At 40.9% G+C, this 57,671-nt stretch carries 55 protein-coding genes and 1 pseudogene (1 of these 56 running past the window's edge); 27 read left to right on the top strand and 29 right to left on the bottom strand.

Translation table 11 applies throughout. From position 1 onward, the window contains the following. On the bottom strand, positions 1 to 902 hold the 5' portion of the coding sequence (gene pncB / locus IEV17_RS08400) for a nicotinate phosphoribosyltransferase (RefSeq protein ID WP_004659775.1). 313 nt of this gene lie to the left of the window's left edge; only the first 902 of its 1,215 coding nucleotides appear in the window; the start codon lies at positions 900 to 902; the stop codon falls past the left edge of the window. 151 nt (positions 903 to 1,053) lie between these two features. Here pncB and dtd point away from each other — a divergent pair, with 151 nt between their 5' ends. Then, complete coding sequence (dtd, locus tag IEV17_RS08395; RefSeq protein ID WP_004659773.1) at positions 1,054 to 1,494, top strand: D-aminoacyl-tRNA deacylase; 441 nt, start codon at positions 1,054 to 1,056, stop codon at positions 1,492 to 1,494. Between the two features lie 47 nt (positions 1,495 to 1,541). Here the strand turns inward: dtd and IEV17_RS08390 are convergent, their stop codons facing one another. The 3 genes from IEV17_RS08390 to serB form a co-directional block, all read right to left on the bottom strand. Beyond that, the gene (locus IEV17_RS08390) at positions 1,542 to 2,021 is read right to left on the bottom strand and encodes a hypothetical protein (RefSeq protein WP_004659770.1); all 480 of its coding nucleotides are present in this window, start codon (positions 2,019 to 2,021) and stop codon (positions 1,542 to 1,544) included. 148 nt (positions 2,022 to 2,169) lie between these two features. Beyond that, positions 2,170 to 2,505 (bottom strand): ciprofloxacin tolerance protein AciT, encoded by a 336-nt coding sequence (gene aciT / locus IEV17_RS08385; RefSeq protein WP_004659768.1) that lies wholly within the window; start codon positions 2,503 to 2,505, stop codon positions 2,170 to 2,172. Positions 2,506 to 2,910: 405 nt separating this feature from the next. Next, positions 2,911 to 4,131 carry a phosphoserine phosphatase SerB gene (gene serB, locus IEV17_RS08380; RefSeq protein ID WP_004659767.1) on the bottom strand — a complete coding sequence of 407 codons (1,221 nt, stop codon included), beginning with the start codon at positions 4,129 to 4,131 and terminating at the stop codon, positions 2,911 to 2,913. A 68-nt stretch (positions 4,132 to 4,199) separates the two neighbouring features. Here serB and IEV17_RS08375 point away from each other — a divergent pair, with 68 nt between their 5' ends. From IEV17_RS08375 to glmS, 8 genes are all read left to right on the top strand, one after another. Continuing rightward, positions 4,200 to 5,495, top strand: a complete 1,296-nt coding sequence (locus tag IEV17_RS08375; protein WP_171062394.1) for a hypothetical protein — start codon at positions 4,200 to 4,202, stop codon at positions 5,493 to 5,495. A 210-nt stretch (positions 5,496 to 5,705) separates the two neighbouring features. Then, positions 5,706 to 6,827, top strand: a complete 1,122-nt coding sequence (ribBA, locus tag IEV17_RS08370; protein WP_004659765.1) for a bifunctional 3,4-dihydroxy-2-butanone-4-phosphate synthase/GTP cyclohydrolase II — start codon at positions 5,706 to 5,708, stop codon at positions 6,825 to 6,827. An 11-nt stretch (positions 6,828 to 6,838) separates the two neighbouring features. Then, positions 6,839 to 7,309 carry a 6,7-dimethyl-8-ribityllumazine synthase gene (gene ribH / locus IEV17_RS08365; protein WP_004659764.1) on the top strand — a complete coding sequence of 157 codons (471 nt, stop codon included), beginning with the start codon at positions 6,839 to 6,841 and terminating at the stop codon, positions 7,307 to 7,309. Positions 7,310 to 7,312: 3 nt separating this feature from the next. After that, positions 7,313 to 7,762 (top strand): transcription antitermination factor NusB, encoded by a 450-nt coding sequence (gene nusB / locus IEV17_RS08360; RefSeq protein WP_004659763.1) that lies wholly within the window; start codon positions 7,313 to 7,315, stop codon positions 7,760 to 7,762. A gap of 15 nt (positions 7,763 to 7,777) precedes the next feature. After that, a complete protein-coding gene (gene thiL / locus IEV17_RS08355) occupies positions 7,778 to 8,695 on the top strand; it encodes a thiamine-phosphate kinase (RefSeq protein WP_004659762.1) in 918 nt (305 codons plus the stop codon). Continuing rightward, positions 8,673 to 9,194, top strand: a complete 522-nt coding sequence (locus IEV17_RS08350) for a phosphatidylglycerophosphatase A family protein (RefSeq protein ID WP_004659761.1) — start codon at positions 8,673 to 8,675, stop codon at positions 9,192 to 9,194. Before thiL ends, IEV17_RS08350 begins: the two co-directional genes overlap by 23 nt. Positions 9,195 to 9,216: 22 nt before the next feature. Further along, the gene (gene glmU, locus IEV17_RS08345; RefSeq protein ID WP_004659760.1) at positions 9,217 to 10,581 is read left to right on the top strand and encodes a bifunctional UDP-N-acetylglucosamine diphosphorylase/glucosamine-1-phosphate N-acetyltransferase GlmU; all 1,365 of its coding nucleotides are present in this window, start codon (positions 9,217 to 9,219) and stop codon (positions 10,579 to 10,581) included. 12 nt (positions 10,582 to 10,593) lie between these two features. Continuing rightward, positions 10,594 to 12,432 carry a glutamine--fructose-6-phosphate transaminase (isomerizing) gene (gene glmS / locus IEV17_RS08340; protein WP_004659759.1) on the top strand — a complete coding sequence of 613 codons (1,839 nt, stop codon included), beginning with the start codon at positions 10,594 to 10,596 and terminating at the stop codon, positions 12,430 to 12,432. A 57-nt stretch (positions 12,433 to 12,489) separates the two neighbouring features. Here glmS and IEV17_RS08335 read toward each other — a convergent pair whose 3' ends face one another. From IEV17_RS08335 to pncA, 3 genes are all read right to left on the bottom strand, one after another. Then, positions 12,490 to 13,128, bottom strand: a complete 639-nt coding sequence (locus tag IEV17_RS08335; RefSeq protein WP_004659758.1) for a YitT family protein — start codon at positions 13,126 to 13,128, stop codon at positions 12,490 to 12,492. Between the two features lie 214 nt (positions 13,129 to 13,342). Beyond that, complete coding sequence (locus IEV17_RS08330; RefSeq protein WP_004659756.1) at positions 13,343 to 13,807, bottom strand: Lrp/AsnC family transcriptional regulator; 465 nt, start codon at positions 13,805 to 13,807, stop codon at positions 13,343 to 13,345. A gap of 91 nt (positions 13,808 to 13,898) precedes the next feature. Beyond that, a complete protein-coding gene (gene pncA / locus IEV17_RS08325) occupies positions 13,899 to 14,531 on the bottom strand; it encodes a bifunctional nicotinamidase/pyrazinamidase (protein WP_004659753.1) in 633 nt (210 codons plus the stop codon). 290 nt (positions 14,532 to 14,821) lie between these two features. Between pncA and dapA the strand changes: the two genes are divergently transcribed. The 3 genes from dapA to purC are packed head-to-tail and all read left to right on the top strand — an operon-like array spanning position 14,822 to position 17,089. Further along, the gene (gene dapA, locus IEV17_RS08320) at positions 14,822 to 15,715 is read left to right on the top strand and encodes a 4-hydroxy-tetrahydrodipicolinate synthase (protein ID WP_004659751.1); all 894 of its coding nucleotides are present in this window, start codon (positions 14,822 to 14,824) and stop codon (positions 15,713 to 15,715) included. A gap of 15 nt (positions 15,716 to 15,730) precedes the next feature. Beyond that, positions 15,731 to 16,333: a hypothetical protein gene (locus IEV17_RS08315; RefSeq protein ID WP_005219165.1), complete on the top strand. Its 603-nt coding sequence runs from the start codon at positions 15,731 to 15,733 to the stop codon at positions 16,331 to 16,333. Positions 16,334 to 16,369: 36 nt separating this feature from the next. Next, positions 16,370 to 17,089 (top strand): phosphoribosylaminoimidazolesuccinocarboxamide synthase, encoded by a 720-nt coding sequence (gene purC / locus IEV17_RS08310; RefSeq protein WP_004659747.1) that lies wholly within the window; start codon positions 16,370 to 16,372, stop codon positions 17,087 to 17,089. Positions 17,090 to 17,152: 63 nt separating this feature from the next. On the opposite strand, the gene IEV17_RS08305 is transcribed toward purC, so the two are convergent. The 6 genes from IEV17_RS08305 to IEV17_RS08280 all read right to left on the bottom strand — a co-directional run bounded on the left by IEV17_RS08305 (position 17,153) and on the right by IEV17_RS08280 (position 24,412). Continuing rightward, positions 17,153 to 18,895: an amidohydrolase gene (locus tag IEV17_RS08305; RefSeq protein ID WP_004659745.1), complete on the bottom strand. Its 1,743-nt coding sequence runs from the start codon at positions 18,893 to 18,895 to the stop codon at positions 17,153 to 17,155. Positions 18,896 to 19,042: 147 nt separating this feature from the next. After that, positions 19,043 to 20,161, bottom strand: coding sequence for an acyltransferase family protein (locus IEV17_RS08300; protein ID WP_004659743.1), 1,119 nt, complete (start codon positions 20,159 to 20,161; stop codon positions 19,043 to 19,045). Between the two features lie 124 nt (positions 20,162 to 20,285). After that, on the bottom strand, positions 20,286 to 21,176 hold the full coding sequence (gene yddG / locus IEV17_RS08295) for an aromatic amino acid DMT transporter YddG (RefSeq protein ID WP_004659741.1): 891 nt from the start codon (positions 21,174 to 21,176) through the stop codon (positions 20,286 to 20,288). Between the two features lie 105 nt (positions 21,177 to 21,281). Continuing rightward, positions 21,282 to 22,556 carry a replication-associated recombination protein A gene (locus tag IEV17_RS08290; protein WP_171062397.1) on the bottom strand — a complete coding sequence of 425 codons (1,275 nt, stop codon included), beginning with the start codon at positions 22,554 to 22,556 and terminating at the stop codon, positions 21,282 to 21,284. Positions 22,557 to 22,638: 82 nt separating this feature from the next. Next, complete coding sequence (gene ampC / locus IEV17_RS08285) at positions 22,639 to 23,805, bottom strand: class C beta-lactamase (RefSeq protein WP_004659736.1); 1,167 nt, start codon at positions 23,803 to 23,805, stop codon at positions 22,639 to 22,641. Between the two features lie 154 nt (positions 23,806 to 23,959). Continuing rightward, the gene (locus IEV17_RS08280; RefSeq protein WP_004659734.1) at positions 23,960 to 24,412 is read right to left on the bottom strand and encodes a YcgN family cysteine cluster protein; all 453 of its coding nucleotides are present in this window, start codon (positions 24,410 to 24,412) and stop codon (positions 23,960 to 23,962) included. A gap of 189 nt (positions 24,413 to 24,601) precedes the next feature. On the opposite strand from IEV17_RS08280, the gene IEV17_RS08275 reads away from it, so the two are divergent. The 7 genes from IEV17_RS08275 to ahr all read left to right on the top strand — a co-directional run bounded on the left by IEV17_RS08275 (position 24,602) and on the right by ahr (position 29,338). After that, positions 24,602 to 24,760: a DUF1328 domain-containing protein gene (locus tag IEV17_RS08275; protein WP_004659733.1), complete on the top strand. Its 159-nt coding sequence runs from the start codon at positions 24,602 to 24,604 to the stop codon at positions 24,758 to 24,760. Positions 24,761 to 24,928: 168 nt separating this feature from the next. Next, entirely contained in the window at positions 24,929 to 25,666 is a 738-nt protein-coding gene (locus IEV17_RS08270; protein ID WP_004659732.1) for a dienelactone hydrolase family protein, read from the top strand. Between the two features lie 151 nt (positions 25,667 to 25,817). Then, positions 25,818 to 26,864: an A/G-specific adenine glycosylase gene (mutY, locus tag IEV17_RS08265; RefSeq protein ID WP_004659729.1), complete on the top strand. Its 1,047-nt coding sequence runs from the start codon at positions 25,818 to 25,820 to the stop codon at positions 26,862 to 26,864. A 31-nt stretch (positions 26,865 to 26,895) separates the two neighbouring features. Then, the gene (locus IEV17_RS08260; RefSeq protein ID WP_004659727.1) at positions 26,896 to 27,432 is read left to right on the top strand and encodes a M23 family metallopeptidase; all 537 of its coding nucleotides are present in this window, start codon (positions 26,896 to 26,898) and stop codon (positions 27,430 to 27,432) included. A gap of 9 nt (positions 27,433 to 27,441) precedes the next feature. Beyond that, a complete protein-coding gene (locus IEV17_RS08255; RefSeq protein WP_004659725.1) occupies positions 27,442 to 27,687 on the top strand; it encodes a hypothetical protein in 246 nt (81 codons plus the stop codon). 36 nt (positions 27,688 to 27,723) lie between these two features. Then, a complete protein-coding gene (locus IEV17_RS08250; RefSeq protein WP_004659723.1) occupies positions 27,724 to 28,278 on the top strand; it encodes a DNA-3-methyladenine glycosylase I in 555 nt (184 codons plus the stop codon). 34 nt (positions 28,279 to 28,312) lie between these two features. Beyond that, a complete protein-coding gene (ahr, locus tag IEV17_RS08245; protein WP_004659721.1) occupies positions 28,313 to 29,338 on the top strand; it encodes an NADPH-dependent aldehyde reductase Ahr in 1,026 nt (341 codons plus the stop codon). On the opposite strand, the pseudogene IEV17_RS08240 reads toward ahr, so the two are convergent. Further along, positions 29,335 to 29,742 (bottom strand): annotated as a pseudogene (locus IEV17_RS08240) (aminotransferase-like domain-containing protein); the annotation flags it as partial. The gene ahr and the pseudogene IEV17_RS08240 sit on opposite strands and share 4 nt — an antisense overlap. Positions 29,743 to 29,759: 17 nt before the next feature. On the opposite strand from IEV17_RS08240, the gene IEV17_RS08235 reads away from it, so the two are divergent. Further along, positions 29,760 to 29,936, top strand: a complete 177-nt coding sequence (locus IEV17_RS08235; RefSeq protein WP_004659719.1) for a hypothetical protein — start codon at positions 29,760 to 29,762, stop codon at positions 29,934 to 29,936. Here the strand turns inward: IEV17_RS08235 and IEV17_RS08230 are convergent. From IEV17_RS08230 to IEV17_RS08200, 7 genes are all read right to left on the bottom strand, one after another. Next, a complete protein-coding gene (locus IEV17_RS08230; protein ID WP_004659716.1) occupies positions 29,884 to 30,786 on the bottom strand; it encodes a LysR family transcriptional regulator in 903 nt (300 codons plus the stop codon). The genes IEV17_RS08235 and IEV17_RS08230 overlap by 53 nt on opposite strands. Positions 30,787 to 31,083: 297 nt before the next feature. Then, a complete protein-coding gene (locus IEV17_RS08225; RefSeq protein WP_004659712.1) occupies positions 31,084 to 31,731 on the bottom strand; it encodes an START domain-containing protein in 648 nt (215 codons plus the stop codon). Positions 31,732 to 31,826: 95 nt separating this feature from the next. Further along, the gene (dapB, locus tag IEV17_RS08220) at positions 31,827 to 32,648 is read right to left on the bottom strand and encodes a 4-hydroxy-tetrahydrodipicolinate reductase (RefSeq protein WP_004659711.1); all 822 of its coding nucleotides are present in this window, start codon (positions 32,646 to 32,648) and stop codon (positions 31,827 to 31,829) included. A 113-nt stretch (positions 32,649 to 32,761) separates the two neighbouring features. After that, on the bottom strand, positions 32,762 to 33,877 hold the full coding sequence (gene dnaJ, locus IEV17_RS08215; RefSeq protein WP_004659709.1) for a molecular chaperone DnaJ: 1,116 nt from the start codon (positions 33,875 to 33,877) through the stop codon (positions 32,762 to 32,764). Positions 33,878 to 34,021: 144 nt separating this feature from the next. Continuing rightward, positions 34,022 to 34,399, bottom strand: coding sequence for a hypothetical protein (locus tag IEV17_RS08210; RefSeq protein WP_004659706.1), 378 nt, complete (start codon positions 34,397 to 34,399; stop codon positions 34,022 to 34,024). Between the two features lie 132 nt (positions 34,400 to 34,531). Next, complete coding sequence (locus IEV17_RS08205) at positions 34,532 to 37,660, bottom strand: efflux RND transporter permease subunit (RefSeq protein WP_004659704.1); 3,129 nt, start codon at positions 37,658 to 37,660, stop codon at positions 34,532 to 34,534. A gap of 2 nt (positions 37,661 to 37,662) precedes the next feature. Beyond that, on the bottom strand, positions 37,663 to 38,763 hold the full coding sequence (locus IEV17_RS08200; RefSeq protein ID WP_004659702.1) for an efflux RND transporter periplasmic adaptor subunit: 1,101 nt from the start codon (positions 38,761 to 38,763) through the stop codon (positions 37,663 to 37,665). A 152-nt stretch (positions 38,764 to 38,915) separates the two neighbouring features. Between IEV17_RS08200 and IEV17_RS08195 the strand changes: the two genes are divergently transcribed. The 4 genes from IEV17_RS08195 to IEV17_RS08180 all read left to right on the top strand — a co-directional run bounded on the left by IEV17_RS08195 (position 38,916) and on the right by IEV17_RS08180 (position 44,893). Beyond that, positions 38,916 to 39,539 (top strand): TetR/AcrR family transcriptional regulator, encoded by a 624-nt coding sequence (locus tag IEV17_RS08195; RefSeq protein ID WP_004659700.1) that lies wholly within the window; start codon positions 38,916 to 38,918, stop codon positions 39,537 to 39,539. 84 nt (positions 39,540 to 39,623) lie between these two features. After that, positions 39,624 to 42,305: a phosphoenolpyruvate carboxylase gene (gene ppc / locus IEV17_RS08190; RefSeq protein ID WP_004659698.1), complete on the top strand. Its 2,682-nt coding sequence runs from the start codon at positions 39,624 to 39,626 to the stop codon at positions 42,303 to 42,305. Positions 42,306 to 42,599: 294 nt separating this feature from the next. After that, positions 42,600 to 43,895 carry a solute carrier family 23 protein gene (locus IEV17_RS08185; protein WP_004659694.1) on the top strand — a complete coding sequence of 432 codons (1,296 nt, stop codon included), beginning with the start codon at positions 42,600 to 42,602 and terminating at the stop codon, positions 43,893 to 43,895. A 107-nt stretch (positions 43,896 to 44,002) separates the two neighbouring features. Next, a complete protein-coding gene (locus tag IEV17_RS08180) occupies positions 44,003 to 44,893 on the top strand; it encodes a LysR family transcriptional regulator (RefSeq protein WP_004659693.1) in 891 nt (296 codons plus the stop codon). A gap of 12 nt (positions 44,894 to 44,905) precedes the next feature. Here IEV17_RS08180 and IEV17_RS08175 read toward each other — a convergent pair whose 3' ends face one another. The 3 genes from IEV17_RS08175 to ilvD all read right to left on the bottom strand — a co-directional run bounded on the left by IEV17_RS08175 (position 44,906) and on the right by ilvD (position 49,000). Continuing rightward, positions 44,906 to 45,637 (bottom strand): sulfite exporter TauE/SafE family protein, encoded by a 732-nt coding sequence (locus IEV17_RS08175; RefSeq protein WP_004659692.1) that lies wholly within the window; start codon positions 45,635 to 45,637, stop codon positions 44,906 to 44,908. 79 nt (positions 45,638 to 45,716) lie between these two features. After that, positions 45,717 to 47,006 carry a hypothetical protein gene (locus IEV17_RS08170; RefSeq protein ID WP_004659690.1) on the bottom strand — a complete coding sequence of 430 codons (1,290 nt, stop codon included), beginning with the start codon at positions 47,004 to 47,006 and terminating at the stop codon, positions 45,717 to 45,719. Positions 47,007 to 47,170: 164 nt separating this feature from the next. Next, a complete protein-coding gene (gene ilvD / locus IEV17_RS08165) occupies positions 47,171 to 49,000 on the bottom strand; it encodes a dihydroxy-acid dehydratase (RefSeq protein WP_004659689.1) in 1,830 nt (609 codons plus the stop codon). 604 nt (positions 49,001 to 49,604) lie between these two features. On the opposite strand from ilvD, the gene fmt reads away from it, so the two are divergent. Then, the gene (gene fmt, locus IEV17_RS08160; RefSeq protein ID WP_004659687.1) at positions 49,605 to 50,567 is read left to right on the top strand and encodes a methionyl-tRNA formyltransferase; all 963 of its coding nucleotides are present in this window, start codon (positions 49,605 to 49,607) and stop codon (positions 50,565 to 50,567) included. Next, on the top strand, positions 50,564 to 51,871 hold the full coding sequence (rsmB, locus tag IEV17_RS08155; protein WP_004659685.1) for a 16S rRNA (cytosine(967)-C(5))-methyltransferase RsmB: 1,308 nt from the start codon (positions 50,564 to 50,566) through the stop codon (positions 51,869 to 51,871). Before fmt ends, rsmB begins: the two co-directional genes overlap by 4 nt. Before the next feature lie 47 nt (positions 51,872 to 51,918). On the opposite strand, the gene IEV17_RS08150 is transcribed toward rsmB, so the two are convergent. From IEV17_RS08150 to IEV17_RS08140, 3 genes are all read right to left on the bottom strand, one after another. After that, positions 51,919 to 52,062: a methionine/alanine import family NSS transporter small subunit gene (locus tag IEV17_RS08150; RefSeq protein WP_004659683.1), complete on the bottom strand. Its 144-nt coding sequence runs from the start codon at positions 52,060 to 52,062 to the stop codon at positions 51,919 to 51,921. Positions 52,063 to 52,072: 10 nt separating this feature from the next. Further along, positions 52,073 to 53,551: a sodium-dependent transporter gene (locus tag IEV17_RS08145; protein WP_004659682.1), complete on the bottom strand. Its 1,479-nt coding sequence runs from the start codon at positions 53,549 to 53,551 to the stop codon at positions 52,073 to 52,075. 373 nt (positions 53,552 to 53,924) lie between these two features. Then, positions 53,925 to 55,367: an aldehyde dehydrogenase family protein gene (locus IEV17_RS08140; protein WP_004659680.1), complete on the bottom strand. Its 1,443-nt coding sequence runs from the start codon at positions 55,365 to 55,367 to the stop codon at positions 53,925 to 53,927. Positions 55,368 to 55,499: 132 nt separating this feature from the next. Between IEV17_RS08140 and IEV17_RS08135 the strand changes: the two genes are divergently transcribed. Further along, the gene (locus IEV17_RS08135; protein ID WP_004659678.1) at positions 55,500 to 56,195 is read left to right on the top strand and encodes a TIGR04219 family outer membrane beta-barrel protein; all 696 of its coding nucleotides are present in this window, start codon (positions 55,500 to 55,502) and stop codon (positions 56,193 to 56,195) included. 293 nt (positions 56,196 to 56,488) lie between these two features. On the opposite strand, the gene IEV17_RS08130 is transcribed toward IEV17_RS08135, so the two are convergent. Both IEV17_RS08130 and IEV17_RS08125 read right to left on the bottom strand, forming a co-directional pair. Next, entirely contained in the window at positions 56,489 to 56,800 is a 312-nt protein-coding gene (locus tag IEV17_RS08130) for an ankyrin repeat domain-containing protein (protein WP_004659676.1), read from the bottom strand. A 41-nt stretch (positions 56,801 to 56,841) separates the two neighbouring features. Next, positions 56,842 to 57,516, bottom strand: coding sequence for a hypothetical protein (locus IEV17_RS08125; RefSeq protein WP_004659675.1), 675 nt, complete (start codon positions 57,514 to 57,516; stop codon positions 56,842 to 56,844). Positions 57,517 to 57,671 lie beyond the last annotated feature (155 nt).

Genomic DNA, 57,671 nt, shown 5'->3' with positions numbered 1-57,671 from the left:
GCATACGCTTTATCCCCCCATTCGTAGGGATCACCACTGTCATGACGTAAGCCATCAAAGAGTTTGGCAAAGTACAAATCAAAATCACGTAGAAAAGCATCCATCCCGACTACATCGGTCAAAGCAATGCCTAAATCACCACGATATTCTTGCACCCATGCTTCTAGAGCCGCTTTTTGAAAATTACGTAATCGGACATCTAAAGCTTGAAACGCTTGTAAAAACTCATGTGCCATCGTGCCGATTGGGCTAATACCCAGCTCTTTAGCAAGTAGAACATTACTGGTTCCACGAAACACTTTTGGTGCAACCGCATGAAAGGCTTGTACCACATGTTTTTGCCATTCAAAACTATAACGACGGCGTGTGCCAAAATCCGAAACTAAAAATGGTGGATCACTCTCTTTTTGTTCTTTAGCATATTGTTCTAACTGAAGTAATTTCTGTTGTAAGCGACGTTCACCTTCCGCCAATACTTCTTCGCTACGGATACGGCGGAAATACAACTCATTAACGATCGCCAATACAAAAATCTCAAACATCATGGCCTGAACCATTGGCCCTTCAATCCGAATATCTAACCGACCCGATTCATCAATACTGGCTTGGATAAAACGTCTTTTTAGCTGGAATAATTCAAGGTAATCAACAAAATCACTTTTAATGAAACGTAAAGAACGAAGATATTGCAACTCATCTTCAGCAAAACGCAATTCACAGAGTAAATCAAGCTGATGATTCAGATCTTCTAGAATCTCAACCAAAGGATAAACCGTATCTTCTAAGTTTCGACAGCGAAATAAATACACGCTATGCGTCTGTGGAAATTGATGCAGCACCACTTGTAGCATGGTGAATTTATATAAGTCAGTGTCGAGTAAAGATCGAATAATGGCAGACATAGCGGATGGTTATAACCGATTCTTTTGCATAATAGCTATTGTTATACAATCAATTGACTCATATTGAATAGTAGACTTTTGCTGCACAACTCATTTTTATATGCGGTGTCTGTTACACTGCCTCACTCTATTTCACCTATTTTTTAATCTTATGCGCGCATTAATTCAACGAGTTCTAGAAGCGAAAGTCGTGGTTGAGGGTCAAACCACTGGCGAAATTCAGCATGGCTTACTCGTATTCTTAGGTCTAGGTAAAAGCGATACTTTAGAGCAAGGACAAAAGCTCATTGATAAGATTTTAAAATATCGAATATTTGATGATGAACAAGGCAAAATGGGGTGGAATCTAAGCCAAGCTCAAGGGGGACTTTTATTGGTCTCACAATTTACTTTGATGGCGCAAACACAAAAAGGCTTACGTCCTGACTTTGGACCTGCCATGCCGCCAGCCGAAGCGAAAGCTTTGTATGAGCAATTGGTTGAGTATGCGCGTCAACAATTTACTCATGTCCAAACAGGTATTTTTGCTGCTGATATGAAAGTCCATTTAATTAATGACGGACCTGTGACTTTTAATTTAGAAATTGAATAAATGAGACATAAAAAAACTCCCTTTTAGGGAGTTTTTTTCAGGTTGGTTTATTTACCTGTTTTTTCTTTAATAAATGCACGTGCTTGGCGAATTTTTTCTTTTACTGGTTTTGGCACTTTCGGTGGAATCAATTTAGCTGCTTGGTTAAACCAAACTAACAAGCTGAAGTCACCTTCCATTTTAATGCTGCCATCTTGCATACCTGTCATGAATGCAGTTGGATCACCCTTCACCAAAGTTTTTACACCTTGCTCACTTGAAGCAAATTGCAAAATAAAATCAGCTTTTTCAGGACTACCCGCAACCGTATCAATTTTGCCACGATTAACAATAATCTGGCGTGCCAAACCTAAATCTGTACCAATTTGAATACGAAATTCACGGTCATGAACCAATTCAATAAACTTCGGGCTCGTACGTGCCAATTGCTTCATACGTAACGCCAAACCTGCCACTAATAGATCAAGTGGGTCAGTGCTTACATCAACGATCGGTAACTGAATCACAGGTAAAGAAGAAAGCTTCATGACATTTATGCCTACAGTATAATGATGAAAATTAAGACAACCGTATCCTAGCACAATTGTCGATATGTCTGTAAAAGCTTTGTTGCAGAAAGTTAGCACAAAAAAGGCATGCTGAGCATGCCTTTGATGTAGTTCAAATTATTATAAATTATCGGCTAGAACATTGTTGTTGGTCATCCTTGTAGACTGGCGTATGTTCAATATACTGACGTTTCGCCAATTGCTTTTGTGTTTGTTTGTCTTCACGTAAAAGTATGAATGTAACCGTTACCATCGCAAGGCTCAGGGCTGTCAAATAACTATAGGCGACCGACATTTCGAACATGGTTTGCATACCAAAGCGCACCACTTCTAATAGTCCCCAACTCAACATACCCGCTAGCATAAAGCCTAACCAACGACGATAAGGAGAAAAGAAAACAGCAATAACTGCGACAGCGATTAAGCCAAATCCAACCCACATGGTGAAATTCGCTGCTTCCATAGAAACCTCCGTCTTTAAAAGGTGGTTTGGATCGTGTCCAAACCTCATATTTGTTCTGTAATCTCTAAACAGTATTCGGTGTTGCATTAACGTCTTTATGCATTATGGAGGGTTTTTTATAGAAAAAAAGAGCTTGAAATTAACCATACGACACAAGGTGTCGCAATATGCTTTTGTCATTACATTTTTTTAAATTACAAAAGTCTCAAAGTGCTATATAGCATCAATTGCGGCGTGTCATTACAAAAAAATATCGCTCTTTTTAATCATTCAGAAACTTTTTTCAGAATTTTTTTATCGTTGTTTTTCTATACATTTAGACATAAATATGACGAATTAATGACGCTTGTAGAATAAATAAAACCGCTTCGAAAGCGGCTTTATTTACGTCTAAGAACTCGCGTGTTAAGCACGATTTAAATCTTTATCATGCATACCCAATAAGTACAAAACGCCATCTAAACCTACACTCGAAATCGCTTGATTCGCATTTTGACGAACAAGTGGTTTAGCGCGGAACGCCACGCCTAAACCTGCGATTGATAGCATTGGTAGATCATTAGCACCATCACCAACAGCCATCGCCTGCTCTAATGAAATTCCCATTTTGTCTGCCAATTGACGCAATAATTCAGCCTTACGTGCGCCATCCACGATCGCACCTTTGACTTCACCTGTCACCAACCCGTCTTGTACATCTAAAATATTGGCATGTACCTCATCAATACCGAGCTTTGCTTGTAAATATTCAGCAAAATACTGAAAACCACCCGATAAGATTGCAGTTTTATACCCCAATGCTTTCAGTGTCGATATTAAACGTTCCGCCCCTTCCGTCACGGTTAAACGTTCTGCAATTTTAGGTAATACCGAAGCATCCAAGCCTTTTAACAATGCAACACGTGCACGAAAACTTTGTTGGAAATCGAGTTCACCTTGCATAGCACGCTCAGTAATTTCAGCGACCTGTTCACCGACACCTGCTTCTAGCGCCAATTCATCAATCACCTCTTGTTCAATCAGAGTTGAGTCCATATCGAAACAAACCAAACGCCGATTACGACGGTAAGCATTATCTTCTTGTACCGCCACATCAATATTCAGCTCACCTGACAAACTCAAACATGCAGCTCGCATCGCTTGTGCATCCAACATTTGTCCACTTAAGCCAAACTGAACACAGGCACGACGTGGAAATTGGCTTTCTGCATCGAGATCTAAACGACCAGATAAGCGTGTTACTGTTTCAATATTGAAGCCCTGACTCGATACAATTTTAGTGACTGCCTGCAAATGCGCAGCGGTAAGCTCAGGGGCAAGTGCCGTCACGATATAACGTGTACGCCCACCTTCACTCACCCATTGATCATATTCTGCGTTGGAGATTGGTTTAAATCGCACAGTTAAGCCAATATCATGTGCTAAAATCAAAATCTCTTTCATTGCTAATGCTGTTGCAGTCTCATTATCCGAAGCAACAACAATTCCTAAAGTGAGTTGATTATGGATAACAGCCTGACCCACATCGAGTATTTGCAAAGAATGCACGGAAAGTACCTGCATTAATCGAGTAAACTGATTCGGTTGATCTGGTCCTAAAAAGGATATAAGAATGATTTCACGCATGAATTGACTCGTGTTTGAGCGACAACTATTGTATGTAAGAATCATAACATAACCCAACCTAAATCTATTTGCCTTGGAAGTTTAACTTGAATGCGCCTCGCCAAGGGCTATTTGCTAGCCTACTAATTGTAAGTTTTGCATTGCATACCTTTTTATTGGTGATTGCAACGACACATCAACTCAATGAAAATCGCGCCAGCCAAGGACAACTGATGACCAGTCAGTTAGTGGCGGATAGTCTTTCAGAGTTGGAACCTGCCAATACCGTCTCATTAGCGTTGGTTGCCAATCGCTATGCTACCAACCCCAGTATTGCTTCAATTCGTATCTTAGATGCCAATAAACAAGTCCTTGCAACCAGTGGTATGGCAAAGACGCGTCAAGGTGAAGTCTTTGTTCGAGATGCACTACAAAATGAAAAGAAAGTTGGAACGGTTGAAATTACGCTTATCCAACCAAGTATTGGTGAAATCTTACGCACGCAGTGGCTGGCGATTTTGGCATCTTTATTTATTCATGGGTTGATTTGGTTGGCGTATCGTGCCATTGCACGTCCAACACGTAGTGAATATTTAGCTCGTATTAACCAAGAAAATCATCTTAAACATGAAATTCAACGTTTAACTCAGGCTCTCGCACTTGAGAAGCAAAATACAGTCACGTTAGTTGCACAAGCACAACAACAGGCAAAAGCACAACCAAAATCACGTATTGAAAAAGCTTCAACAGATCAACAAGTCAATTTAGATCATCAAACCGTCGCATTGAATATCCAGTTTTATGATCCAAAACAACTGTTGAGCAGTGTCAATCAATCGGTTTCTGTGCCTTATTTTAAACTCTGTCAATTGTTCTTGGATAAAAGCATTGATCTTTGTGCGAAACATTACCAACTCGACGCTGCACAAATGAACGTCGTTCAAGAATTTAATGCCGAGGGCGCAACCTTGTCGACGACATCAGAACATCCTCATGCATTAGAATGCCTGATGATGATTGGTGCTGTTTTCCAGTTATTGGCAGATGTTTTATATAAGCGTTATCGTGAAGATAAACGTTTTGCACTACAAACACGCGGTGCGGTTGCTAGTGCTGTAGACGCGATGCAATTAGATGCCATTGAAGCAGCCAAGCGCTTAACTCAACACTTACATGCCAAAGAAGCAGCTTTACACCTCAATCATGAGCAACTCAAAACGGTTCAAAACAGTTATGAATTAGTTGTGATGCCAAATCCGAGTAGTATTATGACTCGTCATGCCTTTATGATTAATGGGATGAATGAGCAATGTGCCACCGTAGCACAAAACCTGCGCACTGAAATTTTGATGGGTAAAAAAGTAAAAGCTTCGACTGAATCTTAGGTCGATCGAATGTATCGGTTCAAATTCAAAATGCAACGCTCCCTTAGAGGGCTATAAATGCCCATTAGGATAAAGCGTTGCTTTATTATTTGCTTGATTCACTTTTTTAATTGATAAAGAAGCACAGGCGAAATTTATTAAAATACGGTAAACTACACCAGATTTATCGAATACTAGTGCCCTAAAAGGCAGCATAAAAGGTGAAAGCGAATGCCGCTGAGTCGTGTTGAAGAGCTTGTCGCAGATATTCGTGCAGGCAAAATGGTCATCCTAATGGATGATGAAGATCGTGAAAATGAAGGTGACTTAGTCATCGCTGCAACGCATGTTCGCCCTGAAGATATTAACTTCATGATTACGCATGCACGCGGCCTAGTTTGCCTAACTTTGAGCCGTGATCGCTGTAAACAGCTTAATTTACCGTTAATGGTAGATCAAAACGGTGCACAACATGCCACTAACTTCACGCTGTCGATTGAAGCAGCAGAAGGGATCAGTACCGGTATCTCCGCTGCTGAACGCGCGCATACGATTCGCACCGCAGTTGCAGCACATGCTAAACCAAGTGATATCGTTCAACCTGGTCATATTTTCCCATTGATGGCTCAACCGGGCGGCGTACTGCACCGTGCAGGTCATACGGAAGCAGGATGTGATCTCACCCGTTTAGCAGGTCTAGAGCCTGCCTCTGTTATCTGTGAAATTATTAATGATGACGGCACCATGGCTCGTCGCCCTGATTTAGAAGTGTTCGCAGAGAAACATGGCTTAAAAATCGGTACGATTGCGGATCTGATCCATTACCGCATGACTAATGAACAAACTGTTGAACGTTTGTCTCAAGAAAGCATTGATACAGAATACGGTACATTTGAACTGTATAAATACCGTGAAATTGGTAATCCAGATATCCATTTAGCTTTAGTAAAAGGCGAACCGAAACAAGGCATCACCACTGTTCGTGTGCATGGTTTTAATCCTGTTCGCGACTTATTAAAATTAAATAAGGCCGATGGTTCGGCAGCGTGGAATTTAGATCTAGCAATGAAAACAATTGCTGCAAGCGATCGCGGTGTATTGGTATGGATTGGTCAAGATCATTTAGAAGATCTAGGACATGCCTTAGAGCAGTTAAATCAACCAAAACCGCTTAAGTCTAATGCAGCACTTTCGCATCAATACCAGACGATTGGTGTTGGCGCGCAGATTTTACGAGATTTAGGTGTTGAAAAAATGAAGCTTCTGAGTTCTCCGCTTCGTTTCAATGCTTTATCTGGTTTCCATTTAGAGGTAGTGGAATATATCACTGCCGATCAAATCACAGCAAAATAATCGAGGTTGCTATGGCAATTCGCCGAATTGAAGGTTTATTACATCTCGCAAGCGAAGGTCGTTATGCGATCTTAGTAGGACGTTTCAACAGCTTCGTGGTTGAACATTTACTTGAAGGCGCGATCGACACTTTAAAACGTCATGGCGTTTCAGAAGATGCGATTACTGTTATTCACGCACCAGGTGCGTGGGAACTTCCTATCGTTGCAAAAAAATTAGCGGCCTCAAACAAATTTGATGCCATCATTGCACTCGGTGCAGTGATCCGTGGTAGCACACCACATTTTGATTTTGTTGCAGGTGAATGTGCGAAAGGTTTAGGTGTAGTTGCACTTGAAAGCACAATGCCTGTGATCAATGGTGTCTTAACTACTGACAGCATTGAACAAGCAATCGAACGTTCAGGTACGAAAGCAGGAAACAAAGGTAGCGAAGCTGCATTGACTGCAATCGAAATGGTTAACTTATTAAAGGCAATTTAAAGCATGTCGCAAACACTTCAGGCCGCTTATGCAGCGAAACGCAAAGCACGTCGTTTTGCTGTACAAGGGATTTATGAATGGCAAATGAGTCATAACCCTGTCCATGAGATTGAAGCACGTACACGTGTAGAAAATGCTATGCACAAAGTTGACCTTAACTATTACCATGAATTGCTCACTCAAGTGGTTGCTCAACATGAAGCTTTAGATGAGTTACTTATCCCTGTACTTGATCGTGAGTTAACTGCACTAGATGGTGTAGAGCTTGCAACCTTACGACTTGGTGCTTACGAATTACGAGATCATCTCGAAGTTCCATACCGTGTTGTACTTGATGAAGCAATTGAGCTAGCAAAACACTTTGGTGGTGCAGACAGCCATAAATACATTAATGGTGTATTAGACCGTCTTTCATCAAAGCTTCGTGAAGCTGAAAAACAACAAGCAAAATAATAGGCTTGATGTTGCATGGCTGAGTTTTCAATTATTGAGCGATACTTTAAACGTACATCAAAATCTGATGTCAGTTTAGGCATCGGTGATGACTCAGCCATCGTCACCCCTCCTTCTTCACAACAACTCGTGATCTGTGCAGATACATTGGTTGCTGGTCGACATTTTCCCTTAGATACCACTGCCCATGCCATTGGCTGGAAAAGTGTCGCGGTCAATTTATCTGATCTCGCCGCCATGGGTGCAAAACCACATAGTATTTTACTCGCACTCAGCCTCCCTACCGTTGATCATGACTGGTTGGCTGGATTTAGTCAGGGTCTTTTTGATTGTTGCAATCAATTTGGTGTTAGCCTAATCGGTGGCGATACCACTCAAAGTACCCAACTCACTATAAGTGTTACCGCTTTAGGCTGGATTGAACAAGGTCAAGCCATCACGCGTGCTGGTGCACAAGTGGGTGACTATGTCTGTATTAGTGGGCAGATTGGTGATGCTGCGTTTGGATTACAACACTTAGGACATCCTCTGCAACAACGCTTAGATTATCCAACACCTCGTTGTCATTTAGGGCAACAGCTGAAAGGTTTAGCCTCAAGCATGATTGATGTTTCAGATGGACTCGCACAAGACTTAGGACATATTCTGAACGCCTCAAAAGTAGGTGCAACATTACAGCTTGAGCAGCTTCCGATAGATCAGTCACTAAAAAATATAGATTTGAGACAAGCTTGGCATTATGCCCTCGCAGGCGGTGATGATTATGAATTATGTTTTACAATATCACCGCAAAATTTTGAAAAACTGTCGCGACAACAATTAGATATTCCGCTTACAATAATCGGCAAAATTACCCAACAAACTGGATTGTTATTTGAGTATATGGGTGAAAATTGCCCACTACAAATTCATGGATACCAACATTTTGCATAAGCCTCCCATTCACTTCAAACAGATGACTTGGTTCGATCGCTGCATCGTTTTCTGCGGGGTTGGATTTGGTTCTGGTCTCAGTCCTAAAGCACCGGGAACATTTGGTTCTGCATTTGCATTGTTATTTACACCATTATGGTTATATCTCGGTTTTAATTTGAGTGTTTTAGCAATTTTTATCATGTCTTTGGTGGGCATATACATCTGTGGGCAAACAGCTAAAGTCATTCATGTACACGATGATGGTCGAATTGTGTGGGATGAATTTGCAGGGCAATCTATTACGCTCCTACCCTTGCTCTATCTACAGCAATTAAATTGGTTATGGGTCATTGTCGGTTTTATTTTTTTCCGTATATTTGACATCTGGAAACCATTTCCGATTAGTTGGGCAGACCAAAAAGTTACTGGTGGTCTAGGGATTATGCTTGATGACATCATTGCAGGTCTTTGGGCTGCGCTTTGTATTTTTATGATTCATTTTTATTTTTTGACTTAAACCATTGATATTAGGGTTAGTTATGTCAACAACTGTTATTATTCTTGCAGCAGGGAAAGGAACGCGGATGCGTTCGAAACTACCCAAAGTTCTCCAACCATTGGCAGGTCGTCCACTTTTAGGACATGTGATTCAAACTGCAAAAAAATTACATGCTCAAAATATTATTACGATCTATGGACATGGTGGTGATCTAGTTAAACAAAGCTTTGCTGCTGAACAAATAGAGTGGGTTGAACAAGCAGAACAGTTAGGAACAGGTCATGCTGTTCAAATGACTCTCCCTGTATTACCTCAAGATGGTATTTCTTTGATTTTATATGGTGATGTTCCACTCGTTCGTCAAAGCACCCTTGAACAGTTGCTTGAAGCTTCTAGCCAATCTGGTATTGGTATGATCACCCTGAATGTTGAAAATCCAACAGGCTATGGTCGTATCGTTCGTCAAGCAGATAAGATTCAAGCGATTGTTGAGCATAAAGATGCCACTGACGAACAGCGTCTAATACAAGAAATTAATACTGGCATTTATTGTGTAAGTAATGCCAAATTACATCAATGGTTGCCAAAATTGTCTAATAACAATGTTCAAGGTGAATATTACCTTACGGATATCGTGGCAATGGCCGTTGCGGATGGCTTAGAAATTGCTTCAATTCAACCTGAGCTTGAATTTGAAGTTGAAGGTGTGAATGACCGCCTACAACTTGCAACTTTGGAACGTCAATTTCAGCAACAACAAGCAAAAGAATTGATGCAACAAGGCGTACATTTAATTGATCCAAATCGTTTTGACCTACGTGGAACTGTGAAATGTGGTCAAGATGTACAAATTGATGTCAATGTCATTATTGAAGGTGATTGCGAATTAGGTGACAACGTTCAACTTGGCGCAGGCTGTATTTTAAAAAATACTCGTATTGCGGCAGGCACTAAAGTTCAAGCCTATAGCATTTTTGAAAATGCGATCGTTGGAGAAAACACCCAAATCGGTCCTTTCGCCCGTCTTCGCCCAGGAGCAAATCTTGCGAATGATGTGCATATTGGCAACTTCGTCGAAGTTAAAAATTCAAATATTGGACTCGGTTCTAAAGCCAATCACTTTACTTATCTAGGTGATGCAGATATAGGTGCTGATTGTAATATTGGTGCAGGGACAATCACTTGTAATTATGATGGCGCAAATAAACATCGTACTGTTATTGAAGACAATGTATTTATTGGTACCAATAACTCATTGGTTGCACCAATTAAAATTGCTCAAGGTGCAACCACAGGTGCAGGCTCAACTTTAACTCGAGATGTGGCAGAGCATAGTTTAGCTGTCGAACGATCAAAACAGTTTGAAAAAGCAAATTATCAGCGCCCCCAAAAGCTGAAAAAATAAGAGGATAAAATTATGTGTGGTATTGTTGGTGGCGTTGCTGAACGATGTGTAACTGATATTCTGATTGAAGGATTAAAACGTCTTGAATATCGCGGTTATGACTCTGCGGGTTTAGCGTTATTGAATAATCAACAAATCTTACGCGAACGTCGTGTAGGTAAAGTTGCAAATTTAGCTGAAGCAGTATCTGAGCAGCATTTGACTGGTAATGTAGGTATTGCACATACCCGTTGGGCAACCCATGGTAAACCGACTGAAAATAATGCTCATCCACATGTTTCAGGTGATGTAGCTGTTGTACATAACGGTATTATTGAAAACTACCAAGAGCTTAAAGATGAATTACAAGCGCTAGGTTATATCTTTACCTCACAAACAGACACTGAAGTTGTTGCTCATCTTGTCAACGATGCTTTAAAGCAAACTGATAGCTTACTTGAAGCTGTACAAAAAGTTATTCCTCGCCTAAAAGGCGCTTTTGCGCTGGGTATTGTGCATACCGCACACCCTGATGAACTGATCACTGTGCGCGAAGGTTCACCATTGGTGATCGGTGTAGGTATTGGCGAGAACTTTATTAGTTCAGACCAATTGGCTTTATTACCTGTTACTAATCGCTTTGTCTATCTCGAAGAAGGTGATATTGCGCGCTTAACACGTACTAGTATTGAAGTTTTTGTCAATGGAACCCGTGTTGAACGTCCAATCAAAGAATTGGATGCAACCGTCAGCAATGCATCAAAAGGCGAATATAAGCATTTCATGCTCAAAGAAATTTATGAGCAACCAGAAGCAATTCAACAAACGATTTCACAAGCATTGAATGGCAATAATTTGCGTGAAGATTTTCTTCAACATGCCAATGCGGATTTTGACAAAATTCAGCAAGTACAAATCATTGCCTGCGGTACCAGCTACCATGCAGGTATGATTGCAAAATACTGGTTCGAGCAATTGATTGGTGTACCTTGCCAAGTTGAGATTGCAAGTGAATTCCGTTATCGCACGCCTGTCATTGTTGCTCATACACTGTATATCTGTATTTCTCAGTCTGGAGAAACTGCGGATACCTTGGCTGCATTACGCGAAACACAAAAACGTGCTCAAGCTCAGAACATCGACATTAGTACCATGACCATTTGTAACGTTGCCACTTCATCAATGGTTCGCGAAACAGATCATCATTTACTCACGCTTGCAGGTCCTGAAATCGGCGTTGCATCAACCAAAGCCTTTACCACTCAACTTGCAGCATTGATGTTGTTGATCTTAAAAATTGGTCAAGTTAAACAATGTCTTGCAGATGCTCAATTGAATGAAATTACAGAAGCGCTATGGCATTGCCCAAAAGTAATTTTAGATACTTTACAAGGCAATACTGAGATTCTGCGTCTATCAGCACTATTCGTTGAAAAGAACCACTGCTTGTTCTTAGGACGTGGCACACACTTCCCTATCGCACTAGAAGGCGCATTGAAACTGAAAGAAATTTCATACATTCATGCTGAAGGATATGCGGCTGGTGAATTGAAGCATGGTCCATTGGCTTTAGTAGACAATGAGATGCCTGTCGTGATCTTGGCTCCACAAGATGAAATGCTCGATAAGTTAAAATCGAATATGGAAGAAGTTCAAGCTCGTGGTGGTGAACTCTTTGTTTTTGCTGATGAAAACAGTGGTATTCATGATAAAGATCGCCAACATGTCGTTCATGTTCCAGCTGTCAATGAATGGTTAGCACCAATTGTATATAGTATTCCTGTGCAATTGCTCTCGTATCATGTTGCTGTATTACGTGGTACCGACGTTGACCAGCCACGTAACCTTGCCAAGAGCGTAACAGTCGAATAATTACAAAATAAAAAAGGAGGATTAGCCCTCCTTTTTTATTGCCATTGATGATCAGATTTAAGCCACATAACGACTACTTTTGTGATTCAAAAGAATAATTGAATTTAAAATAACAGCCCCTAAAATTGAAATTAGAATCAATTTCCAATCTACGAAAAACAACGAAACTAATAAGATGGTAACATCAATTCCCATCTGTACTTTACCTGCTGGAATTTTAAAGCGTTCTTGTAAATATAGAACTAAGAGGTTGATTCCTCCTAAGCTTGAGCGATGGCGAAATAAAATCAGAAAGCTTACCCCCATCAACACATTCGCAAAAATCGCAGCATAAATTGGATTTACACTAGATAAATGAAAAAAATGAGGAATAATTTCGGTAAAACCAGCTAATAATCCAACGGCAATAAATGTCTTGACGACCAATGCCATGCCCATTTTTTTATAAGCAAAATAATAAAATGGAATATTGATCAGGAAAAATAAGATGCCAAACTTCAGGTCGGTAATATAGTGGATCAACAACGATAAGCCCGCTGTACCACCTGTCATAATCCCTGCTTGCTGCAATAAAGTCATGGCAAACGATAGAATGAATGTTCCAATTAACATTGCCAATCCATCTTCAATCTTAGAGTGTTGGTCAATCACGGGCATGACTGGACTGACCAAAGATATATTCTGATCGGTATTCATAAGGATACAACTCAATAGGAGAACAACAGCAGGGAGAAAGATCTTTCAAAGAAAGATATGGCATATTTGATCATTTTTATTCAAATTTCGCAATTTATTCTTATATTTTCACCATAAATGCAATTTATACTCAAAATATTCTTTTTTGAATAATCTTTATGCAATACAGTCCAATGCCTCAGTTTGAATGATATTCATCTAAGAGAAAGATTTTTTACTTAATCGCGATCCCATTTTCTTTTAATTTTTCCAACACAATCGATGTATTTAAATTACTGACGCCAAAGTTACTAGATGACAAAATCCCAATCAACTTGACCATTTCATCTAAATTTTTGACTGCAACCTTCAGTGCAAAATCATAACTTCCTGTGAGTTTATGAATATCTTTCACCGCAGGTTCATTTAAAAGAAACTCAACAAAGCGATCGTGTGTCGCATCATTGTAGTTTTGCAATTTCACTTCAATAATACCCATGATCGGTGTCGGATCTGCGCTTAATGCGATTTGCGCATAGTAACCCGTTATAATTTTGTTTTGTTCAAGCTGAATACGACGACGTGAACATTGAGAAGTTGATAATCCCACCAATTCTGCTAATTCTTGATTAGCTAATCTTCCATTCATTTGTAAATAATGAATAATTTTCTGATCAAAATCATCAAGTTCAACTGACATAAAACGCTCAATTCTGTCTGAAGTTAGAGTTTAACTGATATTGATTTATCAGTTTTAGAAGTTTAACGCCTTAGGATCAAGCGGCTCAAGCTTATGACAAAATTGTAGTCGATTGAATACGCTCAATCCCCTGCTCTAACATACTGTGCCACGCGCTTTGTAGTGAACCATCCAAATCAATCGCTTTACAGGCATCTTCAATGACATAAGTTTTAAAGCCCATCTGTGCAGCATCTAAAGCTGTCCACGCCACGCAAAAGTCTGTCGCAATCCCTACAATATATACTGTATCAATTTGATGTTCTGTTAAATAACCCTTCAAACCCGTTGGAGTTTTACGATCTGCCTCCATAAAAGCAGAATAACTATCAATATCGGCATGAAAGCCTTTACGAATAATCAGTTGTGCAGTTGGAACATCCAGATCAGGATGAAATTCCGCATCATGAGTGCCTTGAACACAATGTTTCGGCCATAACACTTGGGTTCCATACGGCAATTCAATGGTTTCAAACGGCACTTTATTGTCGTGATTATCTGCAAAAGAAATATGTTGCTCAGGATGCCAGTCCTGTGTCAGCACGATATGCTCAAACTTTTTTGCAAGTTGATTAATAATCGGAATAATTTGATCTGCTTTTGCAACGGCCAAATTCCCCCCAGGAGTAAATCCATTTTGGACATCAACAACAATTAATGCGACATGATGAGATTGTATCTGCATACCATGCTCCAATTTAAAACTTGTATTTTTACAATACCCTGCTGATTATGTTCTGGCTACTCATGTTTTAACTTTTACAAAAGATGAAAACGATTCAAGATAAAGATGAATTAAAGTTTTCCACAGTTTGACTAAAGCATATTGTTCTTATGCCTCCGATCAGTCATAATTTGCGTAATTGTCATTCAACCCGATCGAATTGTTGGATGACCAATCAAAATACTGCAACCATCCAATATTTCGTTTCAACTAATTCAATCTCGGATGGGAAAATAGGATAGTTTTTTAAAATGACTCAGCTAGCACAGAATATTCAAGGCTCAATTGTCGCAATCGTCACCCCTATGTTTGAAGATGGCAGCGTAGATTGGAAGAGTCTTGAGAAGCTCGTTGAGTGGCATATCCAACAAGGTACACATAGTATTGTTGCGGTCGGCACAACGGGCGAAGCGTCTACATTAAGCATGGATGAACACACACAAGTCATCAAAGAAGTGATTCGTGTAGCCAACAAACGTATTCCAATTATCGCAGGTACAGGTGCAAATTCAACGCGTGAAGCGATTGAATTGACTAAAGCTGCAAAAGAATTAGGTGCTGATGCGGCATTACTCGTTACGCCATATTATAATAAACCAACACAAGAAGGCCTATATCAACACTACAAAGCGATTGCTGAAGCTGTTGATATTCCACAAATTCTTTATAATGTACCAGGTCGTACTGGTGTCGATATGCAAAACGAAACCGTTATTCGTCTTGCTGATGTTAAAAACATTGTTGGTATTAAAGATGCAACAGGTGACGTACCACGTGGTCAAGCCCTCATCGAAGGTTTAAATAATAAAATCGCTGTTTATTCAGGTGATGACGAAACTGCTTGGGAACTCATTTTACTGGGTGCAAAAGGTAATATCTCTGTAACAGCCAATGTTGCACCAAAGCAAATGAGCGAAATTTGTGAAGCTGCGTTAGCTGGAGATAAAGCAAAAGCACAAAGCTTGAATCAACAAATTGCAAATCTACACAATATTTTGTTTTGCGAATCAAACCCAATTCCTGTGAAATGGGCATTGCATGAGATGGGCTCAATTGGTACAGGTATTCGCCTACCATTAACCGCTCTAGCACAACAATATCGTGAACCGCTCCGCACAGATTTAAAAGCTGCGGGAATTATTTAATACGAGCAATTTATGATGCAATTACGTCTTGGTGTTGTCCTAGTCATTTCAGCTTTAAGTTTGGCTGGTTGTGGTCGTTTTGCCCTCAATAATCATTCTTTAGATTATAAAAAAGCACAAGCACTTGAACCACTCAAATTTCCTGAGGGCATAACGGCAAGACCATTTACGCCATTGTATCCAGCGCCTACAGTTGATCCACTTGCAATTGAGCATGCACCAAAGCTTGAAAATGAAAGTGGCAACCGCTATGCATTGCCTCGTCCAAAAGCGATGCAAAATTCAGCCGATAATACTTCAGCAACCGCTTCAACAGTGGGTCGCCCACAGCTCGTCACTGATGGGAATAAAAACCCATTACTCAAAGTTGATGGCCCGACAGCAGGTGCGTGGCAATATACTTTCGCAACCTTGAGTAGTCTCAACTACAAAGTTATTTCTCAAGCAGAAAATGGCTATGAAGCAACGATTAAAGTAGGCGATCAAAATTACCTACTGAAATTATCGGCTGTAGGCTCAAGCAATACAGTTGCGCTATTCAAACTTGATACAACATTTGCAGACCCTGCTGTTGCAGCTGAAGTGTTAACCCAGATTTACCAAAATTGGCCAGCCTAGTCGTTTACTAGGCATACTTTTTCAAAAGGTTCCCCCATGTTAAAACAAACCTTGCTCTATACTGGTAAAGCAAAATCTGTATATGAAACAGATAATGCTGATCACCTGATTTTAGTCTTTCGTGATGATGCATCAGCATTCAATGGCGAAAAAATTGAGCAACTAGATCGTAAAGGCAAGGTGAACAACCGTTTTAATGCCTTCATCATGGAAAAGTTGGCTGAAGCAGGTATCGAAACTCATTTTGAAAAGTTACTTTCTCCAACAGAAGTGCTTGTGAAGAAATTACAAATGATCCCTGTTGAATGTGTGATTCGTAACTACGCAGCAGGTTCATTATGCCGCCGTTTAGGTGTTGAAGAAGGTAAAGAATTAACGCCTCCAACATTTGAATTGTTCTTCAAAGATGATGCGCTTGGCGACCCAATGGTAAATGAATCTCAAGCAATTGCTTTAGGTTGGGCAACAGCACCTCAACTTGAAAAAATGAAAGAACTGACTTACCAAGTGAATGATGTACTGAAAGCATTATTCGATGCAGGTAATATGATTCTTGTTGATTTCAAACTTGAATTCGGTGTATTCCACGATCGTATTGTATTGGGTGATGAATTCTCTCCAGACGGCTGCCGTTTATGGGATAAAGACACCAAGAAAAAATTAGACAAAGACCGTTTCCGTCAAGGTTTAGGTGGTGTGGTTGAAGCTTATGAAGAAGTTGCTGCACGTTTAGGCATTAACTTAGATAATATCTAAGCCTTAAGCTGCCCTCTCAATAAAAAAACCAGCCTGATTAGGCTGGTTTTTTTATTGGTTTATCTAATTTCCCAGTTTCTGATAAATCAGATTCCCTTCTTTATAGGTTGCCAATACCTGAATATTTTTGATCTCTCGACTTGGCACAGTCAACGGATTTTGATCCAAGATCACTAAATCAGCCAGTTTCCCTTGAGTTATCGTGCCCTTATGCTGATCTTCAAAATATTGATAAGCTGCCCAATCAGTCATCGATTTTAAAGCCATATAGGGACTTACGCGCTCCTCTGGACCCAATACATAATTACTGCGTGTTACTCGATTGACGGTTGCATCTAACATCATCAAACTATTCGGCGGCACAACAGGTGCATCATGATGCTCTGTAAAAATAAGCTGTTTCTTCAAAGCACTTGCCGTCGGTGAAATGCCTGCTGCTCTCGCCTCACCTAAGGTTTGTTGACGATGCCAATCCCCCCAATAGAACGTATGCAATGAGAAGAAAGATGGAATAATATCCAAGGCTTTCAGTTGATCCAGTTGATCGTCACGAATCGTTTGAGAGTGAATCAATACGCTTCTACGATCTGCTTTACCTTGTTTTAATGTGGCATCTTTTACAGCTCCAATAAATTGATCAATTGCCGCATCACCATTGGCATGTGCGAGTACTTGCCAACCCTGTTTAAACGCTAAATTAATATATTGATTGACCTGTTGGTTATCTTTAATCGCAGGATAGCCCTTATAGTTTTTATCTTTACCTTCAGGTGGAATTAAGTAAGGTTGTGTCAACCAAGCTGTTTTACCTTGTGGTGAGCCATCTAAACTGATTTTCACGCCACCAATACGGAAGTGCTGATCATACTGACGACTACTGCCTTGCTTAAGCATATACTCCTGACTGGTGGTAATATCTGGATAAGAGACCACATCAATTGGCAATTGATTTTGTTTGGCTAAAGCATGCCACATCTCCGTTGTGCCCTGATCTGCACGCCCTTCCTGTACCGTGGTAAAACCATTTTTGACGTAGGCATCGATACCTTTTTGTGCGATTTGGAACATCACTTGTGGTGGTACATCTTTAAAAATTGAACCAATCGCAGTAAATAAAGCCGACTCTTCTAAGACCCCATTCGGAATATTCGAATTCGCTTCGCGACGAATCACTCCTCCTTCTGGATTTGGTGTATTTTGATTAAAATTCAGTAATTCTAATGCTTTATGATTCACAGAAGCTAAATGCCCAGACTGATGTAAAATCATCACTGGTTGATCTTTGGACACCCGATCTAAATCACTTGCCGTAGGATGACGTTGTTCAGATAATTGTGCATCATCATAACCATTTCCCAAAATCCAACCGCCCATCATTTTAATCACTGCTGGATTTTGTGTCTTCCACGTATTCATTACGTTTACAAGTGAGTTGATATCAGAAACTGAACCATCAGGCGTCGGATAAAGATTCGCTACCATTTGATGAAAACCAACCATGTTTACATGACTATGCGCATCAATAAAGCTCGGTAATAAAGTTTTGTTGTTTAGATTAATATATTGAACTTGGGAATTTGCCAACCGTTCTGCTTGCTGCTTCGAACCAACAAATACAATTTTCCCATCCTTTACTAATAGCGCCTCAGCATATTTAGGCTGCATTCCTTCCATCGTCAGAATAGAGCCACCATAAAATAATTTCTCCGTTGACTGCTGTTGAGCTGACTTGATGCTCATACAACCAGATACAGCAACGGCAAACAAAGTGATGAGAGAAACAGGATAAAAATATTTTAAATGCATAGAGCTAATTCCATGTTTTTATTATGCCTTTATTATTAAACCTTATTCTTTTTCTGTTGAAAAAGGTTAAAAGGATTCTTTTTGTAATACGAAAATAATATTTATAGTGCGATACAATATTCAAAAGACGAAATGAATACTGTGAAATTAAAATATCTTTGTAAGCCTATTAGATACTTTAATTGCAATATCATCCACATAGCGACTATAAGGAGTAGCTAAAACAATACTTATCATCACTGTAAACAAACTCGCCCACAGACCCGCTACCCAATACGAAAAACCCAATTGAATATGCAATAGATTAAAACAAGGAATTGCTAAAGCATAAATCACAGCAAGATGAATTAAATAAATAGAAAATGAGATCTTGCCTAAGAAAACTAAAAATGGCGAATCAAAAAATTGTGCTAACCATTTGCCTTTTAATACCGCATACACGATACAAAAACCGCCAATAAAATTCAGATAATCGTAGGTTTGCTCACCTAAAAATTGAGCAAAAATCCGATAACTCAAACTTTCATTATGCGCACCACAGAAATATAGCCCCAGCGTGAATAGCAACACAGATAGCCCTGTTGCTAATTCTGATGCATACAGAAATAAACCCATACCTAAAATAAAACTCAGGATACCGAGTAATACTGTTTGTGAAATCGTATAGGCTGTCGCAATACTCAACAGCAAGAACACACCTGCAAGCATCGGTCGTTTGCTATAAAAATAACTAGCGAGATAAATTACCAATGAACCGAGCAGCTCAATCTGCATCGTCCACAATACCCAATTATAGCTTGAGTCCCCAAATAGAAATGCTCCGATACTGCCCTCATACAAAGCTATACTTAATTTTGGATGAGGATTTGCCAAAGCTGCCCCCCATTCAGAAACATGCGTAACATCGATAGGAAGGAAACACACGAGGTAAGCAATAATACAAGATATAAACGCGGGAATAGCCAAACGTGGATAACGCTTAATTAATGATTTTTTAAGTTTTTCAGCTAAATTTTGCTTTTTTAAACTCGATAAACTTAGGACATAACCGCTTAAAACAAAAAAGACAAAAACTGCGCCTGTACCTGAATAAAAGAATGCAAATGGGGAATGATAAAGTTGATCAAAAAAGAGATATTGAGGTACGACACTTAAATCAAAATGATGCATTTGGGGAAAGAAAGTCAGCGATAGATGTGACAATACAACTGCAAGGCAGGCTAAGCCTCGGATACTTTCCGCAGCATTGATTTTGTTTGTGATCATGGCAGAGCTTTATCATCCGTGATATGCCGCGATAATGCGATCTTTTATGTGAAGTGTCTAGTAGCCTCTTACAAAAATATAGTGACTATAAAGCACTTAAATAATAATTCCGCTAACACTTAAACTAAGTTGATGATTTCACTCGAGTCGAAAACCAACATAAGATCGATCCAATACACACCATAAAAGCACCATACCAGAAAGAAACCGTCAGTGGCGTACTGAGTAAAATTGCAGAGAAAAAAGCTGAGAATACAGGAATGAAATACGAAGCACCTGCCAATAACGTGACATTGCCATGCAAAATCCCAACATTCCATGCAGCATAACCAAAGCCCATGGCGGCAGCGGCAAAAAGTAAGGACGTGGAAGATGACCAATCAAAATCAAATGCGCCGCCGCCCATCAATGCATATTTAATCCAAAGCACCATCGAAACCAACATAAAAAATAAGGTAATCCCATTACTACCCTTAGCCATCTTCGCAGTGAGGGTACAATAAGCCGCCCAAAGTAGGGTTCCAATAAAAGCTAATCCATAACTCAGTGGGTTATGTTGTACGTTTACCAACATGCTAGGTAAATCAATACCTTGCTCACCGCCTAATACCCAGCAAATGCCCAAGAGAGAAATCATAAAACCGGGAATAATAAGAAAATTGGCTTTTTGTTGATTAAATACAATAGCTGCCACCATCGTGAATGTTGGCCATAAATAGTTCACCATCCCAACTTCAATCGCTTCTCGATTATTACTACTATAGCCAATAGATAGTGATAAACACACTTCATAGCTAACAAATAAAATACTGCCCCAAATTAAATAGGCTTTTGGAAAACTTTTAAGATTGCTCCAACCTAATGAAAAAAATAGGAAAATAGAGGAAATCGTATAAATTAATGCTGCGCCACCGACTGCACCAAAATGCGAACTGACATCCTTGATCAATGCAACAATCAAGCTCCAAAGGAAGATCGCAAGCAATCCAATGAATGTGGCTTTTTTTGAGTTCATATTGAAATAAATCGAATATAAAACCGCAGCCAAATTCCCATTTACTGTTTTGGGAACTTGACTAGGTGAAATGTGAAAATACAACTCATCTGTTTAAATAGATCTTTATTGTTGCTGTTGTTCCTGCTGCCAACGGCGTTGCTGCAAACGTTCGGCTTCAACTTCACGTTTATTTAAGGCTCGCTCATACAGCTTCGTACCCCGCAACTCAGGTGGCAAGTATTCCTGTAAAACAAAATGCTCAGGGTAATTATGCGGATAGAGATAATCAACGCCATAACCTTGTTGCTTCATCAATTTGGTTGGCGCATTCCGTAGATGTAATGGCACAGGTAAATTCGCAGTTTTTTCGGCAAGCTCCAAAGCTCGGTTAATGGCGAGATAGGTACTATTACTTTTCGGACTGGTTGCGAGATATACAGCACATTGACCTAAGATAATCCTTGCTTCAGGCATACCGACCGCTTGTACTGAACGGAAACACTCACCCGCCAACAACAAGGCATTTGGATTAGAATTGCCAATATCTTCCGATGCTGCAATCAACATTCGACGTGCAATAAAAATAGGGTCTTCACCACCTTTGAGCATGCGTGCCATCCAATATAGGGTCGCATCAGCATCGCTACCACGAATCGATTTGATAAATGCCGAAACCAAATCATAATGCTGCTCACCTGATTTGTCATAACGTGCAATATTCTGCTGTGCGACTTTAACCACAATTGCATTGGTCACGATATTTTCAATATCAAGCTCAAAAGTACTGGCGATTAAATCAATCAAATTAAGCGCTTTACGTGCATCACCCGCAGCAAATTGAATCAGCGCATCATATTCTTCAATCTGAATAAAACGCTCTTTCAAAAACTTATCACTTTGAATCGCTTTATTGATCAGGGTTTGAATCGCATCAGCATCCAAACTGTTTAAGGTATAAACCTGACAACGAGAAAGCAGTGCACTATTAACTTCAAAAGATGGATTCTCCGTGGTTGCACCAATCAAAGTGATTTTGCCTTTTTCAACTGCATTCAGTAAGGCATCTTGCTGCGACTTATTAAAGCGATGAATCTCATCAATAAACACTACTGGCGTCAGTAAATCGCCGCTTTCAGCAATCACTTCGCGCAGCTCTTTTACGCCAGTATTCAATGCAGATAAACTAATAAAAGGGCGATCAACTGCCTGTGCCAATAACAAAGCAATTGTAGTCTTACCTACCCCAGGCGGCCCCCAAAAGATAATCGAAGGCAAATGCCCCTGATCAATCATTTGACGTAACGGTGCATGCTCACCGAGCAAATGATCTTGCCCAATGATTTCTGACAAATCACGAGGGCGTAAGCGTTCAGGTAAAGGAATATGCGTATCTGACATCATCACGGACTTTATACTGTTTTATCCTAGTCTATTGCGTCTGATTCAAATCTACAATTTGAATCTGCAACCACGTGATATTCTATTGCGCAGTATTCTTTTGAAGTAACTGCTGCATGACATGGTAGCTTGCAGTAATTCGAGCTTCATTCGGAAAATTAGTGTTAGCGAGCATCACAATTCCAATTTTCTGCTGCGGAATAAATGCAGCATAGGCACCAAAGCCATTACTTGAACCAGTTTTATTAAACAATGTTGCTGCTGGAGCACGCTTTGGTTGTTTGATCGGTGTGACGATATGACTTTCTAAAGCCATTTTGCTGGAGTTACCTTCTAAAAGTGTTTCAAGCTTAACAGGATAAGCATATTGCTCCCAGCCTAGCCCTTGGGTCATCGCACCAACTTTAAAATATCCCACATGCGTTGTTTCAACCGCTGCTCTTAAGGGCTGTTTTAGCTTTTGTGGGTGAATTTGAATATCTAAAAATTTCAGCATATCAGAACTACTACTTTTCACTCCGTAAGCTTCAGCATCCAACATCCCAGCAGAAACGCGAATGGGTTGATCATTTTTATAACCCCATGCATATTGTGACATCTGCTGTTCAGGTACTTGCACAAAACTCTGACTCAATCCCAATTGTGGAAAAAGTGTTTTTTCTAACAATTCAGAATAGGGTCTTTTCAATGCTAATGCCGTGATATAACCCATCAAACCAATGCTTGGATTTGAATATTGTCGTGCGGTACCAACGTTGGTCTTTGGCTGCCATGTTTGAAAATATTGAAGCATGTCCTGCTGAGTAACAACTTCATCTGGAAATTGCAACGGAAAGCCACCTGCGGTATATGTACCTAAATTTAAAATCGTAGCTTTATTCACTGCGGTATTTTTTAATTCTGGAAAATACTTGGCGGGATGATCCGACAATAATAACTGCCCTTTCGCCTGTGCATAGCCCGCCAAAGTTGCATTAAATGTCTTACTGACTGAGCCAAGTTCAAATAAAGTATTGTTACTTACTGCTTGTTCGTTTGATTTTGATGCCAAGCCATAATTGATAAAATAATGCTTACCATCTAACGTGACACCGACCGCTAATCCAGGAATCTTATATTGATCTAATAGTGGTTTAAATTGTTGATCTACAATTTCCTTAACTTGTTGCTCACTAAGCGGTTTTGCCCAAATCGAAGAATTACAGGATAAAAGCCCTGCAAGTAAAAAAAGCATTCTTGATGCGATCATGTATATTTCCCAAACTCATTTCATTCAAACAAAGAGGCTCTCAAACCACATCGACCTCTCAGTGTTCATCATATGGGAATGTATAGATAAAATACTGTAAAAGTATTGTTTTTTATTGATAAAAAACACAGTTATAAGAAATATATATCAAGATCTAACGTACCCAACGTACGACATAATCTTCTATATCTTCTTCATTTATATCTTGTTCTGAAATACAGCGACCAGCTGCTGATTTCTTCGCTTTAATCACACTTTGACGTGAGCCCGTATTTAAATAATGCCATGACGGTAAATTTTTACCTTCATTCAAGCGACGATAAGCACAACTAGGAGGTAACCATGTAATTGTTTGCAATCGTTCAGGTGTTAATTGAATACAATCTACAACATGCTGTTGACGATTCGGATAATCAGAACAACGAGCAGTTTTACAGTCTAATAATTTACATGCAACTTTGGTGTATGCGACTTCTGCCGTTTCTTCATCTTCAAGCTTAACCAAACAACATAAACCGCAACCATCACACAATGCCTCCCACTCAGTATTATTCAACTGATCAAGCGGATATAGTTTCCAAAAGTTAGGGCGTAATTCGGTAGACATGGCAAATGTATTAGGCTTTTAAAATTTGTCTTGATTATAGCATTTATTCTCAATCAAGCTGTTTTCCAAGCGACTTAAGCGATTAACAATACTTAAGTTATTGAACATTTCAACCACAGAAACACCACATTTGGTTCAAAAAACACACGCTATAGTAATCCCATAACGATAAATTTAGGAGGAAGTAATATGTTCCGTTGGGCTATTATTTTTGCAGTGATTGCATTAATCGCCAGTTTATTAGGTTTTGGTGGTGTTGCTGGTTTATCCAAAGACTTTGCCGTCATTTTACTAGTGATCGCGGCTATTCTTGCTGTAGTGGGTTTCTTATCACGCGGTAAAGCTTAGTTTAAAGAGAAATAAAAATTCAGAAAGAAAAAAGAAGAATCGCCGTATTCTTCTTTTTTTATTGTCATCATTTCAGCCGAATAAAAATTTGTCCTTCCGCTAACATCATCAATTTTTGCTTTTTTATGCTTTAATCAAAGCATTGAAAATATAGATCAGGATTAGAAAATGAGCTTTCCAATTACAACGCGTGAAATTGAATACACTGCACCAGATGGTCAGCGCCTTATTGGCTATTTTGCAACACCTATCCGCGATGTACCTGTTGCAGGAGTTATTGTTGCTCCAGAATGGTGGGGACGTACCGAATATACCGAGCAACGTGCGCGTGAACTTGCAGAACACGGTTTTGCTGCTCTCGCAATTGATATGTATGGAGACAAAAAAGTTACCTCTGATGTTCCTCAAGCATCTGCATGGATGATGCAAACATTTGATCATGTAGACACCGTGGTTGATCGTGCTCAAGCAGGCTTAGATGCTTTAAAAGCACAACCAGAGGTCAATACTGAAAAATTGGCAGCGATTGGTTTTTGTTATGGTGGTAAAGTTGTTCTGGATTTGGCGCGATCTGGTGCTGATTTGAAAGCGGTGGTGACCTTCCACGCGAATTTAAGCCCGAAAGCACCTGCACAAAAAGGAAAAATTCAGGCAGAAATTCTTGTATTACATGGTGAGATCGACACCATGGTTTCTTTAGATGATGTCGCAAGCTTCCGTCAGGAAATGCACGATGCAGAAGTCGATCATGAAGTGATTATTTTTGAAGATGCCAAACATGGCTTTAGTAACCCCCTCGCTGATGAGCGAGCTAAAGCAAATAATGTTGATTTAGGCTATAACGCCGAAGCTGAACATCAAGGATTAGAAGCCATGTATGAATTACTAGATAAACATTTAACCTGATTCAAAATATTGGCATAAACTTTCGCAAAGACTTCATCCTGTGTAGGTGGCATTTATGTCTCCTACACACTAACAAATGTTTTTATCATTTAAATGAGTCCACGATTATATTTTCATTATACTAAGCCTCTGCTTTTGATTGTTCTGATTCATGTCTGATTTCTCATTTTCTGATGCACTACTCACGTGGTTCGACCAACATGGCCGCCACGATTTACCATGGCAAGTCGCTGATGATCCCTACAAAGTTTGGGTATCAGAAATCATGCTTCAACAGACTCAAGTTAAAACTGTTCTGCAATATTTTGATCGCTTTATCGAAAGGTTTCCAACCGTAGACGATCTTGGTCAGGCCAGTTGGGATGACATTGCCCCTTATTGGGCTGGTTTAGGCTACTATGCCCGTGCACGCAATCTGCACAAAGCCGCTGTTATCGTAAAGCAGAAAGGAAAGTTTCCTGAAACATTAGAACAGTGGATTGAATTACCAGGCATTGGTCGTTCAACTGCTGGTGCATTAATGTCTCTTGGCTTACGACAATATGGCGTCATTATGGATGGCAATGTGAAACGAGTTTTAGCACGTTTTTTTGCGATTGAAGATGATCTATCTAAGCCACAGCATGAGCGTGCTTTATGGCAAATTGCGGAACAGCTGTGCCCTAAAGAACGTAACCATGATTACACCCAAGCAATCATGGATTTGGGTGCTACAGTCTGCACACCGAAAAAGCCTTTGTGTCTATACTGCCCAATGCAACAAAACTGTCAGGCCTATCAGCAAGGTTTAGAACAAGAACTCCCATTTAAAAAAGCAAAAAAACCTGTCCCTGTTAAAACGGCGAATGTGCTCCTAATTCAATCAGGTCATGAGTGGCTTTGGCAACAACGTGAAGCCCACGGTCTATGGGGAGGTTTGTATTGTCTGCCTATTATTGAACAGGCAACCGAATTACAACAGATTGAACAGCAATTTAAGCTCCAAGCTCAAGTATCATCACTACAGATTAGTCATAGTTTTACCCACTTTACATGGATACTGAATGAGCAACTGTTCCACGTGGAACATGATCAAAAAGAACAGCTCAGTATCGAATTAAATGGAGTGTGGCTAAGTCCAGAAGCTGCGATTGCCAAAGGCATTCCAACCGCCATGAAAAAATTGATTACAGCAAAACAAAAGACCTCCTCTACTTAATTGCTGTAAATCGAAATCACAAGGAGTTTGTGTGCGTCTTTCGATTCCATTTATCGTGATTAGTCTGTTGGCTATTCTAATTTCTGCATGTACGACAACACCTAGTAAGCCTACGCCCCTACCAACCACTCAAATCAATAAACTTAAAAATCTGCGTTTAGATAGCCGTTTGCCCGTCCCAGTCAAAGGTGTCAATCGAGGTGAATTACGAGATACTTGGGGAGCTGCACGTAGCCAAGGACGTAACCACGAAGGGATTGATATCATGGCGGAGCGTGGGACGAAAGTGTATAGTGCTACCGAGGGGTTAGTCGCTGATTTACGTAATAATAATTTAGGTGGCAAAATCATTTGGATTCTTGGACCATCTGGTTCTTGGCACTACTATGCCCATTTAGATGGTCATAAACGTGGTCTTAATGTGGGAGACTATGTTCATAAAGGTGATCTCATTGGTTATGTAGGCAATACAGGCAATGCCCGTGCGACTGCCCCACATTTACATTATGGTATTTATTTAAATGGCAAAGGGCGTGGAGCAGTCAATCCATACTCATATTTACGTTAGGAACATAGAATGTCAGAAGCATTGATTGAACGACTGGTTAAATTTGCAGAGTCTGGAAATCAGCAAAAAATCATCATCAATGGTACAAGCTATCAGGGCTGGATCATGGAAATTACTGAAGATGCCCTACTGATCAGCACAGGTTTTGCAGATAAATCAGGCAAGGACTTTTGGCTGAAATTTACTGATTTAAACACAGCAGAATTATATTATTGGGATACCCGTCAAGATGACTGGGTTACATTCAAACTCTAAATTTTTCCCTGATAATAACAATAGGAAGCAGTCAATATGACAATCCAACGCTGTGGCTGGTGTTCCTCTGATCCGCTCTATATCGCCTACCATGATGAAGAATGGGGCAAGCCCGAGCATGATGAAGCACGGCTGTTTGAGATGCTGTGCCTTGAGGGACAGCAGGCAGGGTTGTCATGGATTACCGTATTAAAAAAACGTGAAAGCTACCGCGCACATTTCTTTCAATATCCCATCACGCAGATTGCGGCCCTCAGCGATGATCAACTGGAAAATAAGCTCAGCGATTCAGGCCTTATCCGTCATCTAGGTAAACTTAAAGCGATTCGAGACAATGCCATTGCATGGCAGCAACTCAAAAATGAAGTTGGTGATGTATCTCATTGGCTATGGGCCTTTGTTGACCATCAGACTCCAAATAACGATGTCATTCATTATCGTGATGCACCTGCACAAACCGAAATCAGTCAAAAACTTTCAAAAACACTGAAAAAACGTGGTTTTAAATTTGTTGGTCCCACAACATGTTATGCGTTTATGCAAGCGGTAGGAATGGTCAACGATCACGAAAATCACTGTCATTTTAAATAATACGAATTTATTTTGCTTTCCAAGGAGTTATCGAATGAGCAATAACCAAATTCGTGCTTATGCTGCAATGAAAGCAGGAGAGCAATTGGTTCCTTATCAATTTGATGCAGGTGAATTAAAGCCACATCAGGTTGAAGTTAAAGTTGAATACTGCGGTTTATGTCACTCAGATTTGTCTGTGATCAATAATGAATGGCATTCATCCGTTTATCCTGCTGTCGCTGGACATGAAATTATTGGCACAATTATCGCACTCGGTTCAGAAGCCAAAGGACTGAAACTTGGTCAACGTGTTGGCATTGGTTGGACAGCTGAAAGTTGCCAAGCATGCGATCCTTGTATTGGTGGTCATCAAGTTTTATGTACCGGTGGCAGCGTTGCGACTATCGTTGGGCATGCAGGTGGTTTTGCCGAAAAAGTCCGAGCAGGTTGGCAATGGGTCATTCCTCTACCAGAGGGTTTGGATCCTGAGAGTGCAGGACCATTGCTTTGTGGCGGCATTACCGTGTTTGATCCTTTACTTAAACATCAGATCCAAGCAACACATCACGTCGGTGTCATTGGCATTGGTGGTTTAGGGCATATGGCCATCAAGCTACTTAAAGCTTGGGGTTGTGAGATTACTGCATTTAGTTCAAATCCAGACAAAACTGAAGAACTCAAAGCCATGGGCGCTGACCATGTGGTGAATAGTCGTGATGCTCAAGCGATCAAAGCGCAACGTGGCAAATTTGATCTATTGCTTAGCACCGTCAATGTAACTCTGAATTGGCAAGCCTATCTCAATACCTTGGCACCGAATGGTAGTATGCATTTCTTGGGTATTACCTTAGAGCCTATTCCAGTTTCTGTAGGTACTATCATGAGTGGTGCCAAATCGATTACAGCTTCACCAACTGGGTCACCTTTAGCACTGCGTCAACTACTACAATTTGCCGCACGTAAAAATATTGCGCCACAAATTGAGCTATTTCCAATGTCTCAACTCAATGAAGCCATTGAACGACTGCATTCAGGTCAAGCACGTTATCGGATCGTACTTAAAGCAGACTTTGATTAATTTAAAACCGACGACATACGCTCTCTCACCCAATCCGCCAACTGTTGAATGGCGTGGCGGATTTCGGTGGTCAACGCATGCCCTGCATTTAAGCGAATGAAGTGCTGATAACGCTGATCTTCACCAAACACTTCCCCTGGTACGATATTAATCCCTTGGCGCTGCGCTAAATAATATAACTCTAAGCCCGTAATATTTTCTGGCAGTTGCAACCACAAAGCATAACCCCCTTCTGATTGACTCAAGGCGATTGGAATCCCACCAAATACTTCCAAAATATAAGCACGATACTGTTGGACTTGTTGCATCAACTTCGGTCTTAACTCATCCAAATGCTCACGATAACCACGACTATAAATGAAATCAGCCAAGCCTAACTGTAAGGGCGTATTTACCCCCACATTCCGAAAATGGCGTGATCATGCCGAATTTGCTACTCCCGACAGTGGAGTTTGTATGTCAGCAACAACAGCATATCGCGCTGGCAATCAAGCAACCGACAGGACAAATTGTTCAGATGCTGGAATTACAATTACCTGAGCAAACTATTGGCACACCGAAAAGCCGTGACTTAACTGCTCAGTCAAAAACTCAATAAATAAACGGACTCGTTTCGGCAAATGCTCTTGCTGATAATACACTGCATGGATGCTTTGATAAGAATGTTCAATCTGGTCTTCAAACAATGCCAGCAAATGTCCCTCATTGAGGTCCTGCCAGATTTCAAACTCTGACAGTCGTGCAATGCCCTGCCCACGCAAGCACAGTTGCCGTACCGTTTCGCCACTGGAGGCCTTAATTTTGGGCTGAGCCAGAAAATATTCCCCATTCACCTTAATCGGCCATTTATTAATATAGCTGGGACGGGTAAAACCAATCACCTCATGTTCAAGAAGCTCTGCTGGCTGCTGTGGAGTACCCTTACGGCTGAGATAGTCTGGACTGGCGACGATATAAAGTCGGCTTTTACACACCAGTTTGGCATGCAGGCTGGAATCATGCAGCTCCCCAAAACGAAACGCCACATCGGTCTTGTGTTCCAGTAGATCAATCACCAAGTCATTACTATTCAGCTCGATTTCAATATTTGGGTAACAGCATTGAAACTTCTGCACTAAAGGCGTGATCACATGCAGGATAAAGGGCGTGGCCGAATCAATCCGTATAATGCCCGAGGTGTCCTGATCGGATTTTTCTAGAGCTTCTTCAGCTGCACTTAAATCACTGAGAATTTTACGCGCATGTTGTAAAAATTGTTGTCCTTCTTGGGTCAGTTTTAACTTTCGGGTGGTGCGTTCCAGCAAGGTCACTTCAAGTTTTGATTCCAGACGGCTAAGCGAACGGCTTATGCCAGATGCAGTCTGCCCTAATCGTTCCGCGGCCGCAATAAAGGAACCTGTATCGACAATGGTCATAAAGGCAACAAGTTCTTCCACAGTTGATTTCATTGCCACGCCTCAATTATTGATATTTAGTCAACTATATTTTGCAGATTCATCTATTTTTTAGCAACAATAATCATCGCAAAATGGCAGCCATCAACAGAATAGTGAAAAAGATTAAGCGAACAATCTGTGTATCGCTCAATTTGGTTGAATTTAATCCTGCTTCACCGACCTTTATCACCCTGATGCTGGTCTGGATAGGGATGGTTTTTTCGAGTTTGCTCATCCCTTCGATGGCAAGCTGGCTAATGTATCAGTGCATAAAAAAGCCTGATTGAATCAGGCTTTTTACTCTTAGATTTATTTAAGCAATTCAGGCAAATGTGGCTGTGCATATAATGGATTGTAAATTTCTTTCTTCATCTTCATCAGCATTTGATACGGTTGCTGCTGCACAAACATATTCACAAAACTCAATGGAATCGAACCAGCAGGATCTGCATAACCACTAGTCATGACTTTAACCTTATTATTGGCAAGTCTTTGGAACGTCCAATCTCCTGTATATTGATTCAAACGAATCACATCAGGTTGTTCAGGGTAACTATTTTTAATCGCGTTATTCTTAATACTAATACTGCCATCAGCATTCTTATTCATTTTGCCTTTAATGACCAAGTCACGGTCTTTCAAAGGAAATGGGAAATCTAACAGCATATACAGGGTAAATTCCCCTTTCTTTTCATCCCGAGACAAAAGCTGTGCCTTAGCAACATAAGGCACCCATTGAGGTGTGCGCTCAACATCAAGTACTACCGCAACTGCCCGTTCCAAAGGCACATCAAAAGTCGTTTCTGCTTTGTACTGAAAGACCGGATTATTCTCTGTTTGGTAGGTCCAAACTTTAATATTATTGCGATGTAAACTCAGTTTAGGTGCTTCTGCGGCACTGACGACTAAACTTGTCGCACTTAGCAGTGTAGCAAGAACAATATGCTTTTTATTCATGTCATGCTCAATTGTTGTAATGATGGTGAGAGCTTGTTGTATCTCTATCAGAAAGAAAGCTCAACAAGCTCTTTTATAGTACAAAAAAGTACCTTTTAAACTTCAATCTCGTTAAAGCCTAAAACATCTTTCATATCATATTTACGAGCTTCGCGACCGACGACCCATGCAGCCGCACGAACAGCGCCTGAAGCAAAATTCATTCGATTGGTCGCTTTATGTGTGACTTCAACACGTTCACCCTCACCAATAAACATCACGGTATGTTCACCGACGATGTCGCCACCACGAATGGTTTGAAAGCCAATACTTTGACGCTCACGAGCACCTGTATGACCTTCACGGCAATACACAGCATCCGTTTTCAAGTCACGACCTAAAGTATCTGCAATCGCCTCGCCCATCATAAATGCAGTACCAGATGGTGCATCCACTTTGTGACGGTGATGTGATTCGATGATTTCGATATCAACGCTATCACCAAACACTTTCGCTGCAAGCTCTAATAATTTGATTGAAACATTCACACCAACTGAATAGTTAGCAGCATAAACGACTGGAGTCTGTGTTGCGGTTTCATCTAAGAAAGCCTTTTGTTCATCCGACATCCCTGTGGTGCCAATCACCATTGCAACACCTGCCTCACGGCATAACTTTAAGTGTTGTTCAGTGGCAACAGGCGCAGTGAAATCAATCACGACATCACAGTCTTTTAAAACTTCACTTAAACTTCCCACAATCTTGACGCCGATGTTGCCAATCCCTGCAAGTTCCCCTGCATCTGCACCCACCAAACTGCTTTCTGGACGTTCAACAGCTGCTGCGAGTTGGTAGCCTGCTTGTTGTACTGCTTGAATCAGAATACGCCCCATGCGTCCGCCTGCACCCAAGATTCCAATGCGTGGAGAAGTCGACATAATTTTTCCTAGTCTTTTATTTAAACAATTGAGCTACTATAGCAAAACTCTGTGTCTACGCTAAAAAATTCCCATAAAAAAACCTGCCGCAGCAGGTTTTTTATTGATGCTAATTAATCAAACAAGCGATCAAAGAAAGATTTTTTCTTTGGTGATGCAGCATGACCATCACCATCTAACGACGCTTGTAATTCTTTCAACAATTCACGTTGGCGACTGTTTAAATTCACAGGTGTTTCTACCACGATACGGCACAATAAGTCACCGACCATGCTGCTACGTACAGGACGAACACCTTTACCACGTAAGCGGAATAGCTTACCTGTTTGCGTACCTTCTGGAATTTTTAAGCTGACACGACCATCAAGCGTCGGGATTTCAATTTCTTTGCCCAATGCAGCATCAGCAATACTGACTGGCACATCCATATAGAGATCTGCACCGTCACGTTGGAAGACTTCGTGTTCACGAACTACGACTTCAACGTATAAATCGCCCGCTTGACCATCACGAATCGCTTCACCTTTACCTGTTAAGCGAACACGATCGCCGCTGTCCACACCTGCAGGAATAGTGACTTCAAGCGTTTGTTGACGATCGGCAACGCCAGAACCATGACAAGTATTACAAGGGTTTTTGATAATTTTGCCTTGACCGCGGCAAGTACTACAAGTTTGTTGAACCGAGAAGAAACCTTGCTGCATACGTACTTGACCAGCACCATGACAGGTACGACACGTCTCAACATCATTTGGATTCTTAGAACCTTTACCATCACAGGTTTCACACGGCGCTGGTGCAGTAAAAGTAATGGTTTTTTTCACGCCTTTGACTGCTTCTTCAAGCGTCAATTCCATCACATAGCGAAGATCAGAGCCACGACGTTGGCGTTGTTGTTGGCGACCACCGCCACCGAAAGCACCACCAAAAATATCACCAAACTGGCTAAAGATGTCTTCTGCACTAAAACCACCACCGAAGCCACCGCCGCCACCAAAACCACCCTCAAAAGCGCTATGACCAGCACGATCATACATGCTGCGTTTTTCGCCATCAGAAAGTACTTCGTAAGCCTCTGCTGCTTCTTTAAACTTTTCTTCCGCTTCCGCATTGTCTGGGTTACGATCTGGATGATATTTCATCGCCAACTTACGATAGGCTTTTTTAATCTCATCATCACTTGCGGTTTTCGAAACGCCTAAAACCTCATAATAATCACGTTTAGCCATGGTTGGCGATGCTCCTCACGGAATTGGTTCAATCTCTACAAATAAATAAGCTCTGTTGACATTTTATTTCTAAAGTCAACAGAGCCTTAATAGGGCCTGTACAATACGTTTACAAGGGTGATTGTGATAAAAAAAGCGATAAATTTAGAAAACCGCTTTATTTCTAAAGTATCTGGCAATACCTTTGATCCATGCATTCAACAGAAATAGCCATGCAATTGAGCTAAACACGACACCCACAACCGTCATGGCGGTCACCCAGAGGGCGCTGTTCCAGACAAAAAAGAACAGTGGAATAAACCACAGGGCAGCAAAGAAAGCCATTAGAATAAACAGCAGCACATTACGCATAATCCACAGTGCATGCGCGTGTATCCATACTTCAGCATTATTCGCAGTCGCAACTTTTCGTGCCAGCAGATACGCAAACACTGCAAACACGATTGTAAATAATGCAAGAAACATGAACACGTACGAAATCGCCACATAACGGCGATGCTGCTCAATATTGTCTTGCCCCATGCTCTAGATCACCTCATTCACTGCATTTTGCCAAACCAGTCATGCAATGAAATTCAATTATTTTTTGGTCTTAAAATATAGGTGCTACTATATTGAAATTTTCAATATTTCGCACCTTTATTCACAAAATAATTATGATAGATGTGTTGCTTTCTTGACCTTAAACCACGCCGCATAGAGTGCAGGCAGGAAAAACAGGGTCAACAGGGTAGCCACAATCAAGCCACCCATAATCGCAACCGCCATCGGACCAAAGAAAATACTGCGTGATAAAGGGATCATCGCCAGTACAGCAGCCAATGCCGTCAATACAATTGGACGGAAACGGCGCATGGTTGCACCAATCACCGCATCCCACGGTGCATACCCTGCCTGAATGTCCTGCTCAATCTGGTCAATCAGGATCAGCGAGTTACGCATGATCATGCCAGATAAAGCAATTGTCCCTAACATCGCGACAAAACCAAAAGGCTTATTGAACAAAAGTAAGAATGCAACAACGCCAATCAAACCAAGAGGTGCTGTCAATAAAACAATCGTTGCGCGTGACATACTACGTAATTGAATCATCAGCAAAGTCATCACCACAGCCAAGAATAATGGCATGCCTGCATTCACCGAATTTTGACCTTTTGCAGACTCTTCAACCGTACCACCGACTTCCACTAAGTAACCATTGGGTAAATCAGCACGTAAAGCTTGCATTTTGTCTGCCAATTGCTGAACCACTGTTGCAGGTTGTAAATTGGTTCGAATATCCGCGCGGACTGTAATCGTTGGTAGACGATTACGATGCCAAATCAGACCTTCTTCAAAACGTGACTCAATTTTTGCTATTTGTGCTAGAGGTACGGTAGTTCCTTTGGTGGTTGGCACAGCTAAACTTGCTAACGAAGCCACTTCAACACGTTCTGACTTATCACCACGTAAACGAATTTCAATGAGTTCACGTTTTTCACGATATTGATTCATCACCGCCCCTGTCACAGAAGCGTTTAGGAAGTTAGCCAAATCAACACTGGACACGCCCATTTGACGAGCACGATCTTGGTCAATTTCAATTGCAATAATTTTGCTTGGCTCGCCCCAATCTAAATGTACGTTGGTTGTATTGGGATCTTCACTTAAAACTTTAGCCACTTTTTGTGCCTCTGCCCGAACCGTTGCCAGATCTTCACCTGAGACCCGATACTGCAATGGATAACCCACAGGCGGACCATTTTCCAGCAAGGACACACGGGTACGTACCTGAGGCAACAACTGCTTGATTTGCGTCTCTAAAGAACGACGGATTTCATCACGATCATCAAGAGAAGAAGCCAAGACTACAAATTGAGCAAAACTGGCTTGTGGGAGTTGTTGGTCTAAAGGTAAGTAAAAACGTGGTGAACCTGTTCCAACATAAGCGACATAATTATCAATCCCTTTTTGTTTGGATAGGAATTGTTCTACCTTATGTACTGCTTGTTCTGTCGCCGTTAGTGAAGCCCCCTCCTCCAGTTTTAAGTCCACCAGAATTTCTGCACGATTCGATGGTGGGAAGAATTGTTGCGGTACCAACTTAAACATCGCAACAGACAATACAAAGATACCGACCGTAATAGCAATCACCGTTTTACGATAGGTAATACAGATTTCGACGATATGCCTGAAGGATTGATAGAACTTGGATTGGTAAGGATCATGATGCTGACCATGCGACTCAACCACTGGTGCAGGTTGCTTGCGTAACCTTGCCCATAAACGTAAATACCATGCCGCTTGTTGATTCTGTTTGGTGAAATCAGGTAATAATTTTTCACCTAAATAAGGAACAAATAAAACAGCAGCAATCCATGAAACGATCAATGCAATCGTCACGACTTGGAAAATAGAACGTGTGTATTCACCTGTTCCAGATTGTGCCGTGGCAATTGGCAAGAAACCTGCTGCGGTAATCAATGTACCTGTGAGCATTGGAAAAGCGGTGGTTTGCCATGCAAAACCTGCCGCTTTTAATCGGCTGTAACCCTGTTCCATTTTAATCGCCATCATTTCCACGGCGATAATGGCATCATCAACCAACAAACCCAGCGCAAGAATTAATGCGCCTAATGAGATCTTATGTAAGCCGACATCAAATAAACTCATTCCAGCAAAGGTCATTGCTAAAACCAATGGAATCGACAATGCAACAACAAGCCCTGTACGAAAACCGAGTGAGAAGAAACTGACCAATAAAACGATAATGACCGCTTCAGCTAAAACTTTTAAGAACTCTTGAATACTACGTTGTACTGCAACAGGTTGGTCTGAAACTTTTTGCAGTTTCATGCCCAAGGGTAAGGTTTTTTGCAAGTGGTTAAATTCAGTTTCAAGGTTTTTACCCAGCGCAATGATGTCACCACCTTTACGCATGGAAACAGCGATGCCAATGCCATTTTCACCCATAAAACGCATACGTGGTTGAGCAGGTTCACTAAAGCCGCGATAGACCTCAGCAACATCCCCCAATTGAATGGTTTTATCGCCCACCAACAACGGCATTTTTTTCAGGTCATCGACACTATGTAAGTGTCCGCTAACTCTGATTTGAATACGGTCTGTACCTGTTTCAAAGAAACCTGCACCTGCCATATCATTTTGCTTCTGAATCGCTTCCTGAATGGCTGTGACAGGGACACCGAGCTGAACAGCTTTGGTATTGGATAATTCGATCCAGATCTTCTGATCTTGTAGACCCACCAAATTAACCTTGCTGACATCTTTGACCCGTTGCAATTGTAGTTGCAAACGATCGGCATATTCTTTCATTACCGCATAGTCAAAGTCCTTGCCCGTCAGTACATAGATATTGCCAAAGGTATCGCCAAACTCATCATTAAAAAATGGGCCTTGCACGCCATTGGGCAATTGATGGCGAATGTCATTGACCTTTTTACGTACGTTGTACCAAACGTCAGGAATCTGCTCAGAACGATAGGAATCCTTAGCAATAAACGTGACCATAGATTCCCCAGGCCGTGAATATGCCCGAATATTTTCATATTGCCCTGTGGTCATCAGTTCTTTTTCAATACGATCTGTCACCAGCGTTGCAACTTCCTGTGCGGTTGCGCCTGGCCAATAGGTCTGCACCACCATCACTTTAAAGGTAAAAGGTGGGTCTTCGCTCTGTGACAGCTTGGAATAGGACATCACCCCAACAATGCCCAGCAACAGCATAAAGTAGAGAATGATACCCTTATTCTTAAGCGCCCATTCTGAAAGGTTAAATTTCATGATCAGGCTCCCGCTTTTACCGTGACTTCACGATTATCACGGTCTACAGGATGAATCTTTTGCTGATCACGCAACAGGTGTACACCACCGACCACAACCCAATCTGAAGCTTTTAGACCTGAAAGAATAGGCACACTGTCACGGCCATAAGTTCCCAAAGCCACAGGAACTTTACGTAAGGTTTGATTGGCATTGACCACCCAGACATAGGCTTGTTGATCATTGGCAGTGACGCTGGATAAAGGCACGCTCAGGACATTGTTTTCATTTGCCACAAAGAACACTCGTGCGCTTTGTCCAAGTTGAATCGTGGACTGTCCCTCAAGCAGGGAGACCTTGACAGTAAAGGTACGTGACTGGTCAGCGGCTGGTGAGACCTCACGGACTTTTGCGGCAAAACGTGTATCTGGCTGTGACCATAAGGTGACCCAGGCAGGCTGCCCGACTTTAATGGTACTGACTGCCTGTTCAGGCACACCAAACACCACCTCACGCTCCCCATCAATCGCCAGTTGATAGGCAGCCTGCCCTGCCGCCACCACCTGTCCTGTTTCAATATTGCGTTGGGTAATCACCCCATTTTTATTGGAGACCAACTGGTTATAGCCTGTTTGGTTAGAGGAAACCTCATAGTTTGAACGGGCCTGTTGCAGTGTTGCCTGTGCCGACTCATATTGGTTTTTAATAGCATCAAATTGTGAACGGCTGACCGCATTGACAGGCAAAAGTTGTTGATAACGCTTATATTCTTCCAATGCAATTTTTGCGGCGGCCTGTGCACTGTCCAGTTGGGCTTTGGCCGCATTCATTTGCAACTGGGCATCTTTCACATCCAGTTTTGCCAACACCTGCCCAACCTTAACCCGATCTCCAACATCGGCATAACGTTCGGTAATCTGGCCCCCGACACGGAATGCCAGTGCGGTCTGCCGTCTGGCCTGCACATCACCTGCATAGCTTTTCTGGTCAATATGGTTGCTACTCGGCTGCGTCACCATGACATAAGGAATTTCCTCAGTTCTGGGCACCTCTTTCTGACATGCGCTGAGGATGACACTACTGACAATGACTAACCCCAATATGATACGATTGATCTGATTCATCTATTTTGCGCTCTTATTCAAATTGATTTTTAGGGCGTGATATGGGCATTATCATAAATTGTTTAATTTTTAATTAATATACTCATGAGTACATTAATTAAAAATTAAATAGAGAACACTGATTTTCAACTGAATTAAAAGAGAACGACAACATGCAGACAACCAGTGGTCGTCCCAAAGATTTAGAAAAAAGAGCCAGAATTTTGCAGGCTGCAAAATCTATTTTTCTAAAAATGGGTTATCACGCCACCAATATGGACCAGATTGCCAAAGAGGCGGGTGTCACCAAGCTCACGGTGTACAACCATTTTCAGGACAAGGCTAACCTGTTTATCTGTGCGATCGAGGAAAGCTGTGAAGAGCCCATTCGGGCGAAACAGTTTGAACTCACACCTGAGTCCGACTTTAGGCAGGCACTATACTTAATGTGTCAGCGTGCCTTAAGCATTATTTACCTGCCTGAAGCGATGAAGCTGGATCGGGTGCTGTTTGAACTCGCGGCTGAACAAAACCCCCTCACCCAACAGTTTTTTGATGCCTCACACACACGGATGTGTCATGTTTGGTGTGATTTTTTTGAGCAGGCCATCACACTCAACTTTATTCAGGCAGATGATCCCCTTAAACAGACCGAACTGATTGTGGCACTCATGCTCGGCAGACGCCACCACAAGGTTTTACTGGGTCTGGATTCGGTACCAACCACAGTTGAAATTGAGCAGATGATTGAACAGGCTATTGAGCTTTTTTTGCTTAAATATCAACCTAAATTTTAAAGAAATTTCACATTTCCTTACGTTCTCCACTTGGAATGTCTGACAATCAGGTTATAGTCAAGACATGAGCAGAGGAGAAGCATAATGACACAACAAATCACTGCGCCATTACGAGAAGATGTTCGTTTACTCGGTAATTTACTGGGCGAAACCTTAAAGCAGCATGCTGGGCAAGATTTGTTTAATCAGGTTGAGCAGATTCGTGCTCTGGCTAAGGGTGCCCGTGATGGTCAAATCGAGGCGGAAAAACAGCTCGAACAATTGTTTCTCGGCCTAAAAGATGAAGAAATTTTGCCGCTGACTCGTGCATTTTCATATTTTCTCAACTTTGCCAACATCGCTGAGCAGTACCATGTGGTGCGTAACCGCCGTCAGGCTGAGTTTGACGAACAAGCCCCTAATCCAAATCCTTTGTCACATTTATTTGAAAAATTCAAAACTGAACAGATCAACTCAAAACAATTATTCGAACAAATCTGCGATTTAAAAATTGAATTGGTCCTCACAGCACATCCAACTGAAGTCAGTCGTCGTACCTTGATTCAAAAATATGATGATATTACCGATTGTCTATCTCAACTGGACCAGCAAAAACTAACACCTCGTGAACGCCAACAAACTATCGCTACCCTGAAACAATTGGTCAGTTCAGCTTGGCAGACAGACGAAATTCGCCAACATCGCCCGACCCCTGTCGATGAAGCAAAGTGGGGCTTTGCAACAATTGAACAAACTTTGTGGAATGCTGTACCTAAGTTTATTCGTGAGCTAAATGAACTGACTCAACAGCATTGTGAACAAAAATTACCGCTCAATATTGCGCCAATTCGCTTTGCCTCATGGATGGGCGGTGATCGTGATGGCAATCCCAATGTAACTCATCAAGTAACACAAGAAGTATTATGGTTATCACGTTGGCAGGCAGCTGATTTATATCTACGTGATATTGAAAATTTACGCTGGGAATTGTCAATTCAAAGCTGTTCAGATGAACTCACTCAAGCATTAGGTTATGAACATCCTGAACCCTATCGTGAATATTTACGTGAAACCCGTGAACGTTTAAAAGCGACTCGCTATTGTTTAGGCCAACGCTTACAAGGTCATGAAGCTGATGATAGCCAGATTATTCGAAATAAAGATGAATTATTACAGCCCTTATTACTCTGCTATCGCTCCTTAATCGAGAGTAACCTCGCTGAAATCGCCAATGGGCAATTACTTGATTTTATATACCGAATCAATTGTTTTGGAATTGAGTTACTCAAACTCGATATTCGCCAAGAATCAGGTCGACATCGTCAAGCCATTTCAGCGATTACTGAATATCTAGGTCTAGGCAATTTTGAATCATGGACTGAACAGGCTCGTCAAAACTTCCTGATCCAAGAGCTGCAAAGTAAGCGTCCTTTACTCCCTAAATATTTCAATGAACCTGAAGGCAGCTTGATTCAACATCCTGATGTACTCGAAGTCTTTGCGACCATGCGCACTTTGGCTGAACAACCAGCTGAGAGCTTGGGTGCCTATATTATTTCGATGGCAGAATATCCAAGCGACGTCTTAGCTGTTTTACTCTTACAAAAAGAAGCTGGTATCCAACATCCTCTTCGAGTGGTGCCCTTATTTGAAACCTTAAAAGATCTTGATGGTGCAGCCAAAACCATGAATACCTTATTCAATATGCATTGGTATAAACAGCATATTCAGGGTAAACATGAAGTGATGATCGGCTATTCAGACTCAGCAAAGGACGCGGGCTTTATGTCTGCGAACTGGGCACAATATCGTGCGCAAGAAGAACTTACCGCTGTCGCTCGACAACATGGGGTGCAATTGACCTTGTTCCACGGTCGTGGCGGTTCAATCAGTCGTGGCGGTGCGCCAACACAACAAGCATTGTTCTCACAGCCACCAGGTTCAATCTCTGGAGCAATTCGTGTCACTGAACAGGGTGAAATGATTCGCTTTAAATTTGGTTTAGAAGGCATCGCGCTACAAAATTTGGAAATCTATACAGCGGCAACATTAGAAGCAACACTATTACCACCGCCAGAGCCAAAGAAAGAATGGCGAGACTTAATGAATCAAATGACTGATTTATCGGTACAGGTTTATCGACAAACTGTGCGTGAAAATCCGAATTTTGTCAGTTATCTACGCACGGTCACGCCTGAGTTAGAATTACAAATGCTACCGCTTGGTTCACGCCCAGCCAAACGAAAAGTCAGTGGTGGCATAGAATCTCTTCGAGCGATTCCTTGGGTATTTGCATGGACACAAATCCGCTTAATGCTGCCAGCTTGGTTGGGTACAGGCACGGCGATCAATCAGGTACATGGACAACACAAAAACACCTTAAATGAAATGCTTGAACAGTGGCCGTATTTCCAAACTTTAATTGATATGCTGGAAATGGTTTTATCCAAATCTGATGCAGATATTGCGCTCTATTACGAGTCTCACCTGACACAAGACCAAGACTTAAAAAACTTGGGGGTTGAATTACGCCAACGTCTACAAAATGCCGTAGATACATTGCTCAGTCTTAAAGGTGAGTCTAAGCTTTTGAGTAATAATGAAGTACTTGACCAATCTATGCAGGTGCGTAAACCGTATTTATTACCCTTACATTTACTGCAAGCAGAGTTAATGAAACGTCGTCGTCTGTATTTAGCGGAACATCAAACTGAGCATAGCCCTGTCGATCATGCCTTAATGGTCAGTATTGCAGGTATTGCGGCAGGTTTGCGCAATACTGGCTAAATAAAGACCTTGCCATCAACATAAATCAAATGTGTTGATGGCAAGATTGGCAAAATATTCCATTTTTAGAAAAAAAATTTAGAAAATTTTTTTAAATATTAGCCGTAGGTTTTTTAAATTAGGCGAATAAAATAAATAATAAATACGATAGTTTATTTTTAAATATATTTTACCAAAAGGTAAAAATACAGACGTAAAAAACATGATCTGGCAATATTCTCAATGACTTATAGGTGAAAGCTCGTTTTAAGACAGGGTATCATACCCGCTGATATCACATAATGAGTCTCATCTATGTCAAATTGGTTTCCAAAATGGCAGCCGTATCAGGGAAAGATTGATCATCGCCCTGTCGCGACAAATGAATATTTACCGCCCTTACAAAGTGCGGTATTAGGGGTACAACACGCATTTGCAATGTTTGGTGCAACTGTTCTTGCACCCCTTCTGATGGGCTTTAGCCCAAACCTTGCCATCTTAATGTCAGGGATTTGTACTATTATTTTCTTCTTGATCACGGGTGGTCGTGTTCCAAGTTATTTAGGCTCAAGCTTTGCATTTATTGGTGTCGTTGCAGCCGCAACTGGTCACATTACTGGGTCGGGAGCCAATCCAAACCTTGCAGTTGCACTTGGTGGAATTGTTGCCTGTGGTATTTTTTATGCCTTGATCGGTTTTGCGGTCATGCTCACAGGCACACGTTGGATTGAGAAACTCATGCCACCTGTTGTCACAGGCGCTGTGGTGATGATTATTGGTCTCAACCTTGCGCCTGTTACCATTAAAGGCGTTGCTGGACAGCCTTTTGAAATGTGGATAGCACTCATCACTGTATTAAGCATGGGCATTATTGCGGTATTTACCAAGGGCTTATTACAACGTTTATTACTCTTAGTGGGTTTATTGATTGCTTATGGCGTATATGTGGTTGCAACAAATATTCTAGGATTTGGTAAACCGATTGATTTCTCCCAAATCGCAGCAGCACCATGGTTTGGTATCCCAACTTTTTCACACCCAACTTTTGATTTAAATGCAATTTTAATTATTGCTCCCGTTGCATTGATTTTAGTCGCTGAAAATCTAGGTCACATCAAAGCAGTCGGTTCAATGACAGGCGAAGATCTTACACCTCAACTGGGTAAAGCTTTTGTTGCGGATGGTTTGGCCACAACGTTATCGGGTAGTGTTGGTGCACCGGGTATGACCACCTATGGTGAAAATATTGGTGTGATGGCAGTAACCCGTGTTTATTCTACGATTGTATTTGTAATCGCTGGCGTATTTGCAATTTTCTTGGGACTGTCTCCTAAATTTGGCGCAGTGATTAGTACTATCCCGACAGCAGTCCTCACGGGTGCTTCGATCGTGGTATTTGGTTTAATTACCATTGCGGGTGCGAAAATCTGGATCGAAAATAAAGTCGATTTTTCTAATAATAAAAACCTTATTGTTGCATCTGTCACCATTATTTTAGGTGCAGGTAACTTTGAATTACTGTTTGGTAGCTTCAATTTAGGGGGAATTGGAACCGCAACTTTTGCTGCGATTTTCCTGAACCTGTTATTCAGTTTAAAAGATAAACATTAGAAGATTGAAGGCAGCTGAAGCTGCCTTTTTTACACCACAATAATATCCTATCTTTATTTAGCGACTTTTTAGTATGATGGATTTTTATATTTCAATACGTTGCCATCATGCGTTTTGATTTTTTTGATTTACAACTATTCCTGCATATTGTCAGCACAGGCAGCTTCACCAAAGGTGCAGAACGTTCTGCGATTTCACTGCAAGCAGCTAGCGAACGGATTAAAAAACTCGAACAATATTTCGACACCCCGCTCTTTCTTCGCCACACCTCTGGGGTCGAACTTACGACGGCTGGGCATGCTTTGGTTGAACATGCACACCGTTTAATTGGACAAAAAAATCAACTCGAATACGAGATGCAACGCTTTAGGCAACAACAGCCTGAATCTTTAACTCTGTGGTGCAATTCTTCGGCACAAAGTGAATATCTACCACCGCTATTACCACAATATTTAATGCGTCATGCAGAAATGAATATCGATCTGCACGAAGCAGAAAGTTCTGAAATCGTTGCTGCACTGAGCAAAGGGACTGCCAAACTCGGATTAGTTTCTAGCTTTTTTGATACTCAACATTTACAGACACAGGAATTTGCCAGCGATCCTCTGGTTCTAATCTGCCCTGAGGCTCATGCCTTAGCTCAGCATACGTCGTTAAATCTAGTCGAAGCACTGAATTATGGTTTTATTGGACTGATGCCGCATCATTCTCTGCAGCAATCCATCGAAACTCAAGCCAAATTACTTGGTTTTAATATCCAATATCGTTTGCGCTTACCTAATTTTGCTGCGATTGCAGAGGTAGTCGCCAAAGGCGTTGGTATCGCCATTATGCCTGCTCGTGCTGCACAACGTTTACAACCCGATTATCATTTCCACATGGTTCAATTATTAGGTGCGTGGGCCAATCGCAAGCTGCTGTTGGCAACACAAGATTTCAGTCAACTACCCGAAAATTATCAGCAATTTTCTGAGTTTCTATTACAGCATCGTCCTTAGTTCACAGCAAGATTAATGCGATAGCATATATCCGCCTAACGCCACCAAGCCGATAAAAAATAAACGGCGGAAACGTTGTTCATTCAGTTGATAGCGAATTTTTTTACCCAGCCACATCCCAACCAAAGCTGCGACCAAGGCCACAACCGATAGACGATAATCTAGTGTGATTCCCTGCATCGGGTTATGCTGTAGAAATACGGCCAAGCAAATGGTAGACACGGTAAAGGTCAATCCTAAAGCCTGAACCAGCTCATCACGTTTCAGATGTAGAGACTGCAAATAAGGTACGACGGGAATAATCACTACACCTGTTGCGACAGTCACCGCCCCGCCGATATATCCAACCAAGGGAGATAACCAACGTTCATGCGCTGCCAAATGAGGTAGATTTTTGACGCATAGACCATACAGGCCATAGAGCACCAACATGCTGCCCAATAAAATTTCACTGGTCTTGCCATGACTCTGGCTTAAGGTCGGTAAGAAACTCCAGATTGACCCCACCACGATTCCAACCAGTAAAGTCCAGAAGCGGCGGATAAATAACCACACCCGACCTTCTGCAAACAACTGCCAAATATTGGTAATCATCGAAGGAACAATCAGCAGTGATGCTGCCTGAAATGGGCTCATTGCAATCGTCAGCAGTCCCATCGAAACAGCAGGTAAACCTAAGCCGATCATGCCCTTAATCATGCCGGCAAAGACAAATACCAATACAATAATTGCTAAAAAAGTCACGCCCGATCTCCGATGTTGCATCGGAGTTATGCTACGAAAAAAGCGTAGCTTGCCCTATTCTTATTTTTGGGAGTAGGCCTCAGGCAGAGCTTGAGGCAGTTCTATATTTATCTTCCAAAACATTGCTGATAATACTTTCAATCATCCAAACTCGATACAAACTATTAAAGACATAGCTCTGTCCATCTATACGTAATTCCAGTACCGGGAAATCTGGCTGATGCTTTTGCTGACACAATTCATCATTCTGTTTCAGCAAAGCTTCAACATCTTGTTCGGTGATGTTGTCAATCTCTAAACGCTTCTGCATACGTTGAAAGTGTGTTTTGAAAGAAAGATCTTTGCCACGCGTCCAAACACCTTGCAATATCTCATGAATACAATCGATCTGTTCTTCTTCAGGCACGCTATAAAATAGTTTTGCCATTTCATAAGTCGCTTCTTTAGTAGGCCGACAGAATGGGGTGAATGCCACCTGTGTACGTTTGGAAACACGAGTCGCCAAACTCCAGTCAAACCAATCTCGCCCATGATAGCTCAGCGGATAAACGCTCAATTGAATATTATAATAATTGGCCAATTCTTCTTTGATATAAGCCAATAATAGCCAACTCATAGGGTCTTCAAGCGCAATATACAGATCTAATTCTGGATGTAAGCTTTGGACTTCTGTCAGTGACTCACCGTCATTAATGAGATGCTCACGCCATTCAATATGATTAATCAGAAAAATTGGATTTCCGGTGAGTAATTTTTGTTGTTTCAAACGGCGTGTAAGGCGTAATAAATCATCAACAGCCTGATATTTACGCTCACCAAACTCGAAGTAACTGGCTGCAACAGGCACATCTTTAAAAATACGTTCAGGATAATCTTGAGGTGTTTGATGCTGACTAGCCATCGCATAAAGAGTACGTAATTTCCCATATTGTTGTTGCCATAACATGTGAAATACATCTTCGAGTAAATGTAAAAAATTTTGTTCTCTCAGAGGGGTATTTTTTAGAATTATTTCTGCTTGTTGTAATGCTTCTGGACTAGGTATTTCAGGGGTTTCATCGAAACCAAACCGATGTTGTTTGGCGAGAATTTTAGCATCATTTAAACAATAACTCTGCCAATCTTGTTCTGACATACCATTAGGAGGCTCAGCGCCCTGTCTTGAAATAATCACTTTTAAAGGTTTTAGTTCATCACTCAAAATTTCATTGAGCTGATCAAGCTGTTGTACTGCAAGATAGCTATAAACATCGTCTAAACGAAGGTAAATACTTAAACCCTGTTCCGTGGGCAACACCGCCTGACGAGAAGGTTTTTGATAGAACCAACTCGATCGGATGGGATCAAACCAACGACGTAACAAAGACATGTCGATCGCCTCTAATGATTATAAAGTGATGAATGGATAAGCTTTCTCTAACTTGGATTCAAACAAGTGAGCAAATAAGTATAATGAGTATCTTATAAAATCAGAAAAAAGTCCCTCTTTATCGTAATAAAGAGGGATGATAAACATTGTCGCTTAGCAATAGTTTACAGAACGCGTACAGCACCTTTCGCAGCACTCGTTGAATGCAAAGCATAAATTTTCAAAGATTTTGAAACTTTACGCTTACGCTCTTCCGCTGGATGCCAACCTTTGGCTTCTTGAGCTGTACGGCGATGCGCCATGGTTGCATCATCAACATCAAGGTGAATGGTACGATTCGGAATATCAATTTGGATGGTATCGCCATCTTCAACCAGACCAATTGCACCACCTTCCGCTGCTTCTGGAGACACGTGACCAATTGATAAACCTGAAGAACCACCAGAGAAGCGACCATCAGTAATCAACGCACAGTCCTTACCCAAACCTTTTGACTTCAAGTAACTGGTTGGGTACAACATTTCCTGCATGCCTGGACCACCACGTGGGCCTTCATAACGAATGACAACGATGTCACCTGCAACGATCTTATGATCTAAAATCGCTTCAACCGCTGAATCTTGGCTTTCAAAAACACGCGCTGTACCCGTGAATTTAAGAATCGACTCATCCACACCAGCAGTTTTCACGATACAGCCATCTAAAGCAATGTTACCGTAAAGGACTGCCAAGCCACCGTCTTTAGAGAAAGCATGTTCAGCATTACGAATCACACCTTTCTCACGGTCACCATCCAAAGTTGAATAATAACGGTTTTGTGAGAATGCCACTTGAGTTGGAACACCACCCGGTGATGAGCGATAGAACTCATAAACATCTGTATCTTCAGTGCGGATAATATCCCACTTGTCTAAGGCATCTTTGAGAGTAGGTTCATGTACCGTTGGGCAAGAGGTGTTCAGTAAGTTAGCACGATCGAGTTCACCCAAGATCGCCATGATACCCCCAGCACGGTGTACATCTTCCATATGCACATCCGACTTTGCAGGTGCAACTTTAGATAATACAGGTACTTTACGAGATAAATTGTCGATATCATCCATAGTGAAATCAACTTCTGCTTCATGTGCAGCAGCAAGCAAATGCAATACGGTATTGGTAGAACCACCCATTGCAATATCCAAAGTCATCGCATTTTCAAATGCTGCTTTGGTTGCAATTGAACGTGGCAGAATGCTGTCGTCATTTTGTTCATAATAACGCTTCGCAAGTTCAACTACTAAACGACCTGCTTTTAGGAATAGTTTTTCGCGGTTAGCATGAGTTGCAACAATAGAACCATTACCCGGCAATGATAAACCCAAAGCTTCAGTTAAACAGTTCATTGAGTTTGCAGTAAACATACCCGAACATGAACCACAAGTTGGACATGCCGAACGCTCAAATGCTGCAACTTCTTCATCGGTATAGCTTTCATCTGCTGCAACGACCATGGCATCAACTAAGTCGATTGCCTTTTCATCACCACGGAATTTGACTTTACCCGCTTCCATAGGACCGCCAGACACGAACACCACTGGGATATTCAAGCGCATTGCAGCCATCAGCATTCCCGGTGTGATCTTGTCACAGTTCGAGATACATACCATTGCATCGGCACAATGAGCATTCACCATGTATTCTACAGAATCGGCAATTAAATCACGTGATGGTAGTGAATACAGCATCCCGTCATGGCCCATGGCAATCCCGTCATCAACGGCAATGGTATTAAATTCTTTTGCGACACCACCAGAAGCTTCAATTTCTCGTGCAACCAGTTGCCCTAAATCTTTAAGATGCACATGTCCAGGAACAAATTGGGTAAATGAATTGACCACCGCAATAATTGGTTTGCCAAAATCTTCATCTTTCATACCTGTCGCACGCCATAAACCGCGCGCGCCAGCCATATTTCTTCCATGTGTTGATGTTTTCGAACGATAATCAGGCATTTTTGATTCCCAACAAGTTTGTGCTCGAGAAGAATGGGACATTCTCTCTGGCGAAATGATACTGAGCTTTTTCCATCATACTACAAGTCATCGTTTAACAGATGACCTACTTAGAGATCTTTTTCAGCTCTTTTTTACATCATTCAGCCTCACAAGCTTCTGATCTGATCAAAAATTCTGGAATTTTCCGCTAAATACAATCATCAAGCTAAGTTGATACATAAAGTTCCAATACTCGGGTAATGATGGTTGCTAGGATCAAAATGAAACTAATTCTACTGCCTAATATGAGCTCTTTACTGTTCATATATTTACCTATTTTTATTATTGAATGACCATAGCTTTGGTTGATCAAGGTTTAGGTATGATGTTAACGAGACATCGCTTATCATCATTCCTTTTTTGCTTTATATAATCATTCAAGCTCCTAAAAACTCACCGCCCAAATGATTAAAGATGCTCAAATTAGATTACACATTAAAAATGTTTAAATTGCACATTTTTATGTATAATCTGCGTATCCTTTCTCATTTGGGATTGATCTTTTCCGTTTAGGACTTTGATATAATCAACATAGATTGATTTATTTTGAAGAGCTGACCGTTTGAAAATCATTTTTGCTGGTACACCTGAATTTGCAGCAACTGCATTAGCAGCATTATTAAAAACATCACACCAAATTATTGCTGTTTATACCCAGCCTGACCGCAAATCAGGACGTGGACAAAAATTAACACCATCGCCTGTTAAACAATTGGCACTTGAACACGGTTTACCCGTTTACCAACCTTTGAATTTTAAAGCGTCTACCGAAGAAGGATTGGCAGCTCGACAACAACTTGCTGCTCTAGGCGCTGATGTGATGGTGGTTGCAGCCTATGGTTTAATCTTACCGCAAGCGGTTTTAGATACCCCTAAATATGGTTGTTTAAATATCCATGGTTCGCTGTTACCCCGCTGGCGTGGTGCTGCGCCAATTCAACGTGCAATCGCAACAGGCGATGCTGAAACAGGCATTACCATCATGCAAATGGCGGCAGGTTTAGATACGGGCGATATGATGTATAAAACCTATTGCCCAATTACTGCGGAAGATACATCTGCTAGCTTGCATGACAAATTGGCGCTTCAAGGTGCAGAAGCGATTTGTACCGTACTCGAATCTGAACAAAGCTTGCAGGATTTTATCGAAAAACGTGAAGTACAAGATGAAGCACTCACCGTCTATGCACATAAATTGGTTAAAGCAGAAGCTCGGATCGATTGGAGTGTGAATGCTAGTCAAATAGATCGTAATATTCGTGCCTTTAATCCTTGGCCAGTGGCTTTTATCCAACTGGATGAAAACAATGCTTTAAGGGTTTGGAATTCGATCCTTTCTGAACACAGTAAAACGGATGCTCAATTGGGTGAAATCATAGGAATTGATAAACAAGGCGTACATGTTGCCTGTGGCGACAATAGCGCAGTGTGCTTAACCAGTTTGCAATGGCCAGGTGCTAAAGCCCTCAATCCAGTTCAAATTACCCAAACCCAGAAATTACATCTTGGACAAATTCTCCCATGAGCCAATCGAATCAATCATCTGCAAAAAATTTGAACCTACGTGCGCAAGTGATCAAAACACTTTTGGCTGTTCAAAATGGGCAATCTTTGGCTTCTGTTTTAAATCAACATATCAATATTGTTTCTGAACGTGACCGTGGTTTATATCACGAACTTACTTTAGGTTGTTTACGCCAATGGTTTTCTTTAAAAGCAATTACTCTACCATTGCTCACAAAACCATTAGACAATGAAGCGCTAGAAAGTTGTTTATACCTAGGTTTATATCAAATTTTATGTACGCGTATTCCTGTACATGCTGCGATTTCAGAAACGGTAAATGCGGCTAAGCAACTCGGTTTCGAACCAATGAGTGGTTTGGTCAATGCGATTCTGCGTCGTGTTTCACGTGAAACAGCTGAATTTGAAACCGCTTTGAATAATACGCATGGTTTACCAAGCTGGTTATTCAAGCGACTTAAAAAAGATTGGCCTGAGCAAGCAGAGACTCTATGCCAAGCCTTAAAACAAGTCGCCCCTCTGACCCTGCGCGTCAATGAACGTCAAATTAGTCGTGATGAGTATCTTGATATTTTAGATGAAGAACAAATTGATGCTCGTGCTTGCACGCTTTCAGATGTTGGTATTGTTCTAGAACAAACCGGCAATATTACCCATTTACCTGGTTTCGAAGAAGGTGGCTTTTCTGTTCAGGATGAACATGCACAATTGTGCGCGATGCTTTTACCCAATTTAGATGACCAAGTGGTTGTCGATGCATGTGCTGCACCAGGCGGTAAAACTGCACACATCCTTGAGCGCTATAATCCTAAAAAATTGATCGCGCTTGATCATGATGCGAAACGTTTACTGCGAGTTTCTGAAAATTTAGAACGTCTTGTACTAGATCAACATAATGTTGAGATCGTGACAGCTGATGCAACCACTTGGCAGGCGAAAGAAGCTGTGGATTGTATTGTATTGGATGCTCCTTGTTCTGCAACAGGCGTAATTCGTCGTCATCCTGATATTCGCCTGCTCAGACAATCGACTGATATCGCTCAAACGGTTGAATTACAAAAACAGATTCTTCAACAAATGTGGCAACAACTCAAAGTTGGTGGAACGCTGTTGTATATCACCTGCTCAATTCTAAAAGCTGAGAATGAACAGCAAATGGCGGCATTCTTCGCCGCACATGCCAATGCCGAAGAAATCAAAATCAATGCGGATTGGGGTATTGAACAGACTTATGGTCGTCAATTATTACCGTCTGCGCACTCTGGCGATGGTTTCTATTATTGCCGAATTAAAAAATTGGCATAATCAAAATAAAAAAGCAGGCTTCAAAGCCTGCTTTTTTTGAATCTATTTTAAAGCGTATGATGATCTTTGACTTCTTCTAAAACGTCATCTAACTCTTCTGGATGTTTCATTAAGTGCAGAATCGACAAAGCAAGTCCGCCCCATAAAAACACCATTGAAATGATCATCATCACGATTGCTGAAGTATTCATAACTGCGCTCCTAACGATCTTTCATTTTGCTGAGTATAACTGCAACGACAGCACAGAAAATAACGCTGCCCCACCCAAAGATACCTTGTAAACTCATGCTATACGTATCGTAACCATTTTTGACCAAGTTAAACACGGTCATGCTCAATGTGGTTAATAAGATGAGAGAGGTGATCACAGTTAAAGTGAAATCCCAACCTTTACCCAATTGAATCGTCGAAATACGGTTCACATGATCACGAAGTTCGATTAAAGCTGAACGCTTAAACCAAGCCACACTGATGATGGATAATAATGCACCACCAATAATCCCAATGTTATTGATAAAGTGATCCACAATATCAACCAGTTTAATCGCATTTACACTTGAAAATAAGATGACTGAAACAAATGCACTACCACCACCAATGATGGTTACTGCTTTCTTACGGCTCCATTTTAACTTATCTTGCATCGCTGCAATCGGTACTTCCAAGATACTGACCATGGAAGAAATACCTGCGACAAAAAGCGAAGAGAAGAACAATAGACCAAATAAATCTGCACCTGCACCCAAGCTTGAAATGATTTTTGGAAAGGCAATAAATGCTAGACCAATACCACCACTAACAACATCATGTACTTCTTTACCCGCCGCATGAGCCATAAAACCCAATGCTGCAAAAATACCAATACCTGCCAAGATCTCAGTTGAAGCATTGGCAAAACCAACGATCAAACCCGAACCTGTTAAGTTGGTTTTTGGCTTTAAGTAAGAGGAGTATGTCACCATGATCCCGAAGCCAACAGATAATGAGAAGAAAGTGTGCCCATAAGCAGCTAACCACACTTTATAGTCCATCATCGCAGACCAGTTCGGAGTGAAGAATGCATTTAAGCCTTCAGCTGCACCAGGTAAACGTAATGATTGAATTACCAGAACTGTGAATAGGACGAATAACAAAGGCATGAAAATCTTATTTGATAATTCAACACCTTTTTTAACACCACCATACAAAATCACTAAGGTCAGCGCCCAAATCCCAACAATTGGCCAAAATAAATGGCTGACAAACTGCAAATCAAAGCCAGTGGCTTTAGAGGTCTGTAAGTACGTATTAAAGAAGAAACTTTCTGGGTCACTGCCCCACGCCTGACCAATCGAGAAATACACATAACTTCCCGCCCATGTCAGTACGCTGGCATAGTACAACCCAATAATGATACACACACAGACTTGCCACCAACCTAGTGTTTCACCACCTTTAAATAAAGCACGATATGCTTTAGGGGGTGAGCCTGTACTACGATGTCCAGTCGCATAATCTAAAAATAAAAGAGGTAAACCAGCTGTAATCAGTGCGAGTAAATAGGGGATAAGAAACGCACCACCACCATTTTCGTAGGCAACATAAGGAAAGCGCCAAATATTACCTAAACCTACAGCCGAACCAACGGCTGCAATAATAAAACCAGATCGTGATGTCCAGTTTTCACGAGAATCTGCCATATGACACCTAAATATATACCGCTGGCATTTTTCATACTGCGTTAGGTTTTATTATCCAACAGACATGAAAAGTGCCATAAAAAATCTTGTTTTGCTTGCATGAAATTTCAACCTTGTGAGCCTCTCATTTTCATGAACAAACAAGCAAAAACCAAACCATCTTCCTTAAAGATTGGATTTTGTTTTTCTGCTTTTTAATAGCCGAACAATACCTGTTTTTATTTCTTTTTACTGTAATTTCTGTCTGAAAAATTATGTTTTTTAAATAACTGATTATTTTTCAACTGAATGAAATTTTGACCTTACAGTCAATTTATAAAATCAAGTATATAAACTAATCAAGCGAAGCCAGAACTCCGCTTGAACTTCTATTTTATTGTTTAATTGCGAGCAAACGTTCTTCTTGCATATCGCGAATCGCTGAGTGAATTCCTTCGCGACCTAATCCAGAATCCTTCACGCCACCATAAGGCATGTTATCGACACGGAATGTAGGCACATCATTAATGATGACTCCACCAACATGCAAATTATCCCATGCATACAGCATTTTATTCAGATTTTGCGTATATACCCCTGCCTGTAAACCAAAACGACTTTGATTAATTGTCTTAATACCCTGCTCAAACTCTTTAAATTTTTCTAAAATAGCAATCGGGCCAAATGCTTCATCCTTATAGATTTCTAGCTTGGCATCAACATTCTCCAGTAAGGTCGGTTCAAATAATACGCCTTGTAAATGTCCTCCTGTCAAAACCTTTGCCCCTTTCTTCTCGGCTTTATCAATCCATTTTTTCAGGCGAACAGCTTCGGCTTCCTTAATCATCGGACCTACCAATGTGGTATTTAGCTTTGGATCATCTAATTTAATTTTTTTCAGTTTAGCAATCAGTTTCTTTTTCACTTCCACATAAAGATCAGCATGAACTAAAATCCGTTGTACACTGATACAGACTTGCCCTGCATGCCCATAAGCGGCACTGATCAAACGATCAATCAGCGCCTCATCAATCACGGTATCTGCATCGATCAGAACCGCAGCGTTCCCACCCAGTTCCAAAGTGACTTTCTTGCGCCCTGCACGCGCTTTCATGTCCCAACCAACCTGATCTGACCCCGTAAAGCTAAGTAATTTAAAACGATCATCTGTTACCAAAATATCCGCTGCTTGGCGATCACAAGGCAACACTGACCATGAGCCTTTTGGTAAATCAGTTTCCGCCAAAACCTTGGCAATCATTAATGCACTGATCGGTGTCAAACTCGCAGGTTTCAATACAAATGGACAACCTGCTGCAATTGCAGGTGCGATCTTGTGTGCCACCAGATTTAAAGGGAAATTAAATGGGCTAATCAGCGAAACTGCACCAATTGGCACATGCTTAACCATACCTCGAAAACGAGCAGCCGCAGGAGTTACTGCCAAAGGCAACATTCGACCATCATCAAGTTGTGTGACCGCATCTGCAGCCAATTGGAAAGTATTTATCAGACGTTCCACTTCTGCACTTGCTGCACCTCGCGGCTTACCCCCTTCAACAATCAATATATCTGTCAATTCTTCACGTAATTCATTAAAACGTTTAACACAATGTAATAGAACTTTTTGTTTTTCAAATGGCTTAAGAGTCGCCATATCTACCTCAGCTTTAACTGAAGCAGAAATTGCTTTTTCCAACACTTTTTCATCTGCTAACGCAACTCGAGCATAGACCGTATTACTATATTTATCATGAACTTCTAACCATTGACCTGTCGTTACTGCTTTCCCTGCGACATATAAAGGATAATCTACAACATTTTGTGCATCGGTCATTATTCTTCATCCCATTATTAAAATTTAAAATTAGACTACTGTATATTTTCAAATATCACTATATGATTCGCCCAATCACTGATGAATTCACAACAATTCATTACGGTTTTTGATATGAATTAGGACAATCGAATGAAAATATTAAAAATATCAATGCTTGCTATAGGGACAAGTCTGTGTGGTCTAGCACAAGCAGATATGATTGGTGTAAAAGGCGATCTCAGCTACTGGAATTACAACGGTGAAGCCAATATGGCTGCACAAACATCTGCACCAGATCAAGACCTTGATCGTAAGGGATCTGCACAGGTTTCGCTTGCATTTGAGCACCCGATTCCACTAATTCCAAATGCAAAAATTCGCTATGTGAATTTAAAATCACAAACTGAAAATGAAGTTGCAGGTCAGCCAGTTTATGACTTAAACATAGACCATACCGATTTCATTTTATATTATGAAATCTTGGATACCATCGTAAATGCAGATGTTGGTTTAGGCGCAACCAGTTTAAATGGTGATGTTAAAACACTCGGTTTAAGCAAAACAGACATCGATAAAACTGTTCCTGTGATCTATGGATCAGCAGGCGTAAAATTACCATTTACAGGCTTGAGTGCTAAAGCTGAGTTGTTATACAGTAATATTAATGATACCAAAATTACTGACGCACAGGCCGAGTTACAATATAACTTTATTGATAATCTGTTAGTCGATGTTGGCTTGAAAGCTGGCTACCGTATCTTAGACATTAAATTAGATGACTACGAAAAAAATGATCTTAAATTTAATTTTAAAGGTCCTTATATTGGCTTAGATGTTCATTTCTAAATCCAGATGAAGTTAAAAAACGGAATCATAAGATTCCGTTTTTTATTATTTATGATTACATCACTCAAAATTACTGTAAGCCAAAACGCACAAAGATGGCAGCCATTGGCTAATATACCGAACTCAACTTTACGTCTATCATACAAAACATAGAGAGACAGGAAATCTCATTGAAAATAACAAGATACGCAGGAAGCGGTCGTTCATAAGGAATATAAACGACAAGAAACTGAATACTAAGAAGCCCCGTCAGGATGATGGGGCTTCTTTTATCTACTATTTTTATGCATGATTTAAAGACTTTTAAGATAAGCAATTACTTCTTCATGCTCTGCCATTTCTGCAAGCTGCAGCGCAGTATATTCGCCTTTATAAGCGACATTTGCTCCTTTACTCACTAGTAGCTTCACCACAGCTAAATGATCATTCTCAGCCGCAGCCTGTAATGCACTATAGCCTTCGTCATCGGTCTGATTGGGATCTGTTCCCTCTGCCAATAGCTGCTCGACTTGTTCCACATCACCTAGTGATGCCCAATAGACAAGCTCAGGAAGATGTAGTTCTGCATCATCTTCAGAAAGTGGAGAGAAAGAATTGAGTTTCATTAATATTTTCCTAAAACCATAACATAAATAATTGATTCAATTTAACTCATAGTAAATGATTTTTCAGTCAAACTATCATATACAAAAATCTCTTTGAAACTATGTTCGATATTTAAAGCCCTAACTTTTTCTTCTAGAATATTCCATTCTTTTGAAAAATAGCCTATATCTAACTCGCAACAAATAACTAAAATTGTGTTTTCTGGATAATTTTTACTCATTTTCTTATGGATTCTTAGAGCAATTAAATCTACAAAATGTTCAATAAAACTAGAATTATCATAGCTAATACATTCTGTAATTATATCTCTACCAATCTTCTTAACTCCATCAGCTGCATAACAATACCCCTGCTTATTTAACAATTCTCTTACCAAATATTCTTTAGGGTGTACAGCACAAGTTACTTCTAGAAAATAACTTTCCTCCATTACTTTAATTTCAGCATCAAAACGTGCAGTACGTGATGTCCAACATACTTGAATATAATTTCCCAATCTATATTTAGTTCTTACATATACTGATATTGGAAGAATTTCCTCTATTAACTCTTTTATATTACGGGGTCTTTTTGTTAATTCATAACCATCTTGATCGTGCTCTTTAACATATTCAAATAGATCATAGGCTATTCTGCAGAACTCTAATCCATCTACATAGCGATCTTTTAACTTATTGAAAAATTCAGCCTCATCTTTCCAATCTAATTGTTTCATAGAATTTGAATAATAATTTTAATAAAAGAGCAGTATATAAAATTCTCTGCAATAAAAAACACCCCTAACCGTTAGGTTAGGGGTGTTTAGTATTTAAAAGCTGGCGATGACTTACTCTCACATGGCAAACGCCACACTACCATCAGCGCTAAGAG

Source organism: Acinetobacter modestus (genome assembly GCF_014636095.1).
In the GTDB taxonomy this organism is placed as follows: Bacteria; Pseudomonadota; Gammaproteobacteria; order Pseudomonadales; family Moraxellaceae; genus Acinetobacter; species Acinetobacter modestus.
The sequence above is the reverse complement of the archived record's forward strand: the minus strand, read 5'-3'. Positions and strand labels throughout refer to the sequence as shown.

Excerpts from the sequence above, each read along its gene's own strand:
- dtd (WP_004659773.1), top strand. The coding sequence starts at position 1,054 with ATGCGCGCATTAATTCAACGAGTTCTAGAAGCGAAAGTCGTGGTTGAG.
- IEV17_RS08390 (WP_004659770.1), bottom strand. The coding sequence starts at position 2,021 with ATGAAGCTTTCTTCTTTACCTGTGATTCAGTTACCGATCGTTGATGTA.
- aciT (WP_004659768.1), bottom strand. The coding sequence starts at position 2,505 with ATGGAAGCAGCGAATTTCACCATGTGGGTTGGATTTGGCTTAATCGCT.
- serB (WP_004659767.1), bottom strand. The coding sequence starts at position 4,131 with ATGCGTGAAATCATTCTTATATCCTTTTTAGGACCAGATCAACCGAAT.
- ribBA (WP_004659765.1), top strand. The coding sequence starts at position 5,706 with ATGCCGCTGAGTCGTGTTGAAGAGCTTGTCGCAGATATTCGTGCAGGC.
- ribH (WP_004659764.1), top strand. The coding sequence starts at position 6,839 with ATGGCAATTCGCCGAATTGAAGGTTTATTACATCTCGCAAGCGAAGGT.
- nusB (WP_004659763.1), top strand. The coding sequence starts at position 7,313 with ATGTCGCAAACACTTCAGGCCGCTTATGCAGCGAAACGCAAAGCACGT.
- thiL (WP_004659762.1), top strand. The coding sequence starts at position 7,778 with ATGGCTGAGTTTTCAATTATTGAGCGATACTTTAAACGTACATCAAAA.
- IEV17_RS08350 (WP_004659761.1), top strand. The coding sequence starts at position 8,673 with ATGGATACCAACATTTTGCATAAGCCTCCCATTCACTTCAAACAGATG.
- glmU (WP_004659760.1), top strand. The coding sequence starts at position 9,217 with ATGTCAACAACTGTTATTATTCTTGCAGCAGGGAAAGGAACGCGGATG.
- glmS (WP_004659759.1), top strand. The coding sequence starts at position 10,594 with ATGTGTGGTATTGTTGGTGGCGTTGCTGAACGATGTGTAACTGATATT.
- IEV17_RS08335 (WP_004659758.1), bottom strand. The coding sequence starts at position 13,128 with ATGAATACCGATCAGAATATATCTTTGGTCAGTCCAGTCATGCCCGTG.
- IEV17_RS08330 (WP_004659756.1), bottom strand. The coding sequence starts at position 13,807 with ATGTCAGTTGAACTTGATGATTTTGATCAGAAAATTATTCATTATTTA.
- pncA (WP_004659753.1), bottom strand. The coding sequence starts at position 14,531 with ATGCAGATACAATCTCATCATGTCGCATTAATTGTTGTTGATGTCCAA.
- dapA (WP_004659751.1), top strand. The coding sequence starts at position 14,822 with ATGACTCAGCTAGCACAGAATATTCAAGGCTCAATTGTCGCAATCGTC.
- IEV17_RS08315 (WP_005219165.1), top strand. The coding sequence starts at position 15,731 with ATGCAATTACGTCTTGGTGTTGTCCTAGTCATTTCAGCTTTAAGTTTG.
- purC (WP_004659747.1), top strand. The coding sequence starts at position 16,370 with ATGTTAAAACAAACCTTGCTCTATACTGGTAAAGCAAAATCTGTATAT.
- IEV17_RS08305 (WP_004659745.1), bottom strand. The coding sequence starts at position 18,895 with ATGCATTTAAAATATTTTTATCCTGTTTCTCTCATCACTTTGTTTGCC.
- IEV17_RS08300 (WP_004659743.1), bottom strand. The coding sequence starts at position 20,161 with ATGATCACAAACAAAATCAATGCTGCGGAAAGTATCCGAGGCTTAGCC.
- yddG (WP_004659741.1), bottom strand. The coding sequence starts at position 21,176 with ATGAACTCAAAAAAAGCCACATTCATTGGATTGCTTGCGATCTTCCTT.
- IEV17_RS08290 (WP_171062397.1), bottom strand. The coding sequence starts at position 22,556 with ATGTCAGATACGCATATTCCTTTACCTGAACGCTTACGCCCTCGTGAT.
- ampC (WP_004659736.1), bottom strand. The coding sequence starts at position 23,805 with ATGATCGCATCAAGAATGCTTTTTTTACTTGCAGGGCTTTTATCCTGT.
- IEV17_RS08280 (WP_004659734.1), bottom strand. The coding sequence starts at position 24,412 with ATGTCTACCGAATTACGCCCTAACTTTTGGAAACTATATCCGCTTGAT.
- IEV17_RS08275 (WP_004659733.1), top strand. The coding sequence starts at position 24,602 with ATGTTCCGTTGGGCTATTATTTTTGCAGTGATTGCATTAATCGCCAGT.
- IEV17_RS08270 (WP_004659732.1), top strand. The coding sequence starts at position 24,929 with ATGAGCTTTCCAATTACAACGCGTGAAATTGAATACACTGCACCAGAT.
- mutY (WP_004659729.1), top strand. The coding sequence starts at position 25,818 with ATGTCTGATTTCTCATTTTCTGATGCACTACTCACGTGGTTCGACCAA.
- IEV17_RS08255 (WP_004659725.1), top strand. The coding sequence starts at position 27,442 with ATGTCAGAAGCATTGATTGAACGACTGGTTAAATTTGCAGAGTCTGGA.
- IEV17_RS08250 (WP_004659723.1), top strand. The coding sequence starts at position 27,724 with ATGACAATCCAACGCTGTGGCTGGTGTTCCTCTGATCCGCTCTATATC.
- ahr (WP_004659721.1), top strand. The coding sequence starts at position 28,313 with ATGAGCAATAACCAAATTCGTGCTTATGCTGCAATGAAAGCAGGAGAG.
- IEV17_RS08235 (WP_004659719.1), top strand. The coding sequence starts at position 29,760 with ATGCCGAATTTGCTACTCCCGACAGTGGAGTTTGTATGTCAGCAACAA.
- IEV17_RS08230 (WP_004659716.1), bottom strand. The coding sequence starts at position 30,786 with ATGAAATCAACTGTGGAAGAACTTGTTGCCTTTATGACCATTGTCGAT.
- IEV17_RS08225 (WP_004659712.1), bottom strand. The coding sequence starts at position 31,731 with ATGAATAAAAAGCATATTGTTCTTGCTACACTGCTAAGTGCGACAAGT.
- dapB (WP_004659711.1), bottom strand. The coding sequence starts at position 32,648 with ATGTCGACTTCTCCACGCATTGGAATCTTGGGTGCAGGCGGACGCATG.
- dnaJ (WP_004659709.1), bottom strand. The coding sequence starts at position 33,877 with ATGGCTAAACGTGATTATTATGAGGTTTTAGGCGTTTCGAAAACCGCA.
- IEV17_RS08210 (WP_004659706.1), bottom strand. The coding sequence starts at position 34,399 with ATGGGGCAAGACAATATTGAGCAGCATCGCCGTTATGTGGCGATTTCG.
- IEV17_RS08205 (WP_004659704.1), bottom strand. The coding sequence starts at position 37,660 with ATGAAATTTAACCTTTCAGAATGGGCGCTTAAGAATAAGGGTATCATT.
- IEV17_RS08200 (WP_004659702.1), bottom strand. The coding sequence starts at position 38,763 with ATGAATCAGATCAATCGTATCATATTGGGGTTAGTCATTGTCAGTAGT.
- IEV17_RS08195 (WP_004659700.1), top strand. The coding sequence starts at position 38,916 with ATGCAGACAACCAGTGGTCGTCCCAAAGATTTAGAAAAAAGAGCCAGA.
- ppc (WP_004659698.1), top strand. The coding sequence starts at position 39,624 with ATGACACAACAAATCACTGCGCCATTACGAGAAGATGTTCGTTTACTC.
- IEV17_RS08185 (WP_004659694.1), top strand. The coding sequence starts at position 42,600 with ATGTCAAATTGGTTTCCAAAATGGCAGCCGTATCAGGGAAAGATTGAT.
- IEV17_RS08180 (WP_004659693.1), top strand. The coding sequence starts at position 44,003 with ATGCGTTTTGATTTTTTTGATTTACAACTATTCCTGCATATTGTCAGC.
- IEV17_RS08170 (WP_004659690.1), bottom strand. The coding sequence starts at position 47,006 with ATGTCTTTGTTACGTCGTTGGTTTGATCCCATCCGATCGAGTTGGTTC.
- ilvD (WP_004659689.1), bottom strand. The coding sequence starts at position 49,000 with ATGCCTGATTATCGTTCGAAAACATCAACACATGGAAGAAATATGGCT.
- rsmB (WP_004659685.1), top strand. The coding sequence starts at position 50,564 with ATGAGCCAATCGAATCAATCATCTGCAAAAAATTTGAACCTACGTGCG.
- IEV17_RS08150 (WP_004659683.1), bottom strand. The coding sequence starts at position 52,062 with ATGAATACTTCAGCAATCGTGATGATGATCATTTCAATGGTGTTTTTA.
- IEV17_RS08145 (WP_004659682.1), bottom strand. The coding sequence starts at position 53,551 with ATGGCAGATTCTCGTGAAAACTGGACATCACGATCTGGTTTTATTATT.
- IEV17_RS08140 (WP_004659680.1), bottom strand. The coding sequence starts at position 55,367 with ATGACCGATGCACAAAATGTTGTAGATTATCCTTTATATGTCGCAGGG.
- IEV17_RS08135 (WP_004659678.1), top strand. The coding sequence starts at position 55,500 with ATGAAAATATTAAAAATATCAATGCTTGCTATAGGGACAAGTCTGTGT.
- IEV17_RS08130 (WP_004659676.1), bottom strand. The coding sequence starts at position 56,800 with ATGAAACTCAATTCTTTCTCTCCACTTTCTGAAGATGATGCAGAACTA.
- IEV17_RS08125 (WP_004659675.1), bottom strand. The coding sequence starts at position 57,516 with ATGAAACAATTAGATTGGAAAGATGAGGCTGAATTTTTCAATAAGTTA.